Source organism: Georgenia sp. Z1344 (assembly GCF_049856295.1).
In the GTDB taxonomy this organism is placed as follows: domain Bacteria; phylum Actinomycetota; class Actinomycetes; order Actinomycetales; family Actinomycetaceae; genus JB111.
Genome location: NZ_JBNDMZ010000013.1, coordinates 1 through 57,671, shown reverse-complemented (window position 1 = coordinate 57,671; position 57,671 = coordinate 1). Strand labels below are relative to the sequence as shown.

The window sequence follows — 57,671 nt, the reverse complement described above, 5'->3', positions numbered from 1 at the left end:
GACTCCTCGGAGTCGTCCTCGCCGATCACGGCGCTCGACTCGTCCCACAGCAGCCAGCGGCCGCCGAGCGCGCCGAGCACGAGGCCCGCCAGCAGCGCGACCGCCGTGATGAGGGCGACGACCGGCACGGCCACGCCCCGGCGCTGCGACCGGCCGGAGCCTCCGCCGTCTCCCGCGGACGCGCTGCGGTCGGCGCCGTAGCCCGAGCCACCGGCTGCGCCCGACCCGGCGCCGAAGCCGGAACCCGGGCCCGCACCGGAGCCGCCACCGAAGCCGCTGCCGGGGGCCGACGGGCTGCCGAACCCGCCGAACGAGGAGCCGGACCGGTCAGGCTGACCGGGCGACCCGACGGGCGCCGCGAAGCCGTGCCCGGGCTGGTGCGCCGCGCCGGCGGCCGACGCCGGGGAGCCCGAACCGGCCGCGGCCGCGCCCACTCCCGCCGCGGTGGGACCGGCGGAGCCGGAGAAGGACGACGACGAACCCCCACCGGGGCCCGCCTCGGGCTGCCCCGCGGGCCGGGTGGTCTCGGAGCTGCCCGCGCCGGGTGCACCGGCGGAGGGCACGCCGTGGGCCGCCGAGCCGTTGCTCGGCGAGGTGTACGCAGGAGCGCCAGGTCCCGTGGCCCCCGGGCCCGGGGCGGCGGAGCCGGCCGCCCCCTGCCCGTACGGACCGGGGGCCGCTCCGGGCCCACCGGGGGTGGGGCCGCTCTCGCCGGGAGCACCCTGGAAGGGGCGTGTGGCCCCGCTCTCGGGGGACCCCGCCATCGGGGAGTCTGGTCGGCCACCGACCTCGTGCGTGCCGGTGCCGGTGGGGCGCGCCGAGGGCATCGGCTGGCGCGCACCGGAGGGCATCCACCGGCCGTCGCCGTTGTCGGCGCGGTCCCGCGGCATCCCCACGGGACGCGCCGGGTTGGCCGGTCGCTGGGCGGGGCCGGGGTCACCGGCGGGCGCCCCCTGGGCGTGCCGGCCGCCAGGCTCGTCGCCGTCGTCCGTGGGCGGGGCGAACCGCGAGTACGGGCCCCCCTGCGTCGGGCCGTCCTGGCCCTGGCGCCCGTCCGGGTGCTGCGCGTCGTCGCCTCGACCCGGCCCGGCGGGGAACTGTCTCTCGTCGGCCATGTGACCCTCCTTCGTCCGGGCTTACGGTATCGCCGCGGGCGCCCCCGCGGGTGCGGACGCACGGTGAGCGCTCCCCGTCCTGCGCCTGGTCCCCGCCCCGGGCGACACCCGCCACCGGGCCCGTCGTGACCCGTCTCCCCCTCGGACCTCGCACCACCACCGGGCCCGTCGTGAGCCGTCTCCCCCCTCGGACCTCACACCACCACCGGGCCCCCTCGTGGCCCGCTCCTCGCACCCGGTTCCCACCCCCGGCCCTCACCCCGTCCCCGGCCCGCCTCCCGGCACCACGTGGGGCGCCCGCCTACGATCGGACGCAGTCCGGCACGCCGTGCCGTGGGAAGGGAGGACCGGATGTCGGTCGACAAGGCGCAGTCGTGGGCCTACGCGGAGGAGTTCGCCGCCGAGGGCGAGGTCATCACCCAGGCGCGTGCGCGCTCCGAGGAGCTCGGCGTCGGGCCGGTCTCCGCCGGGACGGGCGCGGTCCTCCGGCTGCTCGCCGCGACCGTCCGGGCCAAGGCCGTCGCCGAGATCGGCACCGGCACCGGGGTCTCGGGCCTCTGGCTCCTCGCCGGCATGCCGTCCGACGGCGTCCTCACCACGATCGACGTCGAGGGCGAGTACCAGCGTTCGGCCCGCGAGTCGTTCCTCGCGTTCGGCGTTCGTCCCGCCCGCACCCGCCTGATCTCGGGCCGCGCGCTCGACGTGGCGCCGCGCCTGGCGGACAGCGCCTACGACCTCGTCCACGTCGACGGCGACCCGGCCGAGGCACCGGAGTGCGTCGAGCAGGCCGTCCGCCTCCTGCGTCCCGGCGGCGTCCTCGTCGTCTCCGGCGCGCTCGCCGGTGACCGCGTCGCCGACCCGGCACGCCGCGACGACACGACCGTCACCGCGCGCGAGCTCGTCCGCTCCGTGCGGGACGACGAGCGCCTCCTGCCGACCCTGCTCACCGCCGGCACCGGCGTGGTCGCGGCCGTCCGGGTCTGACCGACGCGGGTCCGGCCGACACAGGTCCGGCCGACACAGGTCCGACCCACCGGGCTCAGGCCTCGCGCCCGTCCGGACCGAGGCCCACGAGCCAGTGCACGAGCAGCGCGGCGCCCACCCCGGTCGGCGCGCCCGTGGCGAGCCGCTTCCCACCCGTCGACCGGCCGGTCCCAGCGATGTCGAGGTGCGCCCACCGGCGCCCCTGGGTGAACCGGCGCAGGAACATGGCGGCGAAGATCGTGCCGCCCACGGCGTGGACGTCGGCGCGCGGGGTCTGCCGCACGTCGGCGAGGTCGGAGTCGAGTGCCGCCTCGGAGTCGTCGGGCATCGGCAGGCGCCACACCTTCTCCCCCGCGGCGTCACCGGCGGCGGCCAGCTCCTCCGCCAGCGCGTCGTCGGTGGCGAACAGCGCCGAGACCGTCGTCCCCAGCGCGATCTTGGCGGCTCCCGTGAGGGTCGCGACGTCGAGGATCGTGTCCGGGTCGGCCACGTCGATCGCGTGCGTCAGTCCGTCGGCAAGGACGAGGCGGCCCTCGGCGTCGGTGTTGCCGATCTCCACGGTGCGGCCGGACAGCGTGCGCACGACGTCGCCGGGGCGGTAGGCGCCGCCGCCGAATGCGTTCTCCGCGAGCGGCAGCACGGCGGTGACGGTGTGCGGCAGGCCGAGCCGGGCGGCCGCGAGGACGGTGGCGAGGACGACCGCCGAGCCCGCCATGTCCGTCGACATCGTCAGCATGCCGTCGGTCGGCTTCTTCGACAGGCCGCCGGTGTCGAACGTGATGCCCTTGCCGACGAGCGCGACCCGGCGACCGACGGGCGACGCGGGCGTGTAGGTGACGGTGACGAGCCGCGGCGGCGTGGGCGACCCGGCCCCGACGGCGAGGATCGCGCCGGCCCCGCGCTCCGCGAGGCGCGCCTCGTCCTGGACGTCGACGCTCACGCGCGCCCTGACCTCCGGCTCGAGCCCGTCGACGAGGTGCTGCGCGGCCGCGGCCGTCCACGCGGGGTTCTTGACGGTCGAGCGGGTCGCCGTCAGCGCCCGCGCGTGGTGGGTGGCGGTGACGGACTCGCGCGCGGCGGCCGGCACGTCGGTCCCCTCCGACCAGCCGGGCACGAGCAGCTCGACCGCCCCGACCGGGGGCTTCGCGGAGCTCGTGCGCGCGCGCGTCGGCAGCCGGTAGGCGTCGAGCCACAGGCCGGCCGCGAGGGCCGCCACGGCATCCGCAGGGGCCGCGGGGACGGCCGGGTCGCCGGCGGGCTGCTCGGTCGCTGCGTCGTCGGGGCCGATCGGGTCCGCCGTGCCCGCCGGGTCGGCGGCCCGAGCCGACTCGAGGACGACGACTCCGGAGGCCGCCCCCGCGAGCGCCCGACCGAGCCCGAGGCCCGCGGCGCGCAGGTCCGCGACTCCGGCGTCGCCGGTGCGGACGAGGTGGACGGTGGCCGGCAGTCCGGCCCACGGCACGTCGACGCCGTCGCGCATGCGCGGGAGCCGGACGGTGCGGACGCTGCCCGCGGTGCCGTCGGTGAGCTCGGCCTCGAGGTCGATGCCGTAGCGCTCGGCGACCTCGCCGGCGCGCGGTCCGGGGCCGTCCGCACCGACGAGGAGGGCAACGGCGTCGGGCACGGGGTCCGTGGCGAGCGCGTCCGACCACGGCCGGTCGCTGACGTCGAGCCCGGGAAGGCCGACGGGCGGCAGGTCGACGACGGGGGTGTCGCTCGGTTCACTGGGCACGGGACTCCTTCGGGGACGCCGACGGCCGGCCGCGTCGCGCGGCCGGCCGTCGGTGGGGTGTCTGGCGTCGGTCGGTGTCAGGAGGCGACGGCGGCGAGCGCCTCGCTCAACTCACCGGCCTCGGTCGCGTTGAGCTCGACCACCAGGCGGCCGCCGCCCTCGAGCGGGACGCGCATGACGATGCCGCGTCCCTCCTTCGTCACCTCGAGCGGCCCGTCCCCGGTCCTCGGCTTCATCGCTGCCATTGCCGCACCTCTCGTTCTCCTGCGTGATCGGGCCCGCAGCACCGGGGACCTACCCCGAAACCGTCTGCGCGGACACCATGGCCTCGTCCATTCTAGGTCACACCGGGACCTGTGCCGGATCGTGCGGTAGGGTCCGCCCCCGTCACGACCCGGGCGCCCTGCCGGGCGCCCCCTCACCCGACCCGGTCGTCCTCCGGGGTCGACCCGTCGGGCCGTGGGTAGGTGTCGGGGTCCTCGGCCGGGAAGATCTCGCCCTGGTACTTCGGGTGCATGAGGTTCTCGCGCGAGAAGAGCTCGTCGATGCGCGCCTCGTCGAGCAGCCCGAGCTCGAGGACGACCTCCTTGACGGACCGGCCGGAGCGGGCGGCCTCCTTGCCCACGCGGTCGCCGTTGTGGTGGCCGATCACCGGGTTGAGGTAGGTGACGATCCCGATCGAGCCGAGCACGTCCGCGAGGCCGACCTCGGGATTCGCGGTGATGCCGTCGACGCACTTCTCGCGCAGCCCGATCGCGGCGTTGCGGAGCAGCGAGACGGACTCGAAGAGGACCTGGGCGATGACGGGCTCCATGACGTTGAGCTGGAGCTGGCCCGCCTCGGACGCCATCGTCACGGTGACGTCGTTGCCGATGATGTTGAAGCACACCTGGTTGACGACCTCGGGCATCACCGGGTTGACCTTGGCCGGCATGATCGACGACCCGGCCTGGAGCTCGGGCAGGTTGATCTCGTTGAGCCCGGCCCGCGGGCCGGAGGACAGCAGGCGCAGGTCGTTGCAGATCTTCCCCAGCTTGACGGCGACGCGCTTGAGCCCGGCGTGCATGGAGACGTAGGCACCGGTGTCCGACGTCGCCTCGATGAGGTTCTCCGCGAGGACGACCGGCAGGCCGGAGACGTCGGCGAGGCGCGCGACGGCGAGCTCCGAGTAGCCCTCGGGGGTGTTGAGGCCCGTGCCGATGGCGGTGGCCCCGAGGTTGACCTCGAGCAGGAGCTCGGCGAGGCGGGAGAGGTGGCGGACCTCCTCGCGCAGGAGCACGGCGAACGCGGTGAACTCCTGTCCCAGGGTCATCGGGACGGCGTCCTGCAGCTGCGTGCGGCCCATCTTGAGGACGTCCGCGAACTCCTCGCCCTTGGCCTCGAAGGCCGCGGCCAGACGGTCGATCTCCTCCCACAGCTCACGCACCACCGCGTAGACGGCGAGGCGGAAGCCGGTCGGGTAGGCGTCGTTGGTCGACTGGCTCTTGTTGACGTGGTCGTTGGGGTTGACCACGTCGTACCGGCCCTTCTCGAGGCCGAGCTGCTCGAGGGCGAGGTTGGCGACCACCTCGTTGGTGTTCATGTTGACCGACGTCCCCGCGCCGCCCTGGAACACGTCGATGGGGAACTGGTCCATGCACCGGCCGCCCACGAGGATCTCGTCGCACCCGTCGGCGATCGCCCGCGCGACCTTCGGCGGGATGGTCCTCAGCTCGCCGTTGGCGAGCGCGCAGGCCTTCTTCACCTGGACCATCGACCGCACCATCGCCGGCACGTCACCGATCGTCGACGAGCTGATCCGGAAGTTCTCGATCGCCCGCTGAGTATGGATGCCGTAGTACGCATCCGACGGCACCTCGACGCTCCCGAGCAGGTCGTCCTCGGTCCTCGTGCTCATCCGTGCTGCTCCCTCGCGCGCGTGGTCGTGGGCGGCCGACGGGACGGGCCGCCGCCGCCAGTGTCCCGGATCGGGGCGTGCGCCACCTCCCGGGCGCGCGGAGGACACGGACGCGACGCACAGGACAGCGCCGGCAGCTCGGCGGACCGGGGCGGGCCTCCGACCTCGGGGTCGGGCCAGGTGGGCGCGCGGCGGCTACTCGGGCCGGCCGTCGCCCTCCTCCTCGGCGGCCTGCTGGGCGCGCTTCTCGTCGGCGAGCCGCTGGACCCGGGACAGGACGGCGTCGACGGCCTCCTCGGCGGTGTCGACGACCGGCATGAGGTCGACGTCGTGCTCCGAGATCGTGCCGCGCTCGAGCATCGTGCCGGCGACCCAGTCGACGAGCCCGCCCCAGAAGTCGCTCCCCACGAGGACGATGGGGAAGCTCGTCACCTTCTGCGTCTGGACGAGCGTGAGTGCCTCGAAGAGCTCGTCCATCGTGCCGAGACCGCCCGGCAGGACGACGAAGCCCTGGCTGTACTTGAGGAACATCGTCTTGCGGGCGAAGAAGTAGCGGAAGTTGACGCCGAGGTCGACGTACTCGTTCATGCCCTGCTCGTGCGGGAGCTCGATGCCGAGACCGACGCTGAGGCCGTCGCCCTCGACGGCGCCGCGGTTGGCGGCCTCCATCACGCCGGGACCACCGCCCGTGACGGTGGCGAACCCCTCGGCGGCGAGCCGGCGGCCGACCTCGCGGGCGATCTCGTACTCCGCGGCCCCCTCCCCCAGCCGGGCGGAGCCGAAGACCGAGATCGCGGGCCCGAGGTCGGCGAGCGCCCCGAAGCCCTCGACGAACTCGGACTGGATGCGCATGACCCGCCAGGGGTCCTGGTGGACGAAGGACCCGTCCTGGTCCGGCGCGAGCAGCCGCGCGTCGGTGGTCTGGTCGGGGATCAGGTCGCGTCTCAGGAGGACCGGTCCCTTCCGATAGGTGCCGTTCGTCAGGCGTGCGGACCGCTTCTCGACACTCATGCCATCAGTGTGGCCCACCGACGGCGTGCGGCGCGCACGGATCCGCGGGTCAGTCTCCCCCGCCCGCGGTGTCGAGATCGAGACCCGGGGCGAGCCAGGCGCCGAGCGCCCGCGCGCAGTCGCGCACCTGGGCGGTCGGGCAGCGCTCGTCGTCGGCGTGGGCGAGCATCGGGTCCCCGGGGCCGAAGTTGAGGGCGGGGATCCCGAGCTCGGCGAACCGCGCGACGTCGGTCCAGCCGTACTTCGGCCCGACGCTCCCGCCGGTGGCCCCGGTCAGCTGCTCGACGGCGGCGGCGAGCACCGGGTCGTCGAGGCCGGGGCGGGCGCCGCCCGCGGCGTCGGACAGGACGATCTCGGCATCGATGCCGTCGAGCACGGACCGCACGTGCGCGGTCGCCTCCTCGACCGAGCGCGACGGCGCGAACCGGTAGTTGACGGTGACCGTGCAGGAGTCGGGGATCATGTTCGTCGCGATCCCGCCGGTGATGCCGACCGCGTTGAGGCCCTCGCGGTAGACGAGCCCGTCGACGGCGACCTCCGCCGGCTCGTAGTCGGCGAGCCGCTCGAGGATCTCGCCGGCGGCGTGCACGGCGTTGTGGCCGCGCCAGGCACGCGCGGAGTGCGCGGTGACGCCGCGGGTGGTGACCTCGACGCGCAGCGTCCCGTTGCAGCCGCCCTCGACCCCGCCGGCGGTGGGCTCGCCGAGGACGGCGACGTCGCCCGTCACCCAGTCCGGGTGCTCGCGCACGACCCGGCCCAGGCCGTTGAGGTCGGCGGCGACCTCCTCGTTGTCGTAGAGCACCCACGTGACGTCGTGATGCGGTGCGTCGAGCCGGGCCGCGAGCCAGAGGGCGACCGCGACGCCGCCCTTCATGTCGACCGTCCCCCGGCCCCACAGCACCTCGGCGCCGTCCTCGACGCGCCGCTCGGTCGGCAGGTTGCCCGCCAGGGGCACGGTGTCGATGTGGCCGGCCACGACGATCCGCGAGTCCCGTCCGAGCTGCGTGCGGGCGACCACCGTGTCCCCGTCGCGCAGGACCTCGAGGTGACCGGTCGCGCGCAGGGCGGTCTCGATCGCGTCGGCGAGCGGCGCCTCCGCGCCGGAGACGGAGGGGGCGTCGCACACCGCCTGGAAGAGGTCGACGAGGTCGCAGGTCGCGAGGTCGGGCAGGCGCGCGGCGGGGGCTGCCGGCGCGGGGTGGGAGCCGGTATCGGCGGGGTCGCTCACCGCCCCAGGGTAGTCGGTGCCCGTGGTTCTCACTCCTGGCCCTGCTCGCCGGTCACGTGCAGGGTGCGCGCCGCCTCCGTGATCGACCCGCTGAGCGAGGGGTAGATGGTGAAGGCGTTGGCCACCTGGTCGACCGTCAGCCGGTGCGTGACCGCGAGGGTGATCGGCAGGATGAGCTCGCTGGCCCTCGGGGCGACGACGACGCCGCCGAGCACCGTGCCCGTGGCGCGGTCGGAGATGACCTTGACGAAGCCGTCGGTGATGCCGAGCATCTTCGCCCGCGGGTTGCGCCCCAGCGGCAGGATCGAGATCGATCCGTCGACCTGTCCGGAGGCGCAGTCCTGCGCCGTGGCGCCGATCGTGGCGATCTCCGGAGCCGTGAAGATGTTGGCGGAGACGGTGGACAGGTCGAGCGGCGGCACGGCGTCGCCGAGCGCGTGCCACATGGCGATCCGGCCCTGCATGGCGGCGACCGAGGCGAGCGGGAGGACGCCGGTGCAGTCGCCGGCGGCATAGACGCGGAACGCGCGGGTGCGCGAGACGCGGTCGACGACGACGTGCCCGGAGTCCGTGGTCTCGACGCCCGCCTCCGCGAGCCCGATGCCGTCCGTGGCGGGGATGCCACCGACGGCGACGAGGCAGTGCGAGCCCTCGACGACGCGGCCGTCGGTCAGCTCGACCTCGACGGCGTCGCCCACCCGGCGCACCGCCGCGGCGCGCGAGCGGGACAGGACGGTCATCCCGCGGCGCCGGAAGACGCCCTCGATGAGCTCGGCCGCGTCCGCGTCCTCGCCCGGGAGCACGCGGTCGCGGGAGGAGACGAGGGTCACCCGGGCGCCGAGCGCGTTGTAGGCGCCGGCGAACTCGGCACCGGTGACGCCCGACCCGACGACGATGAGGTGCTCCGGGAGCGTGTCGAGCGCGTACATCTGCGCCCAGGTGAGGATCCGCTCGCCGTCGGGCTGCGCGGTCGGCAGGACCCGCGGGGTCGCGCCGGTGGCGAGGAGGACCATCTCGGCCTCGAGCTCGCGCACGCTGCCGTCCGCGAGCGTAGCGGTCACCCGGCGCGTGCCGCCGTCGGAGAGGGTGCCGCCGAGCGCGCCGGTGCCGTCGACGATCTCGACACCCTCGCGCTCGAGGCGGGTGCGGATGTCCTCGGACTGGCGGGCCGCGAGCTCGCGCACGCGCGCGTTGACGACGCCGAGGTCCGCGTACAGAACGCCGACGCCGCTCTCGGGCACCTCGTCGGAACGGATGCCGAGCTCGTGGGCGGACTCGGTGACGGTGAGCCACTCGGCGGTGGCGATGAGGGTCTTCGAGGGGACGACGTCGGTGAGGACGGCCGAGCCCCCGAGTCCCTGGCGCTCGACGAGCGTGACGCGGGCGCCGAGCTGTGCGGCGACGAGGGCCCCCTCGTAGCCGCCGGGGCCGCCGCCGAGGATGACGACGCGCGAGCCGCCGCGGACGCCCGAGGGGCCCGGACGCTCGGCGCCGTGCTGCGGCGCGGTGGTCGGGGCGGGGGCGGCGGACGCGCTCGGCGGCGCGCTGGTCGTCTGGCTCACGGCGGACATGGTTCCAGAGTCGCGGCCCTCCCGCGCACGGTTCGCGCCCGCGCTCCGGCGGCCTCCGCGTCGCTCGCACCCCGCACGCGCAGTAGGTTCGGGGGATGACCGACGCGCAGGGCAGCGAGACCGCACCGATCGTCCTGGGACCCGACGTGCTGGGCCGGGCCCGCACCTGGGCCGAGCAGGATCCGGACCCCGCCACGCGGGCCGAGCTCGAGGGGCTCATCGCGCTCGCCGGGACCGACGAGGACGCGGCCGCCGAGCTGTCGAGCCGGTTCGCCGGCCCGCTCGAGTTCGGCACCGCCGGCCTGCGCGGCGAGATCGGCGCCGGCGAGACCCGGATGAACCGGGCCACCGTCACGCGGGCGACCGCCGGGCTCATGGCCGCGCTCACCGCCGAGATCGGTCCGGACCCGGTCGTGGTGATCGGGCACGACGCCCGGCACGGCAGCCACGAGTTCGCGCGCGACGCCGCCGAGATCGTCGCCGGCGCCGGCGGCCGCGCCCTCCTGCTGCCGCGCCCCCTGCCGACCCCGGTGCTCGCGTTCGCGGTCCGTCACCTGGGAACCGACGCCGGGATCATGGTCACGGCCTCCCACAACCCGCCGCGGGACAACGGCTACAAGGTCTACCTCGGCGGACGGGCCGTCCCGGCCGAGGAGCGCGGGACGCAGATCGTGGCTCCCTGGGACGCGCGGATCGCCGAGGCGATCGCCGCCGTCGGGGACCTGCGCGAGCTGCCCCGCGGGGAGCGCGAGGGGCTGGGCGAGGAGATCGTCGAGGCCTACCTCGACCGGGTCGCGTCGCTCGTGCCCGCGGGCGCCGCGGAGGGCCTGACGATCGTCCACACGTCGATGCACGGGGTCGGCGCCGAGACGGCGCGGGCGGCGCTCGCGCGCGCCGGGGTGAGCGAGCTCCACGAGGTGGCCGAGCAGGCCGAGCCGGACCCCGACTTCCCCACGGTCGCCTTCCCCAACCCCGAGGAGCCCGGCGCGCTCGACCTCGCCCTCGCCCTCGCCCGCGGGACCGGCGCCGACCTCGTCATCGCCAACGACCCCGACGCCGACCGCTGCTCGGCCGCGATCCCGGCATCGCACGCGGCCGGCGGGTGGCGGCAGCTGACCGGCGACGAGATCGGTGCCCTCCTCGGCGACCAGGCCGCACGCGCGGGGACCGGCACCCCGACGACCTCCGGCTCGACGCCGGACGGCACCTCCGCAAGCGCCTCCGACGGGCGCCCCGTGCTCGCCAGCTCGGTGGTGTCCTCCCGCCTGCTCGGGCGGATCGCCGCCGCGCACGGCATCGACCACGCCGTCACGCTCACCGGCTTCAAGTGGATCGCCCGCGCCCCGCGGATCGTGTTCGGCTACGAGGAGGCGATCGGCTACTGCGTGGACCCGGAGGGCGTGCGGGACAAGGACGGCATCTCCGCGGCCGTCCGGCTCGCCGCCCTCGCCGGCGAGACCCACCGCGCCGGTCGCACGCTCCAGGACCTCCTCGACGACCTCGCGCTCGCCCACGGCGTCCACGTGACCGCGCCGCTGACGGTCCGTGTCACCGACCTCACCCTCATCTCCCGGGCGATGACGCGTGTCCGCGAGCAGCCGCCCACCGAGCTCGGCGGGTCGCCCGTCACCGTCTCCCTCGACCTCGCCCACGGGTCCGCGGACCTGCCGCCGACCGACGGGGTCGTCTGGGAGACCGAGATCGGCGACCGGGTCGTCGTGCGCCCCTCGGGGACCGAGCCGAAGCTCAAGTGCTATCTCGAGGTCGTGCAGCCGGTCGGCCGGGCCGGGCTCGCCGCCGCCCGCGAGGCCGCCGATACCCGGATGGCCGTCCTGCGCGAGGACGTCGCCGCCGCGATCGGGATGTAGCAGCCGCGCGCGCCCGGTCCTTCGCCGCCCCACGCGGCGTCGACCACGCGTGGTGGCGCCGCAACCGCACGCGCGCCGACGGCAGACTCCGTGGCCGCAGCTGCCGCTCAGCCGGCCCGCGGCACCGGGAGCAGCGCGATCACCACGTGGCTCCACGAGCCCAGCGCCTTGAGGGGCGTTGAACGAGCGAGGAGGTCGGCCACGGGGACGAGGTGGTCGAGCCCGCGGGACGGGTCGTAGATCGTCAGGGCGGGCGCTCCCGAGGCGTCGAGGCCGGGCCCGCTCCCCCGGTCCTGCGCCGGCCGGGCGAGCACCACGTGCCGGGGGACGGCCTTACCGAGGCCCCCACCGAGGTCGCCGGAGGTGTACAGCGGGACCGGCAGTCCCGCCAGCGTGGCCGAGTGGACGGCCGCGAGGACGTGGGCGGCACGCTCGGAGCGGTCGTCGACGGGGGTCCACCGGTACCGCACGCCCGGGAACCGCGCCTCGCGGGCGGCGGCCCACGGCGGCGTGCCGAGGCTGTCGGGCCAGTCGGCCACCCCGAGGGCTCGGTGGGACGTGGCGGCCTTGACGAGCCGCTGCGCCGCGTCGAACCGGTGCTCCGGGGAGTCGAGCGTCAACCCCTGCTCGGCGAGCTCGGCGAGCTCGGCGCTCCGGGCCGCGTCCGGGATCTCGGGCCGAGGCGCCGTCGGCTCCGTCCCCTCGGCGATCCAGCGCTCGAGCTCGGGGTCCCCGAGCGCGGCGAGGACCACGAGGGACGCGGACCCGCACGTGGTCGGGTCGCGCTGGACGGCGTGCGCCCCGCCGATCTCGGCCCGCACGCCCGCGAGCGCCCGCGCCTCACCGGCGGTCGCGGCCCGCTGGGTGTCCTCGGCCAGGCCTGCCGCCCGCGCGGGCAGGACGGCGCTCGAGAGCCGGCGGGCCAGGTGGCCGGTCCGGACGGGTCGGGCGAACGGGTCGATCAGCGTGGACAGGGTGACGTGGGCCCACGGGCGGGGCGACGGCGTCGGCATGCGCCCAGGGTGCCGCGCCCGGCCGCGCGGCGCCACCGTCAGGCGGTGATCCGGCCGAGCACGACCTCCCCCGCCCCCGACGGGGCGTCGTCGCTGATCGCGAGGGCGCCGTCGAGCGCCTCGAGCGCGCGAGCGACCCGCCCCTCGTCGTCGGTGTGCAGGGTGAGGACGGGCTGCCCGGCGGCGACCCGCTCCCCCTCGCGGGCGTGGATCTCGACCCCGGCGCCGGCCTGGACGGCGTCGCCCTGCCGCGCGCGGCCGGCGCCGAGCCGCCAGGCGGCGACCCCGATCCCGAGCGCGTCGAGCCGGCCGACGACGCCGGCGCGGTCGGCCGTCACGGTGTGCGTGTGCCGGGCGATCGGGAGGTCCGCGTCCGGGTCGCCGCCCTGACCGGCGATCATCCGGCGCCACACGTCCATCGCACGGCCGTCGTCGAGGGCGGCGGCCGGGTCGGCGTCGGGCCGGCCGGCGGCGTCGAGCATCTCCCGGGCGAGGGCGAGCGTGAGGTCCCGGACATCGGCCGGTCCCCCGCCGGCGAGGACCTCGACTGACTCGCGGACCTCGAGCGCGTTGCCGGCGGTGCGGCCGAGCGGCGTGCTCATCTCGGTGAGCAGCGCGGTGGTGCGCACCCCGGCGCGCTCGCCGAGGTCGACCATGGTCGTGGCGAGCTCGCGGGCGCGGTCGAGGTCCGTCATGAACGCACCGGAGCCGACCTTGACGTCGAGGACGAGCGAGTCGGTGCCCTCGGCGATCTTCTTGCTCATGATCGAGCTGGCGATGAGCGGGATCGCCTCGACCGTGGCGGTCGTGTCCCGCAGGGAGTAGAGCTTCTTGTCCGCCGGGGCGAGCCCGGACCCGGCGGCGCAGACGACCGCCCCGACGTCGCCGAGCATCCCCATGATCTGCTCGTTCGTCAGGCTCGCCCGCCACCCGGGGATCGCCTCGAGCTTGTCGAGCGTGCCGCCCGTGTGGCCGAGCCCGCGGCCGGAGAGCTGGGGAACGGCGACGTCGAAGACCGCCACGAGAGGGGCGAGGGGCAGCGTGATCTTGTCGCCCACACCGCCGGTGGAGTGCTTGTCCGCCGTCGGGCGGCCGAGGGAGGAGAAGTCCATCCGCTCGCCCGAGGCGATCATGGCCGCGGTCCACCGCGCGGTCTCGGCGCCGTCCATGCCGCGCAGGTAGATCGCCATCGCGAGCGCGGACATCTGCTCGTCGGCGACGACGCCGCGCGTGTAGGCGTCGACCACCCAGTCGATCTGGTCGTCGGACAGTCGGCCGCCGTCCCGCTTGGTCCGGATGACGTCGACGGCGTCGTGACGTTCGGTCATGGGTGCTCCCCCGGTCGGTCGTGGGTCGGGCGGTCGTGGGTCGGGCGGTCGTGGGTCGGGCGGTCCCCGGCGGGGTCGTGCTCGGCAGGACACTGCTCGGCGGGCCGGTGCTCGGCGCGCCGGGCGGCCCGGGCGAGGTCGTCCTCGCCGAACGCGAACGGGACGACCTCCTCGATGGTGCGGATGCCCGCGGCAAGGGCGAGCGGCATGCCGGGCGCCGCGTGCTCGACGAGGAGCTGGCGGCAGCGCCCGCACGGGCTCAGGGGCGCACCGTCGCCGCCGACGCAGGCGAACGCGACGAGCCGGCCCCCGCCGCCGCGGACGAGGTCGGACACGAGCCCGCACTCGGCGCACAGCGTGACCCCGTAGCCGGCGTTCTCGACGTTGCAGCCGGAGACGAACCGGCCGTCGTCGACGAGCGCGGCGGCGCCGACCGGGAACCCCGAGTAGGGGACGTACGCGGCCGCGCACGCCTCGCGGGCGAGCGACGTGAGCCGCTCCCAGGTCTCGGGCCCGACCGGTTCGGGGGTGGCCATCGCACTCCTTGCCTCGCGCGGGCCGGCCCGCGCGGCCTCGGGCCTCAGCCCTTGATGTAGGGGATGTTCTCCGCGGCGGGCGCGCGGACGCGGCCCACGAGGCCCGCGACGGCGACGATCGTCACCGCGTAGGGCAGCATGAGCAGGATCTCGGACGGCACGGGCGAGTTGATCGACGACAGGACGTTGCCGACGTTCTTGGCGAACCCGAACAGCAGGGCCGCGGCGACCGCCCCGACCGGGTTCCAGCGCCCGAGGATCATCGCGGCGAGCGCGATGTACCCCTGCCCGGCGGACATGTCCTTGCCGAAGGCGAGCCCGGAGCCGACCGTGAGGAACGCGCCGCCGAGCCCGGCGACGGCGCCGCCGAGCATGGTCGACCAGACGCGGGTACGGATGACGTCGATGCCCACCGTGTCGGCCGCCTTGGGGTGCTCGCCGACGGCGCGCAGGCGCAGGCCCCACCGGGAGCGGAACAGGTAGATCTGCAGCGCGATCACGCCGGCGAACATGAGGTAGACGAGGATCGACTGGTTGAACAGCACCGGACCGACGATCGGGATGTCGGACAGCCACGGGATCGGCAGCTCGGGCAGCCGCATCCGCTGGTTGAGGTCCGTGCCGTCGCCGGAGAGCACGGTGGAGAACAGGAAGCCGGTGACACCGAGGACGAGGACGTTGAGCACGACGCCGACGATGATCTGGTCGACGTGGTACTTCACGGAGAAGAGCACGAGCAGGCCGCCGACGAGCGCGCCGGCGACCGGTGCGGCGACCATGCCGACGTAGGCGGACGCGGTCATCGAGGCGACGACGGCCGCGAGGAACGCGCCGGCGAGCAGCTGGCCCTCGATGGCGATGTTGATGATGCCGGAGCGCTCGCACAGGATGCCCGACATCGCACCGAACACGAGCGGGACCGACAGCGCGAGGCCGCCTGCCACGAGCGAGGTGACGGGGATGATCGTCGGCCGCCCCGCGCCGACCCAGGTGAGGAACGCGATGACGAGCGCGAGGACGCTGATCACCTGGAGCCACACGGTCACCCGCTTGCGGGACCACGCGAGGAAGGTGACGACCCCGAGGACCGCGACGATGACGAGCCCGAGGACGAGCACGGTGGTGAAGCCGGGCAGCTCGACGTTGGGGATCTGGACGACGTCGTTGCGCAGGGAGAACTGGAACGTGGTCGCGCCCTCGGGGGTGCGCGGCAGGAACCAGCCGAGCACGAGGAGGGCGAGGACGGCATGGACGATCGTCCAGCGCCAGGACCGCGGGGCGAGCTCGTCCCGCGTGGTCTGCTCGATGGGCCCCTGGTCGGGCGTGAGGTCGCGCTCGGCGACGGCGGCGCTCATGACTCCTCCGAGGTGCTGGTACGGGCGTCGGCCGTGGCGGTGGCGTCCGCGGCGTCGTCGGCGGGGGCGGTGGCATCGGTGCCGCGGCGGGACCCGCGGGCGGACCGGGACGTGCCGCTGCGCCTGCTCTCGCGGCGCTTCCTGGCGGGCCGCGTCGGGTCGGGCAGGTGGAAGATCCACCGCACGAGCGGGGGCGCCGCGATGAACAGGACGATGACGGACTGCAGGACGAGGATGAACTCGATCGGCATCGCCGCGGGCGCACCCTCGAGCGGGGTGGTGTTCGTCGTCGACATGAGGGTGCCGCCGGCGCGCAGCGCGCCGAAGAGCAGGCCGGCGAAGAACGTGCCCCACGGTCGGGACCGGCCGAGCAGGGCGACGGTGATCGCGTCGAACCCGTACGTGCCGGCGACGCCGAGGGAGAGGTACTTCTCGGTCCCGAGGACGGGGCCGGTCGCGGCGAGTCCGCACAGCGCGCCCGAGACGGCCATCGCCACGATCGTGGCCTTGGGCACCGAGATGCCGGCGGTGCGCGCGGCGTCCGGGTTGGCACCGACGGCGCGGAGCTCGAAGCCCCAGGTCGAGCGCTCGAGGAACCACCAGGTGAAGACCGCGGCGAGGATCGCGACGATCAGGCCGGCGTGCAGGCGGAAGTCGGCACCGAGCAGCAGCGGGTAGGTCGCGTCGGGGTCCACCCGGAAGGACGTCTGGCCGTTGGGCCGCTCGCCGCCGAACACCGTGGACTTGAGGACGTACAGGACGAGGAACCCGGCGATCGAGTTGAGCATGATCGTCACGATCACCTCGTTGGCGCCCGTGCGCGCCTTGAGGATGCCGGCGATCGACGCGTACGCCGCCCCGCCGACCGCACCACCGACGATCGCCACGAGCAGGTGGAGGACGACCGGCAGGTCCCAGCTGAACCCGATGTAGGTGGCGACGATGGCGCCGAGGATGATCTGGCCCTGGCCGCCGATGTTGAACAGGCCCGCGCGGAAGCCGATGGCCAGGCCGAGGCCGGCGAGGATGAGCGGGACCGAGTTGACCAGGGTGTTGGACAGGGGCTGGAGCGCGCCGGTCAGCGAGTCGGCGCGGAAGTCCCAGATGGCCCCGCGGAACATCGCCTGGTAGGCGCCGTACACGGCGTCGATCGCGGCGTAGATCGTGTCCCAGGGGCGCGCGAAGAAGTAGCTCGACGTCTCGGCGACCCGCGGGGAGGACACGATGACGAGGATCGACCCGACGACGAGGGCCACGACGATCGCGAGGACCGTGACGAGCCAGCCCTTGGTGGAGATGTCCCGCAGCGTGCGCGGCCAGTCGCGGCGGCGGCCGCTCGCGGTCGACTCCTCCTCCCCCGGGCCGGCCACGGGCCCGGCGGCCGGGTCGCCCGGGACGCGGGCCGCGGCGGCGTTCGACTCGGTCACGAGACCTCCTCCTCGTCGGCTGCGCCGAGGGTCGTGCGGTGGGTCGCGGCCTGAGCGGCCGCCTCGTCTGCGGGCACGCCCGCCATCATGAGCCCGAGGGTGTCCCGGTCGGTGTCCCCGGGGACGACGCCGACGATCGCGCCGCGGTACATCACGGCGATGCGGTCGCCGAGGGCGACGACCTCGTCGAGCTCGGTGGAGACGATGACGACCGGCGTGCCCGCGTCGCGCTCGGCGACGATCCGCTGGTGCATGAACTCGATGGAGCCGACGTCGACCCCGCGGGTGGGCTGGGAGGCGACAAACAGCCGCAGGGGCTTCGACATCTCCCGGGCCATGACGACCTTCTGCTGGTTGCCGCCCGAGAGGGTGGAGATCGGGTCGTCGACCGAGGTCAGCCGCACGTCGAACTCCTTCGTGCGCTCCTCGGCGTTGCGGGCCACCTCGCCGGGCCGCATCGACGGCCCCGCGGCGAAGGGGGCGGTGTCGTAGAGGTCGAGCACGTAGTTCTCGGCCACGGAGAAGGAGGAGATGACGCCGTCCGTCGACCGGTCCTCCGGGACGAAGCCGAGGCCGCCGTGGAGGCGCTGCTTGACGCCGCGGCGCGTGACGTCCTTCCCGTCGAGGGTGAGGCGGCCGCGCACCGGTCGGGTGAGGCCGAGGATCGTCTCGGTCAGCTCGGTCTGCCCGTTGCCCTGGACGCCCGCGACGACGAGGATCTCGCCCCGGCGCACGTCGAGCGACACGTCGTCGAGCACCACCCGGTTCTCGTCGTCGAGGACGGTGACGTTCTCGAGGGCGAAGCCCTCGCCGGAGGGCTGGGCCGGCTCCTTGGCGACCTGCATCTCGACGGGGCGCCCCACCATGAGCGAGGCGAGCTCGGCCTCCGGCAGGGACGGCTCGACGGTGGCGACGACCTTGCCCCTGCGGATGACGGTGATGGTGTCGGCGACCGCGCGGACCTCGCGGAGCTTGTGGGTGATGAAGACGATCGAGGTGCCCGCCGCCTTGAGCTCGCGCATGATGGCGATGAGCTCGTCCGTCTCCTGCGGGGTGAGCACGGCGGTGGGCTCGTCGAGGATGAGGATGGAGGCCTGGCGGGACAGGGCCTTGACGATCTCGACGCGCTGCTGGGCGCCGACGGGGAGGTCGCCGATGCGCGCGTCGGGATCGAGGTCGAACCCGAAGCGCGAGGAGATCTGCCGGACGAGACCGGCCGCCTCCCGCTTGCGGATGAGGCCCGAGGGGCCGGTGGGCTCCTGGCCGAGGACGACCGACTCGGCGACGGTGAACACGGGCACGAGCATGAAGTGCTGGTGGACCATGCCGATGCCGGCGGCCACCGCGTCGCCCGGTCCGTCGAGCTCGACGGGCTCGTCGTCGATGAGGATCTGTCCGCCGTCGGGCCGGTAGAGGCCGTACAGGACGTTCATCAGGGTGGACTTGCCGGCGCCGTTCTCGCCCAGGAGGGCGTGGATCTCGCCGGGCCGGACCACGAGGTCGACGGAGTCGTTGGCGACGAGCGGCCCGAAGACCTTGGTGATGCCGCGCAGCTCGAGCTTCACGGGAGTTGAGCTCCTTCGCTCTTCGTCTGGGCCGGCCGACGCGGGGAGCGGGACGGCGGGCGGGTCGGGGCGGTCGTCACACTAGCGCCGACCGAGGGGGACGCCACGGCGGCCCGGCCTACCGGGCCGGGCCGCCGTGGGTCGTACGACCGCTCAGGGTCGCGGCGAGATCACTGCTGCGGGCTGGACACCGACTCCACGGTGCGCTCGCCGGAGATGATCTCCTCCTCGAGCTCCGCGAGCCGGTCGACGAGCTCGGACGGCACGTCCGCCTCGAAGTCGTGGAACGGGGCGATGGACACACCACCGTTCTCGAGGGTGCCCACGTACGGGGTGTTGTCGAAGCTGTCCTCCTCGTAGTCCCCGACGGTGTCGACGACGGACTGGCCGATCTCCTTGAGGACCGAGGTGAGCACGATGTCGCCGTAGTCGGTCGACTCGTACCAGTCGGAGTCGACGCCGACGATCATGACGTCGCCGGCCGACTCGGCGGCCGCGGCGGCACCGAGGCCGACGGGGCCGGCCACCGGCATGATGATGTCCGCGCCCTGGGCGATGAACTGGTCGGCGAGGGTCTGGCCCTGCCCCTGGTCCTCGAAGTTGCCGGTGAAGGAGCCCTCCTGGGCCTCCTCGTCCCAGCCGAGGACGGCGACGTCGGTGCCGTTGTCCTCGTTGTAGGCGTCGACGCCGAGCGCGAAGCCGTCCATGAAGATGGTGACCGACGGGAGCTGGATGCCGCCGAAGGTGGCGACGATACCGGTCTCGGACATGCCCGCCGAGGCGTAGCCCGCGAGGAAGGCCGCCTGGACGGTGTCGAAGATGAGCGGGCGGCCGTTCTCGAGCTCGACGGGCTGGAAGTCGTCGGTCTGGAAGCCGGAGTCGATGAGCGCGAAGCTGACGTCGGGGTTGTCGTTCGCGGCCTGCTCGATGGCGTTCTCGAGGAGGAAGCCGACGCCGAACACGAGGTTGCAGCCCTGCGAGATGAGGGAGTCGACGTTCTGGGTGTAGTCGGCGTCCGTCTGGGACTCGACGAGGATCTGGCCGATGCCGTACGTGTCGACGGCCTCCTGCAGGCCCTCGGCGCCGGACTGGTTGAACGACTGGTCGTCGAAGCCGCCCTGGTCGGAGACCATGCAGGCGGTCGTGTCGGACGAGGCACCGGTGGCGCCGCCCGAGGCGGACTCGCTGCCGCTCTCCGAGCCCGTCTCGCCGCCCGTGTCCTCGGCGGGGGTGGACTCGTCGCCGTCGGCCGAGCCCTCCTCGTCGGGCGCGTCGCCGCAGGCGGCGAGCACGAGGGCCGCAGCGAGGGCGACGCTGCTGAGGGTGAGGGTCTTCTTCACGCGATCTCCGATCCGTCCGGCGTCGGCTCCGATTGCCGACGCACCGGGGTGAGTGCGGCTCACACTAGTGGCCCGGACGGCCCCGTCCGGCCAGTTGATGCGCATCCGTGACCGGCCCCGTTGTCGCGTCGGTCACCCGGTCGACACCGGTTGTTCGCCCACTGGATCGCGGGTCCGAGGAGTGGGACCCGGCGGGCCGCGACGCGGCGGTGAGGAGGCCCTGTCGGACGGCGCCGAGCCGGTCCCGTCGCGGTCCCCGGCGAGGTCCGGCCGGCGGTCAGGAGGACGCGTCGGAGGCACCCGTGAGGGCCACACCGGCGAGGACCTTGGCGCCGGCGGCGAGGGCACGCTCGTCGAACTGCGCGTCCCCGCGGTGGAGGTCGTAGGTCGTCCCCCCGGGGGTGCGGGTGCCGAGGCGCGCGAGCGCACCGGGGACCCTGCGCAGGTACCAGGCGAAGTCCTCCCCACCGAGCGACTGCTCGGTCAGCTCGGTCGAGTCCTCGCCGAGGACCGACTTGGCCGCCCGGTCCAGGGCTCGGGTGGCGCGCTCGTCGTTGACGACCGGCGGGATGCCCTGGAGCACCTCGACGTCGACCTCGACCCCGAAGGGCTGGAGCATCGCGCGCACGGCGGGCTCGACGAGCGCACCCGCCTCCTGCCAGGCGTCGGCGTCGAGGCAGCGCAGGGTGCCGCGCAGCACGCCGGTCGACGGCATGGCGTTGGCGGCGGTCCCGGCCTGGATCGCGCCGAACGTGAGGTCGACCCCGATGCGCGGGTCGAGTCGGCGGCGCAGCACGGCGGGCAGGCCGGTGACGACGGTGGCCAGGGCGTTGACGACGTCCCCGGTCAGGTGCGGCCTCGACGTGTGGCCGCCGTCGGAGCGCACGTGGACGGTGACGGCGTCGGAGGCCGCGGTGATCGCGCCGATGCGGCTCCCGAGCCGGCCGACGTCGAGCTTGGGGTCGCAGTGCAGCGCAAAGATCCCGCCCACGCCCTCGAGCACGCCGTGCTCGACCAGGGTGCGAGCGCCCGAGGGCTGGGCCTCCTCGGCCGGCTGGAAGATCGCACGCACGCCGCGGGCCAGTCGGCCCGCCGCGTCGAGCTCGGCGAGCGCCAGGGTGGCGCCGAGCAGGGCGGTGGTGTGGATGTCGTGCCCGCAGGCGTGGGCGGCCCCGCGCCGCTTCGACGCGAACGGCAGCCGCGTGGTCTCGGGGATCGGCAGCGCGTCCATGTCGGCGCGCAGCGCGAGCCGCCCGCCGGGCACGTGCCGGCCGCCCGATCGGCGGGACCGGTCGGCGGGGGTGCTCGCGCCGTTCGGCGGGGCGGGGTGGGAGCGGCGGGGGTCCGGACCGAGGTCGACGACGACGCCGGTCCCCGCGACCCTGCGCGGGCTCAGGCCGGCGCCGATGAGGACCTCCTCGACGAACGCAGCCGTCTCGTGCTCGGTGAACGCCGTCTCCGGGTTCATGTGGATGCGGCGGCGCCACGCGACGAGATCGTCGGAGCGGGCGTCGATCGAGGAGACGACGGCGGACAGCAGGTCGGGGGCAGGCACCGCTCAACGGTACTCGGGCCCGCGGGCGGCCCTGGGTGAGGCTGCCACCGGCGGGGCGGTCCGGTGTCGAGCGGTCCGGGGCCGGCCCGCCCCGTGCGAGGTGCCCTCAGGCGAGGTGACCGAGGCCGCGCCCCTCGAGGGAGTCGACGACCCCCTTGACGCCCTGGGCCCGCTCGCGGGTCGTCACGAGCAGCGCGTCACCGGTGTCGACGACGACGACGCCGGGCACCCCGAGCAGGGCCACCGTGCGACCGGGCGCGTGGACGAAGGCGCCCTCGGCGTCCTCGGCGACGATGCGGGTCCCCGGCGCTGCGGCCACCCCGCGGTCGTCGGGGACGAGGACCGAGGCCAGCGAGTCGGCGTCCCCGACGTCGGTCCACCCGAGGTCGGCGGGCACCACGGCGACGCGGCCCTCCGCGGCGAGCGGCTCGGCCAGGGCGTGGTCGATGGCGATGCGGGTGAGGGTCGGCCAGGTCTCGTCGAGCACGGCGTCGCGCTCGGGGGTGTCCCAGGCCCGGCCGACGGCACCGAGCCCGGTCGCGAGCTCGGGGTGCAGCTCCGCGAGCGCGTCGAGGAGGTCCCCGGCGAGGGCGACGAACATGCCCGCGTTCCACAGGTGCGCGCCGCCGTGGACGTAGGTGCGTGCGGTGGCGGCATCGGGCTTCTCGACGAAGCTGTCGACGCGGCGGGCGTCGGGGGCGTGCTCCTCCCCCAGCGGCTCGCCCACGGCGATGTAGCCGAACCCGGTGGCGGGGTGGGTCGGCGTGAGGCCGACGGTGACGAGGGAGACGTCGCCGCGCCGCGCGGCCACGGCCGCCTGGGCGACCGCGGAGACGAAAGCCGCCTCGTCGGTGACGAGGTGGTCCGCGGCGAAGGAGCCGATCACCGCGTCGGGTCCGTGCCGTTCCGCGAGGATCGCGGCGGCGAGGCCGATCGCGGCCATCGAGTCCCGCGGGCTGGGCTCGGCGACGACCTCGGCGCGGTCCCCCACCTGCTCGGCCACGGCCTCCGCGTGGGCGACGCCGGTGACGATCGTCGTCGTCGCCGCCAGCGGTGCGAGGCGGCCGACCGTGGCCTCGAGGAGCGAGCGCCCGGACCCGGTGAGGTCGAGGAGGAACTTCGGGCGGTCGCGGCGCGAGAGCGGCCACAGGCGCGTGCCCGCCCCGCCGGCCGGGACGATCGCGTGGATCACCGGAACGCCGTCCGGCTCGACCGGGACGCTCACCGTTCGTCCTTCGGCCCGTACTTCTCGTAGACCTTGCGCGTGTCGGCGTCGAGCTCCCGGCGGGCCTCCGCGGCCTTCTCCTCGAGCCTGCGCACGCGGCGCTCGCGGAACGACCCGAGGAAGCCGCCCGGGTTCGACCCCATCTCCTCGGCGATCCGCTCCTCGCGCTCGCGGGCCGCGACGGCGTCGGGATTGAGCGACGGGTCGACGTCGATGACGCCCGTGATCTGCTGGTGCGGCCAGTCCTTGGTCTCCGGGACGGACTCGGTGATGTAGTTCGGCCGCTCGGTGAAGTGGACCTCCTCGGGAGCCTCGGCGAGCTGCGGCAGCGGCGGGTTCGCGATGAAGGCGCTGACGTAGAGCATGAGGCGGGCGAGCAGATTGACCCAGAGCAGCAGGGTGGCGATCGCGGCGAAACCGGCGAGGAGCGGGTTGTCGACGGCCCCGACCGCGCTGGTGCCGAGCGCACGCAGGACACCCGATCCGACGGCGCCGATCGCGGCGCCCGCCAGGAGGTCCTTCCGCGGCGGCTTCACGGACGCCGTGAAGGAGATGAGCATGACGAAGACGAGCGCGTCGATGACGAACGAGGCCGCGATCGTCCCGATGCGCAGCAGCCACTGGCCGGTCTGTCCCTCGATGCCGATGAGGTCGAGCACCGTCGAGCCGATCGTGTTGACCATGATCGACGCGATCGCGGTGGTGAGCACCGCGAGCGCGAGGACGACGAACCCGGCGATGGGGCGCGCGAGCCGGCCGACGACGAAGTTCTCGGGCGGCGCGTTGATGCCGAACATCGCCTGGATGGCGAGCCGGAGGTTGTTCATCACCGAGCTCGCGGTCCAGACCAGGACGGCGAGGGCGATGATCGACGCCGGGTTGAGCGCCGTGGACACGACGAGCTGGTCGGGACTGACGAGGCCGCCGTTGGTGCCGTCGTCGATGATGCCGGGCATCGCGTCGTTGACGGCGTCGATGACGGTCTGGCGCAGCTCGTCGTTGCCGCCCATGATGCGGCTGAAGATCGTCCAGCCGATGGCGAGCGCGGCGAAGATCGAGAACAGGGCCGAGTACGCGATGCCGCCCGCGAGCATGGCGCCGCGCGCCGTCCCGTAGCGCTGGTTCGCCCGCCACAGCCGGGAGCTCTGCACCCACTCCCAGGCCGCGAGCGCGCGGTCCTTCAGGGTCGGTGCCCCGTCGGCGGGCCGGGGGTCGTCGGCCTCGGTCACCCTCGTCGTCTCGGTCACACCCTGCAGGTTATCGACCTCGCGCGCGTTCGTCGCACGCTCACGGACCGGTCGGGCGAGGGCGACGACGACGACGAGCGGGGCGCGGTCGGGCCACGCCCGTCGAGAGTACGGGTGGGCGAGCCCGGTCAGGCGTAGGTGACCACCAGCGGGGCGTGGTCGGACCAGCGCGTGTCCCAGCTCGGGGCGCGGTCGACCTGCGACTCCTGGGCACGCCCGGCGAACCCGGGGGTGACGAGCTGGTAGTCGATCCGCCAGCCGGCGTCGTTGTCGAACGCCTTGCCGCGGTTCGACCACCACGTGTACGGGCCCTGGACGTCACCGGAGAGCTGCCGGTGGACGTCGACGAGCCCGAGCTCGTCGATCCAGGTGTCGACGAACGCGATCTCGTCGTCGAGCACGCCGGAGGTCTTGTTGTGGTTGCCCTTCCAGTTCTTGATGTCCTGCTCGGTGCGGACGATGTTGAGGTCGCCGGCCAGCAGGACCTCGCGCTCGCCTGCGGCGTGCTGCTCGGTGAGCTCGGACAGCCGGGCCGTGGTGCGGCGCAGGTGGGCGTACTTGTTGTCCATCTTCTGCTGGTCGGTGACCGTGCCCGAGTGGATGTACGCGGAGACCAGCGTGAGCGGGACGTCGAGGCCGGGGACGACGACGTCGGCCTCGACCCACCGCCCCGTGTCGACCGGGGCCTCCTTCTCGGTCCCCAGGCCGATGCGCACCGCCGTGACGTCGAGCGTCGTGGCGATGGCGACGCCCGCCCGGCCCTTGAGGTCGCTGGCCTGCTGGACCACGGTCCACCCGTCCCCGAGGAGACCGGAGAGCGTGGCCTCGTCGGCGCGGACCTCCTGGAGGAGCGCGACCTCGGGGGCGGCCTCCGCGAGCCACTCCCCCATGCCCTTGCGGTAGGCGGCCCGGACCCCGTTGACGTTGACGGTTGCGATCTTCACCCCGCCATCGTGCCAGGCCCTGCCGAGGGCCGGGAACGTGCCGACGCTCGACGGGCGCGGATACGACTCCGCTCCCGCCTAGCCTGGGAACGTGCTGGAGTCCTTCGCCGAGCTGCAGGAACGGCTCACCGACCCTGTCCGGCCTCGCGCGTGCGCCCTGGCCACCGTCGTGGCCACGACCGGATCCGTGCCGCGTCCCGTCGGCACGTCGATGCTCGTCGACGCGGGTGGGACCGTGCGAGGCTCGCTCACGGGCGGCTGTGTCGAGGGTGCGGTGCTCGAGGCCTGCCAGGACGCGCTGGCGACCGGCCGCGCGGCGGTGCACCGGTTCGGCTACAGCGACGACGACGCTCTGGCCGTCGGCCTCATGTGCGGCGGCAGCGTCCACGTGCTGGTCCAGCCGTTCTTCCCCGCGGACCACGCCGTGCCCGTGCAGACCCGGGAGCCGGTCGCGATGGTCGCCGTGCTGCCGGGAGCCGCCGGTCCCGGCGGGTCCGGCACGTCGGGCGGGCGGGGCGGACGCCCGTCCTCGGTCCCGGGCGCCGTGGTGCTCCTCGACCAGGACGAGGCCGCTGTGCGGTCGGCGCTCGCTCCGATGGTCCCCGGTCCTGCGCTCGAGCAGGCGACGGCGCAGGTGGGCGAGATGGTGCGCTCGGGCCGGACGGGCCGCGTGCGCTGCGCGCCGCCGGGCGGATCGCCGGGCCACGAGCAGGAGGAGCCGCTGGAGCTCGTGTGGAGTCCCGCACGCGGCCCGTGCACCTGGTCGTGGCGGGTGCCAACGCCTTCAGCCACGCGCTCGTCGAGGCCGCGCGCCCGCTCGGCCACCGGATCACCGTCTGCGACCCTCGTCCCGCCTTCACCGACCCGGACGGCTTCCCGGGCGCCGAGGTGGTGCGCGACTGGCCGCACCTGTACCTGGAGAAGGCGGCGCGGTCGGGCGACCTCGACTCGCGCAGCCTCGTCTGCGTGCTCACGCACGACCCCAAGGTCGACCTCCCGGCGATCGCCCGGGCGCTCGACCTCGGCGTCGCCTATGTCGGAGCGATGGGCTCGCGGCCGGCCGACCGCGACCGGCGGGCGGCGCTCCGCGCGCAGGGCGTCGGCGAGGCCGCGCTCGCGCGGCTGCACTCCCCCATCGGGCTCGACCTCGGAGCCGTCACGCCGGCCGAGGTGGCCGTCGCGATCCTCGCCGAGATGCTCGGCGTCCGTGCCGGGACCCGTCGGATCGCACCGCTCAGCGCCGGCGACGGTCCGCTGCACCCGGCGTCGGGGACGGCGCGCGAAGCGCTGACCGGGCGGTCCTGACCGAGACTGTCAGCCGCGCAGGAAGGCGTCCCCGAAGAGCGGCAGGTCGCGCACGCGCACACCGGTGGCGTGGTAGGCGGCGTTGGCGATCGCGGCCGGGGAGCCGACGATGCCGATCTCGCCGATCCCGCGCGCGCCCAGCGGTCCCGAGGCGGGGTCCTCCTCGTCGAGCCAGGTGACGTCGATCTCGGGGATGTCGGCGCTCACCGGCACGTGGTACTCGGCGAGGTCGTGGTTGACGACGTGGCCGAACCGAGGGTCGAGCTCGCTCTTCTCGAGGAGGGCCATGCCCGCGCCCATCGTCATGCCGCCGATGAGCTGCGACCGCGCCGTGCGGGGGTTGACGATCCGGCCGGCGGAGAAGACGCCCAGCATGCGGTCGAGCCGGATCTCGCCCGTGGACTCGTTGATCCGTACCTGGGCGAAGTGCGCCCCGAACGAGTTGAGCGACAGCTCCTTCGACGCCGGGTTGGGGTCGGCCGTCCCCTCCGCCTCGGCCCCGGCGGCGGGGTCGGCGCCGTGCTCGTCGTGGAAGTTCTCCGCGGCCGTCAGGACGGCGGCGCTCCAGCTGGACAGCCCGCTCGAGCCGCCCGCCACGGTGGCGTTCGGCAGGTCCGTGTCGCCGATCCGCAGGTCGATCTGGGACAGCGGCACGCGCAGCGCGTCCGCAGCGACCTGGCTCAGCGTGGTCCAGGTTCCGGTGCCGAGGTCCGCCGCGCCGATGTCGACGCGGTAGCCGCCGTCCGTGCGACGGATGCGCGCGACCGAGCCGGGCTGCCGGAACGAGGGGTAGAGCGCCGAGGCGACCCCCGTGCCGATCAGCCAGCCGTCCTCGGGTCGCGAGCGCGGGGCCGGATCGCGGTCGGCCCAGCCGAAGCGCTCGGCGCCGACGTGCAGGCACTCGATGAGCCGGCGCCGGTTGAACGGCAAGCCGGTGTCGGGGTCGGCGTCCGGCTCGTTGCGCTCGCGAAGGACGATCGGGTCCACGCCGCAGCGGGCGGCGAGCTCGTCCATCGCGATCTCGAGCGCCACCATGCCGGGCGCCTCGCCGGGGGCGCGCATCCACGACGGCACGGGGACGTCGAGGGGCACCACGCGCTGGGTGATCCGCCTGTGTCGTCCGGCATACATCATGCGCGCCGGCTTGGCGGCCAGCTCCGTGAACTCCTTGGTGCGCGAGGACATCGCGACCGCGTCGAACCCGAACGCGGTGAGCGTGCCGTCGGCGCGGGCGCCGAGCCGCACGTGCTGACGCGTCGGCGCCCGGTAGCCGGTGAGCGCGAACATCTGCTGCCGGGAGACGGCGTACTTCACCGCGCGCCCGGGCACGCCGCGCGCGGCCAGCGCCGCGAGCACGGCGTCGGCGTGCGGCAGTCCCTTGGAGCCGAAGCCGCCGCCGATGTGCGGGGCCACGATCCGCAGCTGCTCCGGCTCGATCCCGAGGACGGGGGCGAGCGCCTCCCGTGCCGGGTGCGCGCCCTGCGTCGACATCCACAGGGTGAGCCGGTCGCCGTCCCAGCGCGCGACGGTGGTGTGCGGCTCCATCGGGTTGTTGTGCTCCATCGGCGTCGCGTAGCTCTCGTCGACGACGACCTCCGCGTCGGCCAGGGCCGCGTCCAGGTCGCCGTCGTCGACGTCGTCCGCGCCGCCTTCCGGCTCGCGCAGCGACGGATGGTCGGCGCGGAAGTCGGCGTCGTGCTCCTGGTGCTCGTAGCGGATCTCGACAAGGCCGGCGGCGTGCCGCGCGACCTCCGGCGTCGTGGCGACCACGGCGCCCAGGTACTGGCCACGGAATCCGATCTCGGCGCTCTGCAGGACGGCGAGCTCGCCGTCGGAGGTGTCGCCGAGCGCCGGCGCGTCCCGGTAGGTGAGGACGTGCACGACCCCGTCGACGGACCCGGCGGCGGCGGTGTCGATGCCGGCCGCGCGGCCGCGGGCCACGGTGGCCTGCAGCGGGTAGAGGTACAGCGCGGTGCCGACCTCGTGCTCGTAGGCGTAGGGCACGCGGCCGCGGACCTTGTCGGCGCCCTCGAGGCGTGCCGGGTCGGTGCCGATCGCGGAGGCGGCGAGGAGCTCACTCATCGTCGCTCACCTCGATGCCGGTGAGCTCGGCGAGCACGGCGACGAGGGTGCCGCGCGCCATGGGGACCTTGAACGCGTTGCCCTCCAACGTCCTCGCCGCCTCGAGCTCGGCGTCGGCGGCGCGGCGGAACACCTCGCGCGTGGGCTCGGCGCCGCGCAGCACCTCCTCGGCCGGCCGCGCCCGCCACGGCTTGTGGGCAACGCCGCCGAGCGCGATCCGTGCGTCCCGGATCCTCGGCGTAGGGCCGGTCTCGTCGAGGTCGACGACCGCGGCGACGGAGACGAGCGCGAAGGCGTAGGAGGCGCGGTCGCGGACCTTCCGGTAGGTGGAGCGGGACGACGGCGTCGGCGGGGGCAGCTCCACCGACGTGATCAGCTCGCCGTGGGCGAGGACCGTGTCCGTCTCGGGCCGGTCGCCCGGGAGCCGGTGGAGCTCGACGACCGGGAGGCGGCGTTCACCGTCGGGCCCGAGGACGACGACCGTGGCGTCGAGTGCGGCCAGGGCGACGGCCATGTCGGAGGGGTGGGTGGCGACGCAGTGCTCGGACGCGCCGAGGACGGCGTGGTACCGGGTGTAGCCACCGATCGCCGAGCAGCCGGACCCGGGCTCGCGCTTGTTGCACGGCGTGCTGACGTCCTGGAAGTACACGCAGCGGGTCCGCTGCAGCAGGTTCCCGCCGGTGGTCGCCGCGTTGCGCAGCTGCCCGGAGGCACCAGAGAGCAGGGCGCGCGAGAGCACCGGGTAGTTCCGGCGGATGCGGGGGTGCGCGGCGAGGTCGCTGTTGCGCACCATCGCCCCGATCCGCACGCCGCCGTCGTCCAGGTCCTCGACCTCTGCCAGGTCGAGCCGGTTGATGTCGACCAGCAGGTCCGGCTCGCGCACGCCGAGCTTGAGGTGGTCGACGAGGTTCGTGCCGCCCGCGAGGAAGGCGGCGTCCGGGCGGTCCGCGACGGCGGCGACCGCGCCCTGCGGGTCGGCGGCCCGCTCGTAGTCGAAGGGTCTCATCGCTGCTCCTCCGCCACCTGCCGGACGGCCGCCACGATGTTGACGTAGGCGCCGCAGCGGCACAGGTTGCCGCTCATCCGCTCACGGATCTCCGCGTCGGACAGCTCCGTCGGTCCCTCGAGGTCGTCGCTCGCGGCGCTCGGTGCGCCGTCGGCCGCCTCCCGCAGCATGCCGGCGGCCGAGCAGACCTGTCCCGGCGTGCAGTAGCCGCACTGGAACGCGTCCTGCTCGAGGAAGGCCCTGTGCAGGGCGGCGGGTGCGTCGCCCTCGGCGAGACCGTCCGACGTGGTGACCTCGGCCCCGTCGTGGACGAGGGCGAGCGCGAGGCAGGAGTTGAGGCGGCGGCCGTCGACGAGGACGGTGCACGCCCCGCACTGGCCGTGGTCGCAGCCCTTCTTCGGCGACATCACGCCCAGCCGGTCCCGAAGGGCATCGAGCAGGGTGGTGCGCGGGTCGACGGCCACGGTGCGTTCCTCGCCGTCGACGACGAGTTCCAGCTGGTGATCCACAGGTACCTCCGCGGGATCGTGGGCGGCGTCGCTCGACGCTAGACCCGCGTCCGAGGGTCGGCAACCGCGGACCGACCACCCGGGGCCGGTCGGGGCCGGGTCGGAGCCGGGTCGACTTATGCGGCCGTACCGGTGGCGGTCGCCCGCTCCGCCGCCTCGACCGCGTTGCGGAACAGCAGCGCGATCGTCGTCGGTCCCACCCCGCCGATCCGCGGCGTGATGGCCCCGGCGACCTCGGCGCACGACTCGTCGACGTCGGGCAGGAGCTTCCGCCCCTCGTAGCGCACGCCACCGCCGACGACCGTGACGCCCGGCGAGAGGTGCTCGGGCCGGAGGATGCCGGGCACGCCCGCGGCGGCGATGACGACCTCCGCGCGGCGCGTGTACCGCTCCCAGTCCGGCACGCCGGTGTGGACGACCGTGACGGCGGCGTTCGCCGTCGCCCGCTTCTGCGACAGCAGCAGCGCGAGCGGCCGGCCGAGGGTGGTGCCGCGGCCGAGGATGACGACCTCGCGCCCCGAGATCGGGATGTCGTGGAACGCGAGCAGCGCCTCGATGCCCGCAGGCGTGCACGGGACGGGGCCGGGCATGCCCAGTGCGAGCCGCCCCATGTTGACCGGGTGCAGGCCGTCGACGTCCTTGTCCGGGTCGAGCGCGAGGAGCGCGGCGTCGAAGTCGATCTGCGGTGGCGTGGGGTGCTGGAGGAGCACGCCGTGGACGTCCGCCGCGTCGTTCATCTCGGACACGGCGGCGAGCACGTCGGCCTGGGTGGCGTCGTCGGGCAGGTGGATGTGGGGCGAGGTGAAGCCGAGCTCGGCGGCCTTCGCCTGCTTCATCCGGATGTACCCGGCCGAGGCGGAGTCGGAGCCGACGAGGATCGTGCCCAGGCCCGGCGTCGTGCCGCCCTCGACGAGGCGGGCGGCGCGCTCGCGGACGTCCGCGAGGACCGACTCGGCGACCGGGCCGCCGGGGAGCAGCCGGGCGGTCACTGGGCGAGGCCCTCGTAGAGCGGGAACTGGGCGGTGAGGGCGTCGACGCGGGCGTGCAGGGCCTCGACGTCGGCGCTCTGACCGTCCCGCAGGGCGATGGCGATGATGTCGGCGACCTCCCGGAACTCGGTCTCCCCGAACCCGCGGGTGGCGAGCGCGGGGGTGCCGATTCGCAGGCCGGACGTCACGCGCGGGGGACGCGGGTCGAACGGGACGGAGTTGCGGTTGACCGTGATGCCGGCCGCGTGCAGGAGGTCCTCGGCCTGCTGGCCGTCGAGCGCGTGGTTGCGCAGGTCGACGAGCACGAGGTGGACGTCCGTGCCTCCGGTGACGAGCGAGACGCCGGTCGAGGCGACGTCCTCCGCGAGGAGGCGCTCGGCGAGGATCTGCGCGCCCTGGACCGTGCGGCGCTGGCGGTCCTTGAACTCGTCGCCGTGGGCGAGCTTGAGGGCCACGGCCTTGGCCGCGACGACGTGCATGAGCGGTCCGCCCTGCTGGCCGGGGAACACGGCCGAGTTGAGCTTCTTGCCGAGCGGCTCGGGGTCCTTCGCGAGGATCATGCCGGAGCGGGGACCGCCGATCGTCTTGTGGATCGTCGTGGACACCACGTCGGAGTGCGGGACCGGGTTCGGGTGGAGGCCCGCGGCGACGAGCCCCGCGAAGTGCGCCATGTCGGTCCACAGGTAGGCGCCGACCTCGTCCGCGATCTCGCGGAAGGCGGCGAAGTCGAGCTGGCGGGGGTAGGCGGACCAGCCGGCCACGATGACCTTGGGCCGGGTGGCGAGGGCGGTCTCGCGGACGGCGTCCATCTCGATCCGGTGGGTCTGCTCGTCCACGCCGTACGCGGAGACGTCGTAGAGCTTGCCGGAGAAGTTGATCCGCATCCCGTGCGTGAGGTGACCGCCGTGGGCGAGGTCGAGGCCCAGCAGCGGGTCGCCCGGGGTGAGCAGCGCGTGGAGGACGGCCGCGTTGGCCTGGGCCCCGGAGTGCGGCTGGACGTTGGCCCAACCGGCGCCGAAGAGCGACTTCGCGCGGTCGATCGCGAGGTTCTCCGCGATGTCGACCTGCTCGCAGCCGCCGTAGTAGCGGCGCCCCGGGTAGCCCTCGGCGTACTTGTTCGTCAGGACGGAGCCGGCGGCCTGGAGGACGGCGCGCGGGACGAAGTTCTCCGACGCGATCATCTCGAGGGTCTCGCGCTGGCGGGTGAGCTCGCCCTCGAGGACCGCGGCGATCTCCGGGTCCACCTCCGCGAGCGGGGCGTCGAGCGAACGGGCGGTGGGGCTGGTCTCGGTGGTCATCTCTCTCCTCGGTCGGTCACGCCACGGCGTGAGCTCTCACGACTGTGGTGACCTCGACCCAGGCGGACGGCCGAAGACTTCTCCCCGTGGCGGACCACGGTCGCGTCGCTCCCCGGTGGTCGATCCACCTCTCGCCAGTCACGACGTGGTCAGCCTACCGGCCCGCGGGAGCCTCCGCCGTCCGGCTACTCGGCGCTGCGCGCGGCGTCGGCGCTCGCCCCGACCGGGTCCCCCTCGCCGAGGATGCGGCGCAGGTAGGCGTACGTGAGGTCGCCGGTGTGCTGGTCGAACTGGTGCTCGAAACCGTTCTTCTGGTACATCGCGAGGTTCTGCACCGAGTCCTGGCCGGTGGAGATCCAGACCTCCGCGGTCTCCTCGGGCAGGTACTCGAGGACCGACATGAGCAGCTCGGTGCCGATGCCCTGGTTCTGGAGGTCGGGGACGACGGCGAGGCGGCTGAGGGTCGCCCGGTCCCCGCCGAGCTCGACCCGGACGGAGCCGACGAGCCGGTGGCCGAGCCAGCCGCCGATCGTCACGACGTCGGCGCGCGCCAGGTCGGCGCGCAGCTCGGTGAGCGACTGCGTGAGGGCCGGCAGGTGCGGGTCCTGGTAGATCTGGGCCTCCGTGACGAACGCGGCACGACGGACCGTCATCAGCTCGCCAGCGTGCTCGTCGTCGACCACGTCGATGGTTACGTCCATGTCGGTAGTCTTCCATCCCCGACGCCCCCGCGTCGGACCTCGGCGCGCGGAGTGGTCACCTCGGCGGCGGCCCGACGCGGACGACTAGGGTGCCGCCGGTGAACCCCACAGTCGTCGACCCGCAGCATCTCGTCCTCGCCCTGTCCTGCCCGGACCGGCCCGGCATCGTGCACGCCGTCTCCGGCCTGCTCTCCGAGCACGGCGGCAACATCACGGAGTCCCAGCAGTACGGCGACCCCGAGACCGGCCTGTTCTTCATGCGGGTCCAGGTCCGCACGGAGCACGACGTCGACGACGTGCGGGCCGCCGTGGAGGGGCTCGCCGAGCGGTTCGACATGACGTACACGCTCGACGTCGTCGGACGCCCGCTGCGCACGATCGTGCTGGTCTCCAAGGAGGCGCACTGCCTCACCGACCTGCTGTTCCGGCAGCGCTCGGACCGCCTCCAGGTCGACGTCGCGGCCGTGGTGTCCAACCACCCCGACCTCGAGCCCCTCGCGCGGTTCTACGACGTCCCGTTCCTGCACGTGCCGGTGACGAAGGAGACCAAGCCGGAGGCCGAGGCGCGGCTGATGACGCTGGTGGACGAGCTCGGCATCGAGCTCGTGGTCCTCGCCCGGTACATGCAGATCCTCTCCGACGACCTGTGCCGCAAGCTCGCCGGGCGGGCCATCAACATCCACCACTCGTTCCTGCCGAGCTTCAAGGGCGCGCGCCCCTACGCCCAGGCGCACGCGCGAGGCGTCAAGCTCATCGGGGCGAGCGCGCACTACGTGACGGCGGACCTCGACGAGGGGCCGATCATCGAGCAGGACGTCGAACGGGTGACCCACGCCGACGAGGTCGCCGAGCTCGTGGCGCGCGGGCAGGACGTCGAGCGGCGCGTGCTGGCCCGGGCGGTGCGCTGGCACGCCGAGCACCGGGTGCTCCTCAACGGTCACCGGACCGTCGTCCTCCCCTGACGACTGCGGGGACTTTCCGTCACGAGGGTGGGGGTCCCTCGGCGGGTGAGCGGCTGTCCGTCTGACGAGTGAGCGCTCACCCCGCCCACGACGACGAAGCGGGCCCCGCACCCATCAGGGTGCGGGGCCCGCTCACGCGTGACCGTCAGGTCGGATCAGCGGCGGATACCCAGGGTGTCCGCGCCGTCGCCGTTCCAGTCGCCGACGAACACCTCGTCGCCCGAGCGGCCGTAGTGGACCTCGCGGTCCGCCCAACCACCGGTGAGGGTGTTGGACATCAGGTACAGGTTCCCGCGACGCGAGGCGAACGTGTCGCTGCCGTCCCCGTCCCAGTCACCCACGAGCACCTGGTCGGCCGCGCGCCCGTAGGTGAACTCCGCGTCCGCCCAACCACTGGCCAGGCTGTTGGACACGAAGTACCGGGCCCCACGACGCACCGCGAACGTGTCCGTCCCGTCGCCGTCGTAGTCACCGACCAGGACCTGGTCGTTCGCGCGGCCGTAGTCCAGCTCGGTCTCCGCGTCCCCACCGGTGTGGCGGTTGGTGAGGAAGTAGCTGTTCCCGCGTCGGACGGCGAAGGTGTCCACGCCGTCGCCGTTCCAGTCACCCACGAGCACGGTGTCCCCGGAGCGGCCGAACGTCAGCTCGATGTCCGCGTTGCCCCCGTAGAGGGAGTTGGACAGGAAGTAGGCGTTCCCGCGGCGGACCGCGAGCGTGTCGGACCCGTCGCCGTCCCAGTCACCGACCAGGACCTCGTCGCCGGGGCGCCCGAAGGAGAACTCGTGGTCGGCCCAGATGTCCCAGCCGTCGTTGAGGTAGAACCCACGACCCGGCGTCGGCGGGACCGGCTCCGGCTCGGGCTCCGGCTCGACGGGCGTCTCGGTGAGGTCGAAGCCGCCGGCGAAGCGCGCCGGGATGCCGGCGCTGAGCACGGCCTCCCGGGTCTCCTCGGCGTCGAACTCGAAGCCCTCGGGCACCGCGACGACCTGGACGGTCCAGGTCACGAGCTCGAGGCCGTCGACACGCAGGGTGCCCTCGGCGTCGCTCGTGTCCTGCTCGGAGCCCTCGACGACGTCGAGCGTGTCGCCGTTCGACCCGGTGAAGCGGTAGGTCACGCCGGCGACCGGCTCCTCGTCCGGACCGGTCGCGTAGACGCTCACGCGGCCGTTGCCCGGGAGGACGAACTCGCCCAGGTCCTGCTCGTCCCCGGTGATGGTGACCGAGAAGGGCTCGGACGCGCGCCAGGGGCTGGCCACGCCGATGTTCTCCACCGTGTACTCACCAGCCGGCAGGCCCATCACCGAGAAGGCACCGTTCGCCTCGTCCGAGTCGGACAGGTTGGCGATGTCAGTGTTCCGCGCGTCGTTGTCCGCGACGACGAAGACGTTGTCCTCGGCGTCGGTGAACTGCCACGTGGTGTTGCTGATCGCGTAGTCGGACGAGTCGGCCACCGTGAAGGAGACCGGGCCGGGGATCTCGGCGAGGACCCAGCCACCCGCGAACCGGGAGGACGTCCCTGCGTCGATCGTTGTCGTGAGGGCCTCGGCCGCCTCGACGTCGTAACCCTCGGCCTCGATGATCTCGACCGTGTACTCACCCAGCTCGAGACCACCGGCACGCACCGTGCCGGCCGCCGGAGCAAGGTCAGCCTCGGACCCGTCGACAACGTCGACGCTCGTGCCGTCGGCGTGCGTGAACCGAACCGTCACGCCCTCGATCGGAGCGTCGTCCTCGTCGGTCACCCAGGCCGCGATGCGGCCGTTGCCCGGCAGGACCAACTCGCCGAGGTCCTGCTCGTCCCCGGTGATGGTGACCGAGAAGGGCTCGGACGCGCGCCAGGGGCTGGCCACGCCGATGTTCTCCACCGTGTACTCACCAGCCGGCAGGCCCATCACCGAGAAGGCACCGTTCGCCTCGTCCGAGTCGGACAGGTTGGCGATGTCAGTGTTCCGCGCGTCGTTGTCCGCGACGACGAAGACGTTGTCCTCGGCGTCGGTGAACTGCCACGTGGTGTTGCTGATCGCGTAGTCGGACGAGTCGGCCACCGTGAAGGAGACCGGGCCGGGGATCTCCGCGACGCGGAGGCCACCGGCGAAGCGGTGCGGAGCGCCCGCGGTCAGCGTGACCGTGAGCTCCTGGGACTCGTCGAAGGAGTAACCCTCCGGCGCCTCGACCATCGTCACCGTGTAGGTGCCCAGTTCGAGCTGACCGAACTCGACGTAACCGTCGCGGTCGTTGCCGTCACCCTCGCCACCGTCGACGACGTCGCGGCTCTCGCCGTCCGCGTCGGTGATCCGGAAGGTCGCACCCGCCACGTACTCGTCCGCCTCGTCCTGCAGGTAGACGGTCGTGGACGCGTTGCCCAGCATGACGAACGGCTCGAGCGACTGCTCGCCACCGTCGACCGTCACCGTGACCGGCTCCGGGGCGCGGTAGGCCGAGGAACCGTGACGCTCGTTCGTCACCGTGTACTCGCCGGCAGGCATGCCGTCGACGACGATCGAACCGAACGCGTTGTCCGAGTCACGCAACGTCGTGACCTCGCCACCGTTGCTGCGGTTGTTGTCCGCCACGTAGAACTGCGTGCCGTCCTCAGCGGTGAACAGCCAGGCCGTCGACCCGACCGTGTCACCCAGGGTGTTGAGCACCGAGATGCTCAGCGGACCCGGGATCTCGGCCAGGACCCAGCCGCCGGCCCAGACGGCCGCCGCACCGGAGTCGATCGTCGTCGTGAGAGCCTCGGCCGCCTCGACGTCGTAACCCTCGGCCTCGATGATCTCGACCGTGTAGTCACCCAGCTCGAGGTTGCCCGCACGCACCGTGCCGGCCGCCGGAGCAAGGTCAGCCTCGGACCCGTCGACAACGTCGACGCTCGTGCCGTCGGCGTGCGTGAACCGAACGGTCACGCCCTCGATCGGCGCGTCGTCCTCATCGGTCACCCATGCCGCGATGCGCCCGTTGCCCGGGAGGACGAACTCGCCCAGATCCTGCTCGTCCCCGGTGATCGTCACCGAGACCGGCTCCGCGGCACGCCACGGCGAGGCCACCGAGATGTTCTCGACCGTGTACTCGCCGGCCGGGATGCCGGAGACGGACGCCTGACCGTTCGCGTCGTTCGCGTCGTCGAGGTCGGCCTGACGCGCGTTGTTGTCCGCCACCGTGAAGGTCTCGCCCTCGGCGTCGGTGAACTGCCACACCGTGTTGCTGATGGTGTAGTCGGACGAGTCGGCGACCGTGAACGTCACCGGGCCCGGGACGACCGGGATCTCGGTCAGGACCCAGCCGCCGGCGAACCGGGAGGAGGTACCGGAGTCGATCGTCGTCGTGAGGGCCTCGGCCGCCTCGACGTCGTAACCCTCGGCCTCGATGATCTCGACCGTGTAGTCACCCAGCTCGAGGTTGCCCGCACGCACCGTGCCGGCCGCCGGAGCCAGGTCCTGCTCGGACCCGTCGACAACCTCGACGGACTCACCCGAGGAGTGCGTGAACCGAACGGTCACACCCTCGATCGGCTCGTCCGCCTCGTCGGTCACCCATGCCGCGATGCGCCCGTTGCCGAGCATGACGAACGGCACGAGCGCCTGCTCGCCGCCGTCGACCGTCACCGTGGCCGCCGCCGGAGCGCGGTAGGCGGAGGAGCCCGCGCTCTCGTTGGTCACCGTGTACTCGCCGGCCGGGAGGCCGTCGACCACGATCGAGCCGAACGCGCTGTCCGTGTCCTCCAGCGTGGTGATCTCGCCACCGTTGCTGCGGTTGTTGTCCGCCAGGTAGAACTGCGTGCCGTCCTCAGCAGTGAACAGCCAGCCCGTGGAGCCGACCGTGTCGCCCTGCATGTTCTCGACGCTCACCGTGAGCGGGCCGGGAACGACGGGGGTCGCGGGGAGCACGAAGGCGCGGTAATCGACGAAGCTGAAGCCCGAGCGCGAGAACGTCCGCGAGCGGGCATCGTCGGCCGGGATCTCGTAGCCCTCGGGCGCCGCGACGATCTCGTACGTGCTGGCGCCGAGAGGCAGGCCCTCCACGCTGATGACACCCGGGAGCGAGTTGTGGTCGCCCTCGGCATTGTCGACAACATCGATCTGCGTGCCGTTGGCGGTCGTGAAGCGGACCGTTGCGCCCTCGACGTATGCACCGGCGGCGTCGTGCGTCCGGACCTGAGCGATGCCGTTGAGGTCGAGCACGATGTCCTCGAGCGACTGCTCGCCACCCTCGATGGTCGCCTCGAACGCCTCGGCGCGCTGCCAGGCGCGCAGCGAGCTCGTGTCGGTCACGGTGTAGTCGCCGGCGGGCAGACCCTCGACCGTGATCGCGCCCTGGGCCGGGTCGGTGTCCCCGAGGACGTTCTCACCGTCGGCGGTACCACCGTCGACGACGACGAACGCCGAGCCCTCGGCGTCGGTGAAGGTCCACTGCGTGCCGTTGACAGCCGCACCGTCCGTGCCGTTGATCGCGAAGCTGACGATCGGGTCCTCGACGACGGGGGCGTCGGTCCCCGGGCTCGGGGCGGCCATCGTGAAGTCGGCAGCGTTGTCGTCGGTGTCGACGAAGTCCGTGCGGTGCCACGACCGGGGGTCGGTCGAACCGCCCTGGCTCGCCGCGGCAGCGGTGCCCTCGTACGCGTTGACGGAGCCGGTGCCGACGAGGTCGATGATCTGCTCGTGCTGCGTCGTGTCGATCGACCCGGTCGGGAGCGCGATCGTGTCCTGCGTGTCGACGAGCGCGATGACGCCGAGGTTGTAGCTCGCCGTGGTGTTCTCGGCGTACTCGTCGGCCGAGGGGATGAGGTCCTCGCCGTGCGCGTCGACACCGCCACGCATGGCTACGACGTAGTACTCGCCGGGCTGGATGGTGCCGGAGAGGTCGTGCGTGCCGTGCGACAGCCCGCTGCCGCGTCCGCGGTACTGCAGCGACATCTCGCTGAGGTCGACGGGGGCGTCGGTCGGGTTGTAGAGCTCGACGAAGTCCTGCTGGAACGGCTGGCCGGTGGAGCCGCCGCGCGTGTAGTACTCGTTGATGATGACGTCGGTGCCGTCGGGGGCTGCCGCCGCGGGTGCCGCGACGACGGGGACGGCCAGAGGGGTGAGGACCATCGCAGCCACTGCGCCGAGTCCCACCCCCCGCCGTCCGTTGAGTGGGCGTTGAGACACGTTGAACTGCTCCTTGACCAGGGGGGAGGGAATCGACGAGCGCAGGACTCGCCTCAGCCATCCTCACATCGTCCGGAAACGAAACGCCCGGTCAACGCCATCTTGTCGTCAACTATGTTCCGGTCGTTCACCTGCCGTCCACCCGACGGTCCCGGCCAGGCAGCAGCGGGCCATGCATGGCCTTCTGGCCTGGTCAGGAGGGTTGCTCGATACGGACCCGCCATGCATGAGCGGTGCGCGAACCACCAGGCCGAGCTCGGCCGGCAGACAGCACGACAGCGCCCGCCTGCCATGGATCCGGCAGACGGACGCTGTCTCGTGCTACGTGGTCTGGCTCACCTGTCAGCCAGACACCCGCTCACCCGTCGATCATGTCAGCGGCGGATACCCAGGGTGTCGGAGCCGTCGCCGTTCCAGTCGCCGACGAAGACCTCGTCGCCCGAGCGGCCGTAGTGGACCTCGCGGTCCGCCCAACCACCGGTGAGGGTGTTCGACATCAGGTACAGGTTCCCGCGACGCGAGGCGAACGTGTCGCTCCCGTCCCCGTCCCAGTCACCCACGAGCACCTGGTCGTTGCCGCGCCCGTAGGTGAACTCCGCGTCCGCCCAGCCACTGGCCAGGCTGTTGGACACGAAGTACCGGGCCCCACGACGCACCGCGAACGTGTCCGTCCCGTTGCCGTCGTAGTCACCGACGAGGACCTGGTCGCCAGCGCGGCCGTAGTCCAGCTCGGTCTCCGCGTCCCCACCGGTGTGGCGGTTGGTGAGGAAGTAGCTGTTCCCGCGTCGGACGGCGAAGGAGTCCACGCCGTCGCCGTCCCAGTCACCCACGAGCACGGTGTCCCCGGAGCGGCCGAAGGTCAGCTCGATGTCCGCGTTGCCCCCGTAGAGGGAGTTGGACAGGAAGTAGGCGTTCCCGCGGCGCACGGCGAGCGTGTCGGACCCGTTGCCGTCCCAGTCACCCACGAGCACCTGGTCGCCGGGGCGACCGAAGGAGAACTCGTGGTCGGCCCAGATGTCCCAGCCGTCGTTGAGGTAGAACCCACGACCCGGGGTCGGGGGAACCGGCTCGGGGTCGGGGTCCGGCGTCGTGCTGTCGTCGAAGGTGTGGCTCCACTCGGTGGTGGCGTCCTCGGCCAGCTCGTACCCGTCGGCGGCGCGCGCCGTGACGGTCACGGTCCCCTCGCCGGGGTGCGTGCCCGCCTCGACGACCTCGTCGCCGACCAGGTACTCCACGCCCTCGACCGCCGGGACCGTGAAGGTGTCCGCGTCGGTCCCGTCCGCGTCCGTGAACACCACGTCCTCAGGAGTCACCACGACCGGCTCCTCCGGCTCCTCGCCACCGGAGACCGGGATGTCGAGACCGACGATGCCCGGGTTGTGGTCGGAGGACCGGAACGGCGAGACCTCGTGGAAGTTCGTCACGTTGTAGTTGTGCCGGCTGTACTCGAGCGCGAGCGGCTCGTTGGCGTTGATCTCCCAGATCGCGGAGCCGGTGAACAGCTCCAGCGCGGCCTCGTTGGCGAGGATGTGGTCGAGCGACCCGTCCATGCCGTCGAAGTTGTAGCTGTGGGCGCCGGAACGCTCGAACTCGGTGAGGTTGGTGTAGCCGGCGCCGTAGAGGATCTGCATGGGGTCCTCGGCGGTGTAGGCGTTGAAGTCACCGGCGTGGAGGACGGGCTGCTCAGCGCCCCAGTTCTCCTCGGTGAACTCGACGAGCGCCTCGGCCTGGGCGATGCGGTCCGGGTTGGCGTTGCCCTGCCCGGTGCCGTCGTCCGTGCCGGAGCCCTTGGACTTGAAGTGGTTCGCGGTGACGACGAAGGTCGTCTCCGAGAGCTCCTCGTCCGCGCCGACGGCGGCGAACTCCTGGGCCAGCGGCTCGCGCGCGTTGCCGAACGCGGGGCTGTCCGTGAGGATCACCGAGTCGCCGACGGGCGAGATCGTGTCGATCCGGTAGATGAAGGCCGTGCGGATGACGTCCTCGTCGGCGGGCAGCTCGGCGGGCGACTCGACGTAGCCCCACGTTCCGGCGCCGGCGTCCTCGTTGAGGGCCTCGGTCAGCGTGGCGAGGGCCGCGTCGCGGTCCTGGCCGAACTCGGCCGAGTTCTCGATCTCCTCGAGCGCGACGACGTCGGCGTCGAGGGTGTTGATCGCCTCGACGATCTTCTCCTCCTGGCGGGCGAACGCCTCGCTCGACCAGGCGCCGCGGACGTCGCACCAGTCGGCGGTCGTCGGGTTGCCTTCGCGGTCGGGGTAGAACTCGCAGCCCTCCTCGTCCTCGCCGAGGGTGGAGAAGTAGTTGAGGACGTTGAACGAGGCGACCTGGATGTTGCCGCCGACCTCTGCGGGTGCGGCGTGCTCCGCGCGGTCGTTCTCGAACGAGACCCACTCGGTGTAGTTCTCGCCGGTCGCACGCGTCGTGGGCTGGAAGCTCCACGCGCTGTCCCCGTTCTGGACACGACGGAAGTCAACGACGACGGGCGAGCTGATCGTGGCCGACGCCCCGGTCCGCAGCGGCGCCTCCGGCGTGACGTACGGCAGCGGGATCTCGTGGTCCTCGAAGTTGAAGTTGATGAGGTTGAAGCTCGAGCCGTCGTTGAGCACGACGCCGCGGGCGGCGTTGTCGGCCTCGGCCGCGGCGACGCCCTCGGGGTCGGTGACCGGGTTCGCGACGTCGGTCGGGGTGACGAGCGGGCTGTCGCCGGTGGCGAGCCCGACCTCGCCGTACTGGAGCGTCCAGTACGTGTTCGAGACGGTGAACTCGTCGGTCGGGAGCATGAGCATCGACTCGTAGAGCTCGCGCTCGGCGTCCGTCTCGGGCCACGCGGCCTCGACCGGCTCGACGGCGGCGAACTCCTCCTCGAGCGGCGTGACGGTCGGGCCCGAGATCTGCGTGAGCCCGAAGTACTCGCCGGCCTCGCCGGAGACCTCGACGAAGTCACCGATCTCGACGTCTCCCACGACGTCGGGTCCGTAGACGAAGATGCCCGACGACGCGGTGTGCTCCGTCAGGTCGCCGCCCGTGCCCTCGGTCTGGATCGTGAAGCCGTTGAAGCCGCCGGTCGGGTAGACGGCGGTGACGACGCCGCGAGTGGTGACGGACTGGCCCGCGAGCGGGGTCGCGTCGCCCTCGCCCTGGATCTCCTCGATCGTCACGGGCTCGCCGGGCTCGGGGTCCGGGTCGGGGTCCGGATCGCCGCCGCCCTCGATCTCGGGGGTCGGGGCGGCCATCGTGAAGTCGGTCGAGTTGTCGTCCGAGTCGGCGAACCCGTCGCGCTGCCAGGACAGCGGAGTGCTGTTGTTTCCCTCGGAGGCGGCCGCGGCTGTCTCGAAGGTCGTGGCGGTGCCGGTGCCGACGAGGTCGACGATCGCGCCGTCGAGGTCACCGGTGGCCACGGTGCCCTGCGGGAGAGTGACGTTGTCCGTGCCGTCGACCAGCACGACGACCCCGTTGGTCCCGCCCGGGTTGAACGAGCCCCCAGCGTCCTGGTCGGCCAGCGCGGAGATGTCCTCACCGTTGCCGCCGTTCGAGGCACCGGAGACGACGAAGTGCTCACCGGGCTCGATGGTGCCCTCGAGGGCGACGTTGTTGTTCGTCGCGCCGCTACCGGTCGCGGACCGGTACTGCAGCGACATCCCGGACAGGTCGATCGGCTCGTCCGTCGGGTTGTACAGCTCGACGAACTTCTGCTGGTACGGCGCGTTCGCGGACCCGCCGCGCGCGTAGTACTCGGTGATGACGACGGCCGAGTCGTCGGGTGCGGCGGCGGCCGGCAGGGCGGCCACGGGGACGACCACGGAGGTCAGGCCGAGAGCGACGACGGCGCCCAGCCCCACCCCCCGTCGTCCGGTGGTGGGGCGATCAGTCACGTCGCGCAGCTCCTCGGTGGTGTGCGGTCGGCGGCACCGGTCCGGTGCCGCGCGCGGTCATGGTGACACGCGGCACCGACGCCGGGACCGCTCGCACGGACCCGCCCACCAACGGTCATCCCGCGTTCAGCGGGCCGTCACCCGGACAGCGGTCCTGCCCGCTACGCGGTCACTGCCCGTAGACGCTCAGCGTCTCGTCGATGGAGGCCGCGGAGTCGCCGTCGGCCGGCTCGTCGTCACCGCTGCAGGCCGCCACCCCGAGTGCGAGGAGCGCGGGCGTCGCGAGAGCGGGCGTGCCCGCCGGGACCTTCGGCCCGGTCAGGACGGCCGACGACGCACCCCCAGCGTGTCCGTCCCGTCGCCGTCCCAGTCGCCGACGAGCACCTCGTCGTCCGCGCGTCCGTAGGTGAGGTCGAGGTCGGCCCAGCCGTCGGTGAACGAGTTGCGCAGGAGGTACCGGTTGCCTCGGCGGACCGCGAGCGTGTCGTGACCGTCGCCGTCCCAGTCGCCCACGAGCACGACGTCACCGTCGCGTCCGTAGGTGAACTCCTGGGACGCCCACCCGCCAGCGAGGGAGTCGTCGAGGAAGTAGCGGCTCCCCCGGCGTACGCCGAGGGTGTCCGCTCCGTCGGCGTCCCAGTCCCCCACGAGCACCGGATCGCTCGCCCGGCCGTAGTCGAGCGTGACGTCCGCCGGGCCGCTGGTCAGAGAGTTGCGCAGGTGGAACCGGTTGCCGCGGCGGACGGCGAAGGTGTCCACACCGTCGCCGTCCCAGTCGCCGACGAGCACCTCGTCCCCGCGGTGCCCGTAGACCAGCACGACGTCGGCCGAGCCGGCGGCGTGCCGGTTGCGCAGGAAGAACGTCGCGTTGTCGCGCACGCCGACGGTGTCGGTGCCGTCGCCGTCCCAGTCGCCCACGACGACCTGGGCCGACGGGACGCCGAAGCGGAAGATGTGGTCGGGCGAGTCGTCCCAGCCGTTGTCGAGGAAGAACCCGTGGGTCGGGGCCGGCTCGACGGGCGGCTCGGCGTCCTGCTCCGCCACGAGGACGGCGACGGTGCGCGCCGGGATCGTCACCGTGCCGGTGGCCGCGTCCCACGTGGTGCCGCGGACCACCTCGTCGTCGCCGTTCGCCTGGACCTCGTGGAGGGCGAGCTCGACACCGGCCAGTCCGTCGACGGCCTCGGTGATCGGCTCGGGCGAGGCGTTGAAGACCGTGACGAGCCGGTCGAGATCCGGGTCGACGTCACGTCCCGTCGTGTCGTCCACCGACATGACGAGCAGACCGGGGGTGGCGTCCGCTCCCCCGTTGGGGAAGGTGACCATCTCCTGGATCGCATCGGCGTCCCCGAGGCGGAACAGCTCGGTCGATGTCCGCAGCCGCATCAGGTCGAGCGACTGCTCGTGCGCGGCCGCGATGTCCGCCGGCTCGGGGGTGAGCGCCGGATTCTCCAGCAGCGGCGTGAGCAGGTCCCAGTGGGCGCCGTTCTTCTCCTCCGGCGGCAGGCCGACCCCGAAGTTGTTCGACTGCCCGGACCAGTCGACCGCATTGAAGTGATCGCCGGAGTTGTAGCTGTCCCGGTCCATCGACTTCGATCGGAGCTGGTCGGTGCCTGCGTGCCAGAACGCCGGGGACTGCCCGAGCGCGACCGTGGCGAGGGACAGGGTGTTCATCCGGACCCGGTCAGCCATCGACGTGTCGGTGGGCAGGCGCCAGATTCCGAGGTCGTAGAGCGTCTCGTTGTCGTGCGCGTCGACGTAGTTGACGGACTCCGACGGCGAGGAGGCGTACCCGGCGGGCGCCCCGTTGTAGTCGAGCTCGTCGCCGCGCTGCTCGGACCCGGTGCTCGTGACGAACGTGTAGTCCGCCAGGTTGCCCGCCATGCCGAGCCGGACGAGGTCCGTGCGGTGGAGAAGGTCGGCGCGCTGCTCCTCGGGTGTCGCCGTCGAGACGCCGTTGGGGTCGGTGAACAGTCCGGTGCCGAAGCCCTGGTTCTCCCGCTTGTCCTCGTCGAACGGGCCGCCGCCGTGGACGGCGTCGCGCAGCCGGTCGTTGAAGGCGCCGATGTCGGTGCCGTCGAGCTGGCCCTGCGTGGCCTGCTCGAACCGGGCGTTGTCCGTCACCTCGCCGAAGTTCCAGCCCTCGCCGTAGATGTACATCTCGGACCCGTCGACGCCGTCGTCCTCGAGGGTGAGCTCGTCGAGCGCGGCCCGGACGGCCTCCATGTTCTCCCGGCTGTGGTGGCCCATGAGGTCGAACCGGAACCCGTCGACCCGGTACTCCCGCGCCCACGTGACGACCGAGTCGACCATCAGCTGCTCCGCCATCGCATGCTCGGTGGCGATGTTCTGGCAGCAGGTCGAGGTCTCCACCTGCCCCGTCAGCGAGAGCCGGTGGTAGTAGCCGGGCACGACCCGGTCGAGCACGGACTGCTCGGACTGGCCCGACGCGGCCGTGTGGTTGAAGACCTGGTCGAGGACCACCTGGTAGCCGGAGCGGTGCAGCCCGCCGACCATCTCGCGGTACTCGACCACGCGGTCGCCGCCGTCCTGGTTCCCGTCGGACGCGTAGGAGCCCTCCGGGACGGAGTAGTGCAGCGGGTCGTAGCCCCAGTTGAAGGCGTCCTGGTCGGCCACCGCGCTCACCGCGGCCTGCTGCTCGGTGGACGCCGGTCCGGCGTCGGGGATCTCCGGGACGACCTGCTCCGCCCGGTCCTCCTCGATCGTGGCGATGTCGAAGGTGGGCAGGAGGTGGATGGTGTTCATCCCGGCGTCGGCGAGCTCCTCGAGGTGCTCGACCCCGTCGGTGCCCTCGAGCGCGAACGCGCCGTACGTGCCGCGCAGCTCCTCGGGGACCGTCTCGTCGGAGATGGAGAAGTCGCGCACGTGCAGCTCGTAGATCGACCGGTCGACGAAGTCCTCGATCACGGGGGCCTCGCTGTCCGTCCAGACCTCGGGGGCCAGCGCGGGGTCGTCGAGGTCGAGCAGCACCGAGTGCGTGCTGTTCGTCGTCAGTGCGAGGGAGTAGGGGTCGGTGACGACGTTGTGCTCGACCTGCCCGGTCGACGGGACGAACACCTCGACGTCGTAGCGGTAGGCGCGGCCCAGCCAGTCGGCGCTGCCCGCGGCGGACCACGTGCCGTCCTCGTCCCGGGTCATCTCGACCTCGGTGGGCTCACCGGTGCCGGCGGCGTCGTCGAAGAGCTGGAGGGTGACGGTGCGGGCGGTGGGCGCCCAGATCGCGAGGTGCGGGACCCCGCCCTCGACGACCGGGCCGAGCGCGGTCTGCCTCGCGCCGTCGGCGTAGAGGTCGTCGAGCACCCCGGGGACCTGCACGCCGGTGGCCGCCTCGACCGTGTCTCCGGTGCGGGTGACGAGGAGCTGGCCGCGCAGGGCCTCCTCGAAGACTGCGCGGTCCGCCTCGTCGACGCTCAGGGCCGACATGCCGGCGAGGTGCGGCCAGGTCGCGGCCTGCTCGTCGGTGGGACCGGCCGTGTCGTAGCTCAGGGTGATCGAGCCGTCAGCCCCGGTCACGGCCCCGTCGACGACGGCCATGCCGCCGTCGGCCGCGTGATGGAGGGTGTAGGTCGATCCGGTCGGGTCGTCACCGGCGAGGTCGGTGGGCCACAGGATGGTCCCCCGGTCGACCCAGTGGGCCAGCGTCTGGCCGGTGCCCGGCACCGCCGGGTTCTCCACCGAGATGTCGAGCACGTGGGTGGCGAGGTCGTAGGAGAAGGTGACCTCCTCGCCGTCGGAGGAGACGACGAACGGGTAGTTCGCGCCGTCGAGCTCGCCGCCGACCCCGTAGTTCTCGGCCCAGGAACGGCCGTGCGCGGCCTTGACCTCGTGGCTGCCCACGGGGATCTCGGTGGTGGTGAAGGTGTAGACGCCGTCGCCGTCCGCGTCCCACATGAGCGAGGCGAGGCAGTCGGGCGCCCAGTCGGAGCCGCAGCCGAGCGCCGGCTGGAACGATCCGGGAAGGGTGACGAGCGGCCCCTCGGCGGTGCTCGTGAACAGGTGGGTGGCGGGGTCGTAGACGAAGGTGATCTCGCCGCCGTCGTGGCTGTAGCTGACGTTGTCTCCGCCGGGGACGCCGCCGGCGCCGTAGTTGACGTCCCAGCTGTCGCCGATCGCAATCTTGTACTCGTAGTCGCCGGCGGGGAGATCGAAGGTGCCGACGTAGAGGCCGGAGGCCTCGTCGAGGGTGAGCGCGGAGTCGGCGCAGCCGGGCTGCCAGTCACCGGGGCAGCCCATGGCGGCCTGGTGGGAGCCGGGGACGGTGACGATCTCGCCGTCGCCCGGGCCGTCGTCCGCCGGCGTGCCGGAGAGGTCGTATCCGACGACGCCGAAGGTCGAGCCCGCGAACGAGGCACCGTCGGCGTCGGTCGCCACGGCGCGGTACTCGACGACGGTGCCCGCGGCGAGTCCCTCGACGTCGTGGAAGACGCGCGGGGTGTCGTCCTCGGCGACGCCGAGCGGCTGCCAGTCGGTCTCGCCGGCGACCCGGTAGGCGAACGAGGTCTCGAGGTAGTGGTTGTCCGGGACGTCGGCGGAGATCGGTGCCAGGGTCGGCGTGTTGCCGGACCCGGCGAGCTCGGTGCCGCCGGGGAACATCTCGAGGGTGCCGTCGCCCACCGGTGCGACGGTGGTGTCGGCGACCCACGCGAGGGCCGTGAGCGGCGGGACCTCGATCGTCACCTGAGCGCCGTCGGCGGTGAGGGCGGCGCCGTCGCCGAGGATCGGGGTGTAGGTCGCGTCGCGGCTGAGCGTGTCGAGGGTGACGGTCTGCGGCGTCGTCAGGTTGTTGACGGCCACGAGGTGCTCGACGGGGTCCGCGCGATCGACGCGGCTGAAGGCGTACACGCCGCCGCCCGACTCGGCGTAGAGCTCGACCTGGGCGCCGGTGACGAGGGCGGGGTGGTCCTCGCGGAGCTGCGCGAGCTCGGCGATGTGGGTGTAGAGCGGGGCGCCGGTGTCGAAGAGGTCGCGGGAGCCGACCTGCTCCCCGGTGAGGAGGGTCTGGTCGGTGTACTCGGCGGTCCGGGAGGCGAAGAGCGACTGCCGGGCGCCCTTGTCGTTGCCGGTCCCGACGAACCCTTGCTCGTCGCCGTAGTAGACGACCGGCTGACCGCGCGTGAGGTACATGAGGGAGTGGCCGAGCTCGGAGCGGGCGAGCTCGTCGCCGCGCCCCTGGAGGAGGTAGCCGACGCGCCCCATGTCGTGGTTGCCGAGGAAGGTCGGCAGGGAGGTCGAGGTCGAGTGCGGGGTCGTGTAGTAGTCGTCGGACGCGAAGAGACCCGCGAGGCCCTGGGCGGTGTAGCCGCTCGCATAGTTGAGGGCCGAGGACTGGTAAGCGAAGTCGAGCACCGAGGTCATGTCGGTGTCCCGCACGTACGGGGACGTGAGCGTCGCGTCGGCGTCGAAGACCTCGCCGAACGTGAAGAAGTCGGGGTTCGTAGCCTCGGCGTGAAGGTCGAGGGCGGCGGTGAACTCCTCCCAGAACTCGACGTTGACGTGCTTGACGGTGTCGATGCGGAACCCGTCGATGCCGAGGTCCATCCAGGTCGTGTAGATGTCGATGAACTCGGCGACCACGCGCGGGTCCTCGGTCATCACGTCGTCGAGGTTCTCGAAGTCGCCGAAGGTGACGGACTCGCCCTCCCAGGTCGAGCTGCCGCGGTGGTGGTAGACGGTGGGATCGTTGAACAGCTCGGGGACCATGTCGACGGCGCCGTCGTTGCGCACGGGCGTGTAGGGGAACGACGTGGCCGGGTCGAGCTCGGGGAAGTCGGGCGAGCCGGCGAGCGCGGAGACGTCGACGGCGGTGCCGGCCGCGTCCGTGTAGGGGTAGGTCGCGATGTCCCGGTAGGCGTACTCCCCCTCGGCGAACGAGAAGTTGTCGGCCGTGTGGTTGGTGATGATGTCGAAGTAGACGTCGATGCCGCGGGCGTGAGCGTCGTCGATGAAGGCCTCGAGCTCGGCGTTCGTGCCCAGGTGCGGGTCGATCTGCGTGAAGTCGGTGATCCAGTAGCCGTGGTACCCCGCGGAGGCGTCCTCGCCCTCGCCCTGGACGGGGCGGTTGACGAACGACGGCGTGAGCCAGATCGCGGTCGTGCCCAGGCCCTCGATGTAGTCGAGCTGCTCGCTCAGGCCGGCGATGTCGCCGCCCTGGTAGAAGCCTCGGTTCGTCGGGTCGAAGCCGTGGTCGAGCCGGTCGCCCGCGATCCCGCCGGTGTCGTTCGACGGGTCGCCGTTCTCGAACCGGTCGGTGAGGACGAAGTAGAAGCTCTCCCCCGCTCCCGCGTCGCGATAGGGCTCGGCGACGAGCGCGTCATCGGTGGACTCGTCGTACTCGCCCGGGAGGTCGGGCAGATCGATGGCGAGGGTGCCGGCGGCGTCGTCGACCCGGAAGGTGACCGTGGTGGGCGCGGCGAGGGTGATCGAGTAGTTGTCCTCGCCGTCGCCGATCGCGCCGTCCCAGACACCGTCGAGCGCGGCCTTGAACTGCCAGGTGCCCGCCGGGACCTCGGCGGTGAGCTCGTAGACACCCTCGACGTCGGTGCCCGTCAGTGTGGTCTCCGCACAGGCGGTGTCCCAGTCGGCGGCGCAGCCGAGTTCGGTCTGGAGGTCGCCTGCAAGGACGACCTGGCGGTCGCTCGCGTCGGGCGCGGGTACCGCGGGAGTGTCCGGCGCGGGAAGCGGCGCCGCGGGGCTCGGCGCCGCGGGCAGTGCCGTCCCGGCGGCGGGCGAGGCCTGTACCGCGCCGGCCGACGTCGCGGCGGCGAGCGTTCCGCCGGCCGCGAGGCCGGAGCCCAGCAGAGCGACCGCCGAGAGGACGGCGAGGGTGGACGTGACTGGGCGAGGTCGGGTGACGCTCATGGACCGGTGACTCCTTCGTCGGGCGCGGCGGTGCGCTGGCGCCTACCCAACCAGGCTGCAAGTCATCCTGCAAGAGGTGCTGCAATTTTCCGCACGCGATTTCAGACGGCCCCGCTCACTGGTCGAGAGTGCGGTTCGGGGCCCTCGGACGCCCTGCCGGGAGACCGATCGGCGAGGCTCGGCGCGCCGTCGACGGATGCCTCGCCGCGCACGACGACGGGGCCACCACCCGAAGGTGGCGGCCCCGTGAGGTCCGGTCCCGTGCCGGACCGGACGCGTCAGTTGATCGCGATGTGCGGCGGCCACGTGCCGCTGTCAAGGTTGGCGTGATTGCCGATGGGATCGTTGAGCATCCTCTGGAGCTCACCGAGAGCATCGACGGTGATGCCATCAAGTTCGGCCATGACATCGTCCCACTTGCCCGGGAGGGTGACCAGCGCGGTGATGGACGCGATCAACGCACTGACAGCCGCAACGATTCCCAGCGCGAGGAGACCTGCGGTGAGGCCGGTCGCAAGGCATGCCGCGATGAGTCCCGCTATGGATCCGATGACCCCGACGACCCCACCAACGAGCTGGCCGATGAACTCGAAAGCTTCTCGCCAGTAGTTTTCCAGGTGCTGCGCCATGTCTTCGAGCTGATCATGGATCGCATAGGCGATCTCGGGCAGAGCGGTACCGACTGCTGCGTGCTGCTGCCCCGCCACCGTCGAATAGACGTCCCCGTTGTCGTCCCATGAGTCGAGCGAGGGAAGATTGGTCCCCGTCGGGCTGATGCTCGTGGCATGACCGCCCATGTCATCGCCCCAGGTCTGCCAGTCCAGTGCGACCTCTCGGATGAGTTCCGCATCGCCCAGACGATCGATGAGCTCCTCGACATATTCGATGAGCACCTCGGCGTCCTCACGGAGAGGATCGATCGTCGGGTCCACAAGATATCGGAGGAAGCCTGGGCAGCTGTTCTGCACCTCGGTGCAGTCGGCAAGGAGCTGCTCGATCTCGAGTAGCGCCTCGCCTCCGTCGCTGATGATCGAGTCCTTGAGCGACATGTCTTGGTGTCCCTTCTATCGTGCTGCGCTCAGACGCGCGAGAAATCGATCTCGGACTGGTAGTCGGTGTCCTCGTAGATGTCGGCCGCTCGCCGCAGCACGCTGGCGACGGCGGTGAAGGCTGTCGGCCCGTCGCCCGCGAGCGTGTCGACCGTCGATCGGACCGCCTCGTACGCCTCCTTCACGCCGAGCTCGATCGCAGCACCTGGAAGTGCACCTTCCGGCATCGTGAGGTCGTCGACCTGGTTCGCGGTGGGGGTGAAGGTATCGGTCGAGAACGCCTCCCAGTGCGAGGCGTCCGTGCGAAGGTCGTCGGTGTCGACCCTGACGTTCATTCCATTGCTCCGATCGTTGGTGAGAGTGTCAGCGGTTCTGCGCGCGCGTGATGAGTTCGGTGGTTGCCGGGAAGTCCTGCGCGAGTCGTCGGTTCATCTCGTCGAGACGAGCGGCGGCGGCGTCGACGATCTCGAGCAGGGCGCGCGCGAGAGGCTCTGCCCGTCGACGCGTCCAGATCTCCCCGATCGACAAACTGACAGGAGAGCCGTGACGTGAGACGACCGCCAAGTTTTTCTCTGAGTTCGCATCCTCGAACTCGGTCGAGTACATCTCCATCAGGCGGTCGCGGTAGAGCTCACGCTCCTCCCGTGCCCGACGCGCAAGCTCGATCATGCGTTTCGCCTGTTCGAGCTGGTCGCCGCGGTTCGGTTCTGTCCCGATACCGCTATCCGGCTGCGCACCGGTGCTGCGACGGGCGGCATCCCTAGCACCGCCGGCGGTCCCGTTGCGCCGCGCCTCCAGCCGTGCGCGAACCTCATCCGCGATCGGGGTGACCTGCGGAATCCGTCGTCCTCCGGCCGACACAGGCTCGTCCCCCTCAGCCGGTACACGCGCCATCTGAGCGGCACCGTATGCCTCCATCAGCGCTGCAGCCAGCTCCTCCGGGGTCAGCTCGGACGCCCAACCGCCGTCGATCTCCACGTAGGCGATCCGCCCGGCCTCGTCCACACCAATCTGTGCGAACTGCCCCTCGTCGACACCGAATGAGAGCTCCGGCCCGGCATGGTTGTCCTCGGTCATGCGACTCCTTCTGGATGGTCGAGGTAATTGATCGGCAAAGATCCGCCACGCAGGTCGAGATGGGGCGTTCCGGCAAGTAAAACGCCTGCTTGAAGAACGGATGATCCAGGCCACGGGGAGTTGTCCCCTCGGGGTCGATCGACGCCTGATCCTTCGACGAGCGAAGAGGGGCGGTCGACCCACGACGACGGGGCCGCCACCCGAAGGTGGCGGCCCCGTGAGGTCCGCTCCGGCGTCGTGCCGGATCTTCCGCCAGCACATCGGCCGGGCAACCGCCGGCTCATCGGCCGACGGAACCCCGTCAGATCAGCCCGAGCGCCGCAACCGCGTCGCGCTCCTCGACCAGCTCGGCAGCCGTCGCGTCCATCCGCCCGCGCGAGAACTCGTCGATCTCGAGCCCCTCGACGACCCTCCACTCCCCGTTCTCCGAGGTCACGGGGAACGAGTAGACGACGCCCTCGGGCACGCCGTAGTGCGAGCCGTCGGAGTAGATCGCGGCCGAGGTCCACGAGCCCGTCACACCGTTGACCCAGTCGTGCACGTGGTCGATCGCGGCCGACGCGGCCGAGGCCGCCGACGACGCACCGCGCGCCTCGATGATCGCGGCGCCGCGCTTGGCCACGGTCGGGATGAAGTCGTTCTCCACCCACTCGCGGTCGGCGAGCAGGTCGGTCGCCGGCGCCCCGGCGATCGTCGTCTGCGTGAGGTCCGGGTACTGGGTCGAGGAGTGGTTGCCCCAGATGGTCAGCCGGTCGATGTCGCTGACGGCGGCGCCGGTCTTGGCGGCGAGCTGGCTGACGGCCCGGTTGTGGTCGAGCCGCGTCATCGCGGTGAATCGCGAGGCCGGCACGTCGGGCGCGTTCTTCGCGGCGATGAGGGCGTTGGTGTTGGCCGGGTTCCCGACGACGAGGACCCGGATGTCGTCCGCGGCCCCCGCGTTGATCGCCTTGCCCTGCGGGCCGAAGATCCCGCCGTTGGCGGCGAGCAGGTCGCCGCGCTCCATGCCGGCGCCGCGCGGACGCGCGCCCACGAGCAGGCCGACGTTGGCGCCGTCGAACGCCTTCGTCGGGTCGTCGAAGATGTCGACCCCGGCCATCAGCGGGAACGCGCCGTCGGCCAGCTCCATCGCCGTGCCCTCGGCGGCCGTGACGGCCTGCGGGATCTCCAGCAGGCGCAGGCGCACGGGGGTGTCGGGGCCGAGCAGCTGGCCCGAGGCGATGCGGAACAGGAGGGCGTAGCCGATCTGGCCGGCGGCGCCCGTGACGGTGACGTTCACGGGGGTGGCGGACATGCAGGACTCCTTCGTCGGGGTACGTGGACGTGGTCGGTGGGGTGCGAGCCGGTCGGATCGCGACCGGCCCGTCGAGCCCCGCACCACCCCAGGCTAGTGCGCCCCGGTACCGCCCGCGCCGGATCGTCCCTCGCCGCTCTCGATCCGGCCGTCGACGGCAAGCGGGTCCTCGCCCCGCTCCGCCGCGTTCCGGAGCTCGACCTGGGGGCCGGACGGCCCCCTGGGGGTTCCCGCCTCCTTCGGCCCGTCGGCGCCGATCTCGTCCGCACCGACGGCGAGATCGCGTCCGCCGTCGTCGACCGGGTCGCGCTCGGCCCGGGTGACGGTCACGCGGTCGACCCGGCGGCCGTCGAGCGTGCGGACCGTGAGGGTCGCGTCGCCCCAGGCCACGGTGTCGCCCTCGGCGGGCAGGCGGCCGAGCTCGGACATGATGTAGCCGGCGAGCGTGTCGTAGGGCCCGTCGGGCAGCTCGACCTCGAAGAGCCGCTGGATCTCCGCGCGGCTGAGCAGCCCGGAGACGTCGTCCGCACCGGCGCCCTCGACGACCTCGGGCTCCTCCCGGTCGTACTCGTCGTGGATCTCGCCGACGAACTCCTCGACGACGTCCTCCATCGTCACGATGCCGTCGGTACCGCCGTACTCGTCGACGATGACGGCGAAGTGCGCGTGCGTGCGGCGCATCTCGGTGAGCGTGGACAGGACCGCCTTGCCCGTGGGGAAGTAGAGGGTCTCGCGCACGAGGTCGCGGACGAACCGGATCTCCGGCCCGGGGTTGATGAAGTCGCGGACGTGGACGAAGCCGAGGATGTCGTCGTCGTTCTCGCCCCGGACGGGGTAGCGCGAGTGCTCCATCGCGCCGACGGTGGCGCGGGCCTCGTCGATCGTCGTGTCGGCGTCGAGGAACTCGACCTCGGTGCGCGGCGTCATCACCTCCTGGACGGACCGCTCCCCCACGGCCAGCAGGTCGGCGACGATCTGCCGCTCCTCGTCCCCGAGTCCCTCGTGACCGACGACGATCTGGCGCAGCTCCTCCGCGTCCATCTCCTCGGCGCGGGCGTGCGGGTCGCGGCCGAGCAGGCGCAGCACGAGGTTCGTCGAGACGTCGAGCAACCAGATGACCGGGCGCAGCACGAGGGCGATGAGGTTGAGCGGGCGGGCCACCACCATCGAGAACTTCTCGGCCCCCTGCATGGCGAGACGCTTGGGCACCATCTCGCCGAAGACGAGGGACATGTAGGACACGATGAGGGTGATCCCGATGAACGAGACCGTCCCGGCGGCGCTCTCGGACAGACCCCAGTCCACGAGGTACGGGGAGACGTAGGGGGCGATCGTCGACGCGCCGTAGGACGCCGAGAAGAAGCCGGCCAGCGTGACGCCGACCTGCACGGCGGACAGGAAGGTGTTCGGGTTCTCCGTCAGCCTGGCGACGGTCGCGCCGCTGCCGCCCTTCTGGGCCATCGACCGGACCTGCGACTCGCGCAGGGAGACGAGCGCGAACTCCGAGGCCGCGAACACACCGCCGATGAGGACGAAGACGAGAACGAGCAAGGAGTCCTGCAGTAACGGGTGCACCCGTCCATTATCAGGTCGGGGGCCCGGGAGCGACACGTGCCCGCGTGTGGCACTGCGCTCGTGCTGGGCACCGCTCCCGCGCCGGGCGGCGCGCTCCCGCGGGCGGGCCGGTCAGACCGCGACGGCCTCGCCCCAGGGCGCGAGGAACGCGAGGACCGCCGCCGCGCCGAGCAGTGTGACCAGGTCGATCGCGAGCGCCCGTCCGCCGATGATCTCCCGTGCCCCGAAGGCGGCCCGGACCACCGCGACCACGACGAGCATCCCGGCGAGCAGGTAGCAGGCCGTGGGGACGTCGACGACGACACCCACGAGCACGACGACGACGAGCCACCCGAGGATCGCGAGCCCCGGCAGCACGGGTGCGCGGTTGGTCGTCACGCGGCGAGGCTACCGTGGCCGGATGCAGGCTCCCGGCTCCCCCTCCGACGACGACGCCACCCCCGAGACCGCCGTCGACGTGCTCGTGGTCGGTGGTGGCGTGGCCGGCCTGAGGACCGCCGCCGCGCTGCGCGAGGGCGGGTTCGACGGGTCAATGCTGCTGGTCGGGGCCGAGGACCGCGCGCCGTACGACCGCACGACCCTCTCGACGCACCTGCTGACCCAGGACGCTCCGCCGGCCCTTGCCGACGCCGGGCTCGGCGACCTCGCCGCGCTGGACGTCGACCACCGGCTCGCGAGGGTCACCTCGGTCAGCGACCTCGGCGAGGAGGCCGCGATCACCCTCGACGACGGCGCCGTCATGAGGGCGAGGACCGTCGTCGCGGCCTCCGGGGCGCGGGCGGTCGACCCGCCGTGGCCCGGTGCGCGCGTGCTCCGGTCGGCGGCGGACGCGGCCGCGTTGCGCGAGGCGTTGGCCCCCGGTGCGCGGCTCGTCGTCGTCGGGGCGGGGTGGATAGGAGCGGAGGTGGCCGGGTCGGCGGCCGCGGCGGGCGTCGACGTGACCGTGGTCGAGGCCGGCGCGCAGCCGCTCGGACGGGCGCCGGGGGTCCTCGGCGCGCACGTGCGCGCGTGGTTCGACGCGGCCGGGGTCGGGCTCGTCACGGGCGCGGCGGTCAGGGACGTCACTGGATCGGCCGACGACGGGGCCGCGCGATCGCACCCGTCCGTGCGGCCCGCCGGACGGACCGTCAGGCTCGCGGACGGCCGCGAGCTGCAGGCCGACACCGTGCTCGCCGCCCTCGGCGCCGCGCCGGAGACGGGCTGGCTCTCCGGCGTCGCGGAGCTCACCGGCTCCGGGCACGTCCTCGTGGACGCGACCGGCCGCGCGATCGGTGGGCCGGCCTGGCTGCGGGCGGTCGGCGACGTCGCGGCCACCGCTCTCCCCGACGGCTCCGTCGAGCCGGGCGCCCACTGGAAGGGCGCCCTCCACCATCCCGCGGCCGTCGCCGCGGGACTGCTCGGTCTCGAGCCGCCGCCCCGCCCGGCGTCGTACGTGTTCTCCGAGATGTTCGGCCACGACGTGGCGGTGCTCGGCGCGCCCGCGGGCGAGCCCGCGGTCGTCCGGTCCGACGACGCCGGCACCACCTGGCTGTGGACCGATGCGGCCGGCCGGCTCACCGGGGCCGCGACGGCGGACCACCCGCGCGACGTCCCGCCGCTGCGGCGGTCCCTCGCCGGCGACGCCCGTCCGATGCTCGATCTGGAGGTCGCCGCCGACCCGGCCCGCCGCCTCCGCGACGCGATCGCCCGCCCCTGACCCCTCCGTCGTCGAGATTGCGGTTGGTGCCCATCGAGGTTGCGGTTGGTGCACGCCGAGATTGCGGTTGGGAGCCACGATTGCTCGAGAGTGCGGGTCAGGCGGTCCTCCCGCCGGCGGTTTCAATCGGTTGTTGCAACGTGCGCCTTGGGAGGGTGTACGGATGGCTGGGAAGAGATTGACACTTGAGGAGCGGGCGAAGATCGAGGCGCTGTTCGGTCAGCGATTGACGTTCCCGCAGATCGCTGAGCGGATCGGTCGTCACCGGACCACGGTGTGGCGCGAGGTCACTCGCAATAACTCCTACCGGGGCGCTCACCTGGACACACCCGGGACGCGTTCCCCGGCGGGACGCCGGCAGGCCAATCCCGCCGGTCGTGGTGGCGCCTACCGGTGGGCGTACTCGTGCCGGAACGCGCAGCGCAGGGCCGACAAGCGGGCCCGCAGGCCCAGGCCCGGCAAGTTGACCGGCGATCGCCGCCGCGGGGTGACCTCGGGTCGCGGCCGGCTATGGCCCCTGGTGCGGGACAAGCTCGAACAGCGGTGGTCTCCGCAGCAGATCGCACACTGGCTTCGTCAGGAGTATCCCGACCGGCCGGAGCGATGGGTGTCCCACGAGACGATCTACCAAGCGATCTACTACCAAGCTCGTGGCGGGCTGCGCAGCGAGATCGCACGCCAGGTCGCACTCCGTACCGGGCGGACCAGGCGGCGCCCCCAGTCCCGCCTCGCGCGGGCGGCACACTCGGGCAAGGCCTGGACCCATGGCCTGAACATCAGCACCCGGCCGGCCGAGGTCGAAGACCGGGCCGTGCCCGGGCACTGGGAAGGTGACCTGATCATCGGTGCGCGTAGCGCGTCGGCGATCATCACCCTGGTCGAGCGTTCCACGCGGTACGTCATGCTCGGCGCTCTACCGGAGAGCAGGGTCTCCGAGCAGGTGATCGACGTGCTGATCGAGACGATGGGCCGCCTGCCGGCCGAGCTGGCCGCGACTCTGACCTGGGATCAGGGCGCTGAGATGGCCAAGCACGCCCACTTCACGCTGGCGACAGACTGCCGGGTCTTCTTCTGCGACCCGCACTCGCCCTGGCAGCGAGGCTCGAACGAGAACACCAACGGCCTGCTGCGGCAGTACTTTCCCCGCTCGAGTACCGACTTCCGCACCTACGCCCAGCGCGACCTCGACGCCGTCGCCCGCGAACTCAACACACGACCACGCATGACACTGGGCTGGCAGACTCCAGCGAAACGACTCAACGACCTACTCGTTGCAACAACCACTTGAAACCGCC

General features: G+C 72.8%; 38 protein-coding genes, 2 pseudogenes and 1 riboswitch (1 of these 41 running past the window's edge). Of the genes and pseudogenes, 7 read left to right on the top strand and 33 right to left on the bottom strand.

All coding sequences use genetic code 11. From position 1 onward, the window contains the following. Positions 1 to 1,115, bottom strand: the 5' portion of a protein-coding gene (locus tag ACPYO6_RS14375; RefSeq protein WP_425715455.1) for a trypsin-like peptidase domain-containing protein. Its footprint begins 961 nt before the window's first position; 1,115 of the gene's 2,076 nt are visible here — the first part of the coding sequence; it begins with the start codon at positions 1,113 to 1,115; its stop codon lies beyond the left edge, outside the window. Positions 1,116 to 1,466: 351 nt separating this feature from the next. Here ACPYO6_RS14375 and ACPYO6_RS14370 point away from each other — a divergent pair, with 351 nt between their 5' ends. After that, entirely contained in the window at positions 1,467 to 2,099 is a 633-nt protein-coding gene (locus ACPYO6_RS14370) for an O-methyltransferase (RefSeq protein WP_425715454.1), read from the top strand. Between the two features lie 55 nt (positions 2,100 to 2,154). Here ACPYO6_RS14370 and ACPYO6_RS14365 read toward each other — a convergent pair whose 3' ends face one another. The 6 genes from ACPYO6_RS14365 to ACPYO6_RS14340 form a co-directional block, all read right to left on the bottom strand. Further along, a complete protein-coding gene (locus ACPYO6_RS14365; RefSeq protein ID WP_425715453.1) occupies positions 2,155 to 3,831 on the bottom strand; it encodes a leucyl aminopeptidase family protein in 1,677 nt (558 codons plus the stop codon). 77 nt (positions 3,832 to 3,908) lie between these two features. Beyond that, positions 3,909 to 4,076 (bottom strand): DUF3117 domain-containing protein, encoded by a 168-nt coding sequence (locus tag ACPYO6_RS14360; protein ID WP_425715452.1) that lies wholly within the window; start codon positions 4,074 to 4,076, stop codon positions 3,909 to 3,911. Between the two features lie 173 nt (positions 4,077 to 4,249). After that, positions 4,250 to 5,728, bottom strand: coding sequence for an aspartate ammonia-lyase (aspA, locus tag ACPYO6_RS14355; RefSeq protein ID WP_425715451.1), 1,479 nt, complete (start codon positions 5,726 to 5,728; stop codon positions 4,250 to 4,252). A 195-nt stretch (positions 5,729 to 5,923) separates the two neighbouring features. Next, positions 5,924 to 6,739, bottom strand: coding sequence for a TIGR00730 family Rossman fold protein (locus ACPYO6_RS14350; protein ID WP_425715450.1), 816 nt, complete (start codon positions 6,737 to 6,739; stop codon positions 5,924 to 5,926). Between the two features lie 49 nt (positions 6,740 to 6,788). Then, on the bottom strand, positions 6,789 to 7,967 hold the full coding sequence (dapE, locus tag ACPYO6_RS14345) for a succinyl-diaminopimelate desuccinylase (RefSeq protein ID WP_425715449.1): 1,179 nt from the start codon (positions 7,965 to 7,967) through the stop codon (positions 6,789 to 6,791). 29 nt (positions 7,968 to 7,996) lie between these two features. After that, on the bottom strand, positions 7,997 to 9,529 hold the full coding sequence (locus ACPYO6_RS14340; protein ID WP_425715448.1) for an NAD(P)H-quinone dehydrogenase: 1,533 nt from the start codon (positions 9,527 to 9,529) through the stop codon (positions 7,997 to 7,999). Positions 9,530 to 9,633: 104 nt separating this feature from the next. Between ACPYO6_RS14340 and ACPYO6_RS14335 the strand changes: the two genes are divergently transcribed. Next, entirely contained in the window at positions 9,634 to 11,406 is a 1,773-nt protein-coding gene (locus tag ACPYO6_RS14335; RefSeq protein WP_425715447.1) for a phospho-sugar mutase, read from the top strand. A 107-nt stretch (positions 11,407 to 11,513) separates the two neighbouring features. Here the strand turns inward: ACPYO6_RS14335 and ACPYO6_RS14330 are convergent, their stop codons facing one another. The 11 genes and pseudogenes from ACPYO6_RS14330 to ACPYO6_RS14280 form a co-directional block, all read right to left on the bottom strand. Then, positions 11,514 to 12,419: a hypothetical protein gene (locus tag ACPYO6_RS14330; RefSeq protein WP_425715446.1), complete on the bottom strand. Its 906-nt coding sequence runs from the start codon at positions 12,417 to 12,419 to the stop codon at positions 11,514 to 11,516. Positions 12,420 to 12,457: 38 nt separating this feature from the next. Further along, positions 12,458 to 13,747 carry a thymidine phosphorylase gene (locus ACPYO6_RS14325; RefSeq protein ID WP_425715445.1) on the bottom strand — a complete coding sequence of 430 codons (1,290 nt, stop codon included), beginning with the start codon at positions 13,745 to 13,747 and terminating at the stop codon, positions 12,458 to 12,460. Between the two features lie 131 nt (positions 13,748 to 13,878). Beyond that, a pseudogene (locus ACPYO6_RS14320) lies at positions 13,879 to 14,283 on the bottom strand (cytidine deaminase); the annotation flags it as partial. 44 nt (positions 14,284 to 14,327) lie between these two features. Next, entirely contained in the window at positions 14,328 to 15,638 is a 1,311-nt protein-coding gene (locus ACPYO6_RS14315; RefSeq protein ID WP_425715444.1) for an ABC transporter permease, read from the bottom strand. Beyond that, on the bottom strand, positions 15,635 to 17,065 hold the full coding sequence (locus ACPYO6_RS14310) for an ABC transporter permease (protein ID WP_425715443.1): 1,431 nt from the start codon (positions 17,063 to 17,065) through the stop codon (positions 15,635 to 15,637). Before ACPYO6_RS14310 ends, ACPYO6_RS14315 begins: the two co-directional genes overlap by 4 nt. Then, complete coding sequence (locus ACPYO6_RS14305; RefSeq protein WP_425715442.1) at positions 17,062 to 18,630, bottom strand: ABC transporter ATP-binding protein; 1,569 nt, start codon at positions 18,628 to 18,630, stop codon at positions 17,062 to 17,064. The genes ACPYO6_RS14310 and ACPYO6_RS14305 overlap by 4 nt, the downstream gene beginning before the upstream one ends. 170 nt (positions 18,631 to 18,800) lie before the next feature. Continuing rightward, positions 18,801 to 19,970, bottom strand: a complete 1,170-nt coding sequence (locus tag ACPYO6_RS14300) for a BMP family lipoprotein (RefSeq protein ID WP_425715441.1) — start codon at positions 19,968 to 19,970, stop codon at positions 18,801 to 18,803. 277 nt (positions 19,971 to 20,247) lie between these two features. Next, the gene (locus tag ACPYO6_RS14295; protein ID WP_425715440.1) at positions 20,248 to 21,525 is read right to left on the bottom strand and encodes an amidohydrolase; all 1,278 of its coding nucleotides are present in this window, start codon (positions 21,523 to 21,525) and stop codon (positions 20,248 to 20,250) included. 106 nt (positions 21,526 to 21,631) lie between these two features. Continuing rightward, positions 21,632 to 22,750: a mannose-1-phosphate guanylyltransferase gene (locus ACPYO6_RS14290; RefSeq protein WP_425715439.1), complete on the bottom strand. Its 1,119-nt coding sequence runs from the start codon at positions 22,748 to 22,750 to the stop codon at positions 21,632 to 21,634. Continuing rightward, complete coding sequence (locus tag ACPYO6_RS14285; protein WP_425715438.1) at positions 22,747 to 23,997, bottom strand: YihY/virulence factor BrkB family protein; 1,251 nt, start codon at positions 23,995 to 23,997, stop codon at positions 22,747 to 22,749. Before ACPYO6_RS14285 ends, ACPYO6_RS14290 begins: the two co-directional genes overlap by 4 nt. 128 nt (positions 23,998 to 24,125) lie before the next feature. After that, positions 24,126 to 24,941: an exodeoxyribonuclease III gene (locus ACPYO6_RS14280; RefSeq protein WP_425715437.1), complete on the bottom strand. Its 816-nt coding sequence runs from the start codon at positions 24,939 to 24,941 to the stop codon at positions 24,126 to 24,128. Positions 24,942 to 25,032: 91 nt separating this feature from the next. Between ACPYO6_RS14280 and ACPYO6_RS14275 the strand changes: the two are divergent. Together ACPYO6_RS14275 and ACPYO6_RS14270 are read left to right on the top strand one after the other, a co-directional pair. Beyond that, a pseudogene (locus ACPYO6_RS14275) lies at positions 25,033 to 25,215 on the top strand (XdhC family protein); the annotation flags it as partial. A 458-nt stretch (positions 25,216 to 25,673) separates the two neighbouring features. Further along, positions 25,674 to 26,246, top strand: coding sequence for an XdhC family protein (locus ACPYO6_RS14270; protein WP_425715436.1), 573 nt, complete (start codon positions 25,674 to 25,676; stop codon positions 26,244 to 26,246). 9 nt (positions 26,247 to 26,255) lie between these two features. Here the strand turns inward: ACPYO6_RS14270 and ACPYO6_RS14265 are convergent, their stop codons facing one another. The 6 genes from ACPYO6_RS14265 to ACPYO6_RS14240 all read right to left on the bottom strand — a co-directional run bounded on the left by ACPYO6_RS14265 (position 26,256) and on the right by ACPYO6_RS14240 (position 32,831). Next, positions 26,256 to 28,328 carry a xanthine dehydrogenase family protein molybdopterin-binding subunit gene (locus ACPYO6_RS14265; RefSeq protein WP_425715435.1) on the bottom strand — a complete coding sequence of 691 codons (2,073 nt, stop codon included), beginning with the start codon at positions 28,326 to 28,328 and terminating at the stop codon, positions 26,256 to 26,258. Next, positions 28,321 to 29,334 (bottom strand): FAD binding domain-containing protein, encoded by a 1,014-nt coding sequence (locus tag ACPYO6_RS14260; protein WP_425715434.1) that lies wholly within the window; start codon positions 29,332 to 29,334, stop codon positions 28,321 to 28,323. The genes ACPYO6_RS14265 and ACPYO6_RS14260 overlap by 8 nt, the downstream gene beginning before the upstream one ends. After that, positions 29,331 to 29,843 (bottom strand): (2Fe-2S)-binding protein, encoded by a 513-nt coding sequence (locus tag ACPYO6_RS14255; RefSeq protein ID WP_425715433.1) that lies wholly within the window; start codon positions 29,841 to 29,843, stop codon positions 29,331 to 29,333. Before ACPYO6_RS14255 ends, ACPYO6_RS14260 begins: the two co-directional genes overlap by 4 nt. 116 nt (positions 29,844 to 29,959) lie before the next feature. Beyond that, the gene (locus tag ACPYO6_RS14250) at positions 29,960 to 30,832 is read right to left on the bottom strand and encodes a bifunctional 5,10-methylenetetrahydrofolate dehydrogenase/5,10-methenyltetrahydrofolate cyclohydrolase (RefSeq protein ID WP_425715432.1); all 873 of its coding nucleotides are present in this window, start codon (positions 30,830 to 30,832) and stop codon (positions 29,960 to 29,962) included. Beyond that, positions 30,829 to 32,130, bottom strand: a complete 1,302-nt coding sequence (gene glyA / locus ACPYO6_RS14245) for a serine hydroxymethyltransferase (protein WP_425715431.1) — start codon at positions 32,128 to 32,130, stop codon at positions 30,829 to 30,831. Before glyA ends, ACPYO6_RS14250 begins: the two co-directional genes overlap by 4 nt. A 49-nt stretch (positions 32,131 to 32,179) precedes the next feature. Beyond that, a riboswitch (ZMP/ZTP riboswitch) is annotated at positions 32,180 to 32,282 on the bottom strand. Between the two features lie 33 nt (positions 32,283 to 32,315). Beyond that, positions 32,316 to 32,831: a GNAT family N-acetyltransferase gene (locus ACPYO6_RS14240; RefSeq protein WP_425715430.1), complete on the bottom strand. Its 516-nt coding sequence runs from the start codon at positions 32,829 to 32,831 to the stop codon at positions 32,316 to 32,318. Between the two features lie 98 nt (positions 32,832 to 32,929). Here ACPYO6_RS14240 and purU point away from each other — a divergent pair, with 98 nt between their 5' ends. Beyond that, positions 32,930 to 33,793, top strand: coding sequence for a formyltetrahydrofolate deformylase (gene purU / locus ACPYO6_RS14235; RefSeq protein WP_425715429.1), 864 nt, complete (start codon positions 32,930 to 32,932; stop codon positions 33,791 to 33,793). Between the two features lie 155 nt (positions 33,794 to 33,948). Here the strand turns inward: purU and ACPYO6_RS14230 are convergent, their stop codons facing one another. The 9 genes from ACPYO6_RS14230 to ACPYO6_RS14190 all read right to left on the bottom strand — a co-directional run bounded on the left by ACPYO6_RS14230 (position 33,949) and on the right by ACPYO6_RS14190 (position 55,058). Beyond that, positions 33,949 to 38,883 carry a SpaA isopeptide-forming pilin-related protein gene (locus ACPYO6_RS14230; protein WP_425715428.1) on the bottom strand — a complete coding sequence of 1,645 codons (4,935 nt, stop codon included), beginning with the start codon at positions 38,881 to 38,883 and terminating at the stop codon, positions 33,949 to 33,951. A gap of 431 nt (positions 38,884 to 39,314) precedes the next feature. Beyond that, entirely contained in the window at positions 39,315 to 42,809 is a 3,495-nt protein-coding gene (locus tag ACPYO6_RS14225; RefSeq protein WP_425715427.1) for an ExeM/NucH family extracellular endonuclease, read from the bottom strand. Between the two features lie 318 nt (positions 42,810 to 43,127). Next, positions 43,128 to 49,688 carry a pullulanase-type alpha-1,6-glucosidase gene (pulA, locus tag ACPYO6_RS14220; protein WP_425715426.1) on the bottom strand — a complete coding sequence of 2,187 codons (6,561 nt, stop codon included), beginning with the start codon at positions 49,686 to 49,688 and terminating at the stop codon, positions 43,128 to 43,130. Between the two features lie 278 nt (positions 49,689 to 49,966). Continuing rightward, positions 49,967 to 50,737 (bottom strand): hypothetical protein, encoded by a 771-nt coding sequence (locus tag ACPYO6_RS14215; protein WP_425715425.1) that lies wholly within the window; start codon positions 50,735 to 50,737, stop codon positions 49,967 to 49,969. Between the two features lie 29 nt (positions 50,738 to 50,766). Beyond that, on the bottom strand, positions 50,767 to 51,072 hold the full coding sequence (locus ACPYO6_RS14210) for a hypothetical protein (RefSeq protein WP_425715424.1): 306 nt from the start codon (positions 51,070 to 51,072) through the stop codon (positions 50,767 to 50,769). 28 nt (positions 51,073 to 51,100) lie between these two features. Then, positions 51,101 to 51,814, bottom strand: coding sequence for a hypothetical protein (locus ACPYO6_RS14205; RefSeq protein ID WP_425715422.1), 714 nt, complete (start codon positions 51,812 to 51,814; stop codon positions 51,101 to 51,103). A 301-nt stretch (positions 51,815 to 52,115) separates the two neighbouring features. Next, positions 52,116 to 53,105, bottom strand: coding sequence for a malate dehydrogenase (locus ACPYO6_RS14200; protein WP_425715421.1), 990 nt, complete (start codon positions 53,103 to 53,105; stop codon positions 52,116 to 52,118). Between the two features lie 93 nt (positions 53,106 to 53,198). Continuing rightward, on the bottom strand, positions 53,199 to 54,680 hold the full coding sequence (locus ACPYO6_RS14195; RefSeq protein ID WP_425715419.1) for a hemolysin family protein: 1,482 nt from the start codon (positions 54,678 to 54,680) through the stop codon (positions 53,199 to 53,201). Between the two features lie 111 nt (positions 54,681 to 54,791). Next, entirely contained in the window at positions 54,792 to 55,058 is a 267-nt protein-coding gene (locus tag ACPYO6_RS14190; protein ID WP_425715418.1) for a hypothetical protein, read from the bottom strand. 22 nt (positions 55,059 to 55,080) lie between these two features. On the opposite strand from ACPYO6_RS14190, the gene ACPYO6_RS14185 reads away from it, so the two are divergent. Continuing rightward, positions 55,081 to 56,376, top strand: coding sequence for an FAD-dependent oxidoreductase (locus tag ACPYO6_RS14185; RefSeq protein WP_425715417.1), 1,296 nt, complete (start codon positions 55,081 to 55,083; stop codon positions 56,374 to 56,376). A 163-nt stretch (positions 56,377 to 56,539) separates the two neighbouring features. Then, positions 56,540 to 57,664 carry an IS30 family transposase gene (locus ACPYO6_RS14180; RefSeq protein WP_425713196.1) on the top strand — a complete coding sequence of 375 codons (1,125 nt, stop codon included), beginning with the start codon at positions 56,540 to 56,542 and terminating at the stop codon, positions 57,662 to 57,664. Positions 57,665 to 57,671: the final 7 nt, after the last annotated feature.

Coding starts and splice junctions, on each gene's coding strand:
- ACPYO6_RS14370 (WP_425715454.1), top strand. CDS start 1,467: ATGTCGGTCGACAAGGCGCAGTCGTGGGCCTACGCGGAGGAGTTCGCC.
- ACPYO6_RS14360 (WP_425715452.1), bottom strand. CDS start 4,076: ATGGCAGCGATGAAGCCGAGGACCGGGGACGGGCCGCTCGAGGTGACG.
- aspA (WP_425715451.1), bottom strand. CDS start 5,728: ATGAGCACGAGGACCGAGGACGACCTGCTCGGGAGCGTCGAGGTGCCG.
- ACPYO6_RS14350 (WP_425715450.1), bottom strand. CDS start 6,739: ATGAGTGTCGAGAAGCGGTCCGCACGCCTGACGAACGGCACCTATCGG.
- ACPYO6_RS14335 (WP_425715447.1), top strand. CDS start 9,634: ATGACCGACGCGCAGGGCAGCGAGACCGCACCGATCGTCCTGGGACCC.
- ACPYO6_RS14330 (WP_425715446.1), bottom strand. CDS start 12,419: ATGCCGACGCCGTCGCCCCGCCCGTGGGCCCACGTCACCCTGTCCACG.
- ACPYO6_RS14325 (WP_425715445.1), bottom strand. CDS start 13,747: ATGACCGAACGTCACGACGCCGTCGACGTCATCCGGACCAAGCGGGAC.
- ACPYO6_RS14315 (WP_425715444.1), bottom strand. CDS start 15,638: ATGAGCGCCGCCGTCGCCGAGCGCGACCTCACGCCCGACCAGGGGCCC.
- ACPYO6_RS14265 (WP_425715435.1), bottom strand. CDS start 28,328: ATGAGTGAGCTCCTCGCCGCCTCCGCGATCGGCACCGACCCGGCACGC.
- ACPYO6_RS14260 (WP_425715434.1), bottom strand. CDS start 29,334: ATGAGACCCTTCGACTACGAGCGGGCCGCCGACCCGCAGGGCGCGGTC.
- glyA (WP_425715431.1), bottom strand. CDS start 32,130: ATGACCACCGAGACCAGCCCCACCGCCCGTTCGCTCGACGCCCCGCTC.
- ACPYO6_RS14240 (WP_425715430.1), bottom strand. CDS start 32,831: ATGGACGTAACCATCGACGTGGTCGACGACGAGCACGCTGGCGAGCTG.
- ACPYO6_RS14230 (WP_425715428.1), bottom strand. CDS start 38,883: ATGGTCCTCACCCCTCTGGCCGTCCCCGTCGTCGCGGCACCCGCGGCG.
- pulA (WP_425715426.1), bottom strand. CDS start 49,688: ATGAGCGTCACCCGACCTCGCCCAGTCACGTCCACCCTCGCCGTCCTC.
- ACPYO6_RS14215 (WP_425715425.1), bottom strand. CDS start 50,737: ATGTCGCTCAAGGACTCGATCATCAGCGACGGAGGCGAGGCGCTACTC.
- ACPYO6_RS14210 (WP_425715424.1), bottom strand. CDS start 51,072: ATGAACGTCAGGGTCGACACCGACGACCTTCGCACGGACGCCTCGCAC.
- ACPYO6_RS14205 (WP_425715422.1), bottom strand. CDS start 51,814: ATGACCGAGGACAACCATGCCGGGCCGGAGCTCTCATTCGGTGTCGAC.
- ACPYO6_RS14200 (WP_425715421.1), bottom strand. CDS start 53,105: ATGTCCGCCACCCCCGTGAACGTCACCGTCACGGGCGCCGCCGGCCAG.
- ACPYO6_RS14185 (WP_425715417.1), top strand. CDS start 55,081: ATGCAGGCTCCCGGCTCCCCCTCCGACGACGACGCCACCCCCGAGACC.
- ACPYO6_RS14180 (WP_425713196.1), top strand. CDS start 56,540: ATGGCTGGGAAGAGATTGACACTTGAGGAGCGGGCGAAGATCGAGGCG.